58 protein-coding genes, 1 tRNA gene and 4 pseudogenes are annotated in these 50813 nt (G+C 69.1%); 31 read left to right on the top strand and 32 right to left on the bottom strand.

The features are described from left to right. Positions 1–998 (top strand): FG-GAP repeat protein (locus tag SSOG_RS21165; RefSeq protein WP_009716278.1); only part of this gene is annotated, 998 nt, incomplete at its 5' end. A 138-nt stretch (positions 999–1136) separates the two neighbouring features. Continuing rightward, a complete protein-coding gene (locus SSOG_RS21170; RefSeq protein ID WP_009716279.1) occupies positions 1137–2144 on the top strand; it encodes a Yip1 family protein in 1008 nt (335 codons plus the stop codon). Between the two features lie 44 nt (positions 2145–2188). Here the strand turns inward: SSOG_RS21170 and SSOG_RS21175 are convergent, their stop codons facing one another. Further along, positions 2189–2686 (bottom strand): phosphoribosyltransferase, encoded by a 498-nt coding sequence (locus SSOG_RS21175; protein WP_009716280.1) that lies wholly within the window; start codon positions 2684–2686, stop codon positions 2189–2191. A gap of 6 nt (positions 2687–2692) precedes the next feature. Further along, complete coding sequence (dcd, locus tag SSOG_RS21180; RefSeq protein WP_009716281.1) at positions 2693–3268, bottom strand: dCTP deaminase; 576 nt, start codon at positions 3266–3268, stop codon at positions 2693–2695. Positions 3269–3833: 565 nt separating this feature from the next. On the opposite strand from dcd, the gene SSOG_RS21185 reads away from it, so the two are divergent. Further along, positions 3834–3907 (top strand) — tRNA-Gly (locus tag SSOG_RS21185). Positions 3908–3948: 41 nt separating this feature from the next. On the opposite strand, the gene SSOG_RS21190 is transcribed toward SSOG_RS21185, so the two are convergent. The 3 genes from SSOG_RS21190 to SSOG_RS21200 all read right to left on the bottom strand — a co-directional run bounded on the left by SSOG_RS21190 (position 3949) and on the right by SSOG_RS21200 (position 5919). Beyond that, on the bottom strand, positions 3949–4530 hold the full coding sequence (locus tag SSOG_RS21190; RefSeq protein WP_009716282.1) for a flavoprotein: 582 nt from the start codon (positions 4528–4530) through the stop codon (positions 3949–3951). 70 nt (positions 4531–4600) lie between these two features. Further along, positions 4601–5380 carry a GntR family transcriptional regulator gene (locus SSOG_RS21195; protein WP_009716283.1) on the bottom strand — a complete coding sequence of 260 codons (780 nt, stop codon included), beginning with the start codon at positions 5378–5380 and terminating at the stop codon, positions 4601–4603. Next, on the bottom strand, positions 5377–5919 hold the full coding sequence (locus tag SSOG_RS21200) for a GntR family transcriptional regulator (protein WP_009716284.1): 543 nt from the start codon (positions 5917–5919) through the stop codon (positions 5377–5379). Before SSOG_RS21200 ends, SSOG_RS21195 begins: the two co-directional genes overlap by 4 nt. Before the next feature lie 162 nt (positions 5920–6081). Between SSOG_RS21200 and SSOG_RS21205 the strand changes: the two genes are divergently transcribed. Further along, a complete protein-coding gene (locus SSOG_RS21205) occupies positions 6082–6480 on the top strand; it encodes an ATP-binding protein (protein ID WP_039938247.1) in 399 nt (132 codons plus the stop codon). Then, positions 6477–6773, top strand: coding sequence for a hypothetical protein (locus SSOG_RS21210; RefSeq protein ID WP_009716286.1), 297 nt, complete (start codon positions 6477–6479; stop codon positions 6771–6773). The genes SSOG_RS21205 and SSOG_RS21210 overlap by 4 nt, the downstream gene beginning before the upstream one ends. Positions 6774–6783: 10 nt before the next feature. Here SSOG_RS21210 and SSOG_RS21215 read toward each other — a convergent pair whose 3' ends face one another. The 5 genes and pseudogenes from SSOG_RS21215 to SSOG_RS52460 form a co-directional block, all read right to left on the bottom strand. After that, complete coding sequence (locus SSOG_RS21215) at positions 6784–7743, bottom strand: IS481 family transposase (RefSeq protein ID WP_009716287.1); 960 nt, start codon at positions 7741–7743, stop codon at positions 6784–6786. 438 nt (positions 7744–8181) lie between these two features. Further along, a complete protein-coding gene (locus tag SSOG_RS51930; protein WP_110092151.1) occupies positions 8182–11019 on the bottom strand; it encodes a DNA methyltransferase in 2838 nt (945 codons plus the stop codon). A gap of 386 nt (positions 11020–11405) precedes the next feature. Further along, positions 11406–11825: pseudogene (locus tag SSOG_RS56170) on the bottom strand (hypothetical protein); the annotation flags it as partial. Positions 11826–11913: 88 nt separating this feature from the next. Then, positions 11914–12858: a TIR domain-containing protein gene (locus SSOG_RS48690; protein ID WP_167542501.1), complete on the bottom strand. Its 945-nt coding sequence runs from the start codon at positions 12856–12858 to the stop codon at positions 11914–11916. Then, positions 12821–13177 carry a hypothetical protein gene (locus tag SSOG_RS52460; protein WP_154685963.1) on the bottom strand — a complete coding sequence of 119 codons (357 nt, stop codon included), beginning with the start codon at positions 13175–13177 and terminating at the stop codon, positions 12821–12823. Before SSOG_RS52460 ends, SSOG_RS48690 begins: the two co-directional genes overlap by 38 nt. A gap of 226 nt (positions 13178–13403) precedes the next feature. Here SSOG_RS52460 and SSOG_RS58470 point away from each other — a divergent pair. Next, positions 13404–14479, top strand: a protein-coding gene (locus SSOG_RS58470) for an IS630 family transposase (RefSeq protein WP_425385400.1) whose coding sequence is annotated in 2 segments (ribosomal slippage) — positions 13404–13850 and positions 13853–14479 — 1074 coding nt in all. Because the reading frame shifts where the segments join, the coding sequence is not laid out codon by codon here. A gap of 846 nt (positions 14480–15325) precedes the next feature. Here SSOG_RS58470 and SSOG_RS21245 read toward each other — a convergent pair. Next, positions 15326–15862, bottom strand: a complete 537-nt coding sequence (locus SSOG_RS21245) for a DUF5994 family protein (RefSeq protein ID WP_009716292.1) — start codon at positions 15860–15862, stop codon at positions 15326–15328. Between the two features lie 264 nt (positions 15863–16126). On the opposite strand from SSOG_RS21245, the gene SSOG_RS21250 reads away from it, so the two are divergent. The 4 genes from SSOG_RS21250 to SSOG_RS21265 all read left to right on the top strand — a co-directional run bounded on the left by SSOG_RS21250 (position 16127) and on the right by SSOG_RS21265 (position 18814). Then, positions 16127–16690: a DUF5994 family protein gene (locus SSOG_RS21250; RefSeq protein WP_009716293.1), complete on the top strand. Its 564-nt coding sequence runs from the start codon at positions 16127–16129 to the stop codon at positions 16688–16690. 4 nt (positions 16691–16694) lie between these two features. After that, a complete protein-coding gene (locus tag SSOG_RS21255; protein WP_039938255.1) occupies positions 16695–16928 on the top strand; it encodes a hypothetical protein in 234 nt (77 codons plus the stop codon). A gap of 79 nt (positions 16929–17007) precedes the next feature. Next, a complete protein-coding gene (locus SSOG_RS56175; protein ID WP_009716295.1) occupies positions 17008–17268 on the top strand; it encodes a hypothetical protein in 261 nt (86 codons plus the stop codon). A 301-nt stretch (positions 17269–17569) separates the two neighbouring features. Beyond that, positions 17570–18814, top strand: a complete 1245-nt coding sequence (locus tag SSOG_RS21265) for a PP2C family protein-serine/threonine phosphatase (RefSeq protein ID WP_009716296.1) — start codon at positions 17570–17572, stop codon at positions 18812–18814. A 285-nt stretch (positions 18815–19099) separates the two neighbouring features. Here SSOG_RS21265 and SSOG_RS21270 read toward each other — a convergent pair whose 3' ends face one another. The 5 genes and pseudogenes from SSOG_RS21270 to SSOG_RS21285 form a co-directional block, all read right to left on the bottom strand. Next, positions 19100–19348 (bottom strand): hypothetical protein, encoded by a 249-nt coding sequence (locus SSOG_RS21270; protein WP_009716297.1) that lies wholly within the window; start codon positions 19346–19348, stop codon positions 19100–19102. A 75-nt stretch (positions 19349–19423) separates the two neighbouring features. Beyond that, positions 19424–20700, bottom strand: a pseudogene (locus SSOG_RS21275) (ArsB/NhaD family transporter). Between the two features lie 48 nt (positions 20701–20748). Further along, positions 20749–21162, bottom strand: coding sequence for a CBS domain-containing protein (locus tag SSOG_RS21280; RefSeq protein WP_009716299.1), 414 nt, complete (start codon positions 21160–21162; stop codon positions 20749–20751). Continuing rightward, positions 21149–21286 carry a hypothetical protein gene (locus SSOG_RS53770; protein WP_167542439.1) on the bottom strand — a complete coding sequence of 46 codons (138 nt, stop codon included), beginning with the start codon at positions 21284–21286 and terminating at the stop codon, positions 21149–21151. The genes SSOG_RS21280 and SSOG_RS53770 overlap by 14 nt, the downstream gene beginning before the upstream one ends. Positions 21287–21385: 99 nt before the next feature. Continuing rightward, the gene (locus SSOG_RS21285; protein WP_039938257.1) at positions 21386–22018 is read right to left on the bottom strand and encodes a hypothetical protein; all 633 of its coding nucleotides are present in this window, start codon (positions 22016–22018) and stop codon (positions 21386–21388) included. A gap of 128 nt (positions 22019–22146) precedes the next feature. Between SSOG_RS21285 and SSOG_RS21290 the strand changes: the two genes are divergently transcribed. The 4 genes from SSOG_RS21290 (at position 22147) to SSOG_RS21305 (ending at position 24157) form a co-directional block, all read left to right on the top strand. Beyond that, a complete protein-coding gene (locus SSOG_RS21290) occupies positions 22147–22578 on the top strand; it encodes an Hsp20/alpha crystallin family protein (RefSeq protein ID WP_009716301.1) in 432 nt (143 codons plus the stop codon). 100 nt (positions 22579–22678) lie between these two features. Continuing rightward, positions 22679–23074 carry a DUF2267 domain-containing protein gene (locus SSOG_RS21295; protein WP_009716302.1) on the top strand — a complete coding sequence of 132 codons (396 nt, stop codon included), beginning with the start codon at positions 22679–22681 and terminating at the stop codon, positions 23072–23074. Positions 23075–23142: 68 nt separating this feature from the next. Continuing rightward, on the top strand, positions 23143–23577 hold the full coding sequence (locus tag SSOG_RS21300) for a DUF2267 domain-containing protein (protein ID WP_425385426.1): 435 nt from the start codon (positions 23143–23145) through the stop codon (positions 23575–23577). 211 nt (positions 23578–23788) lie between these two features. Further along, positions 23789–24157, top strand: coding sequence for a hypothetical protein (locus SSOG_RS21305; RefSeq protein ID WP_039938259.1), 369 nt, complete (start codon positions 23789–23791; stop codon positions 24155–24157). A 41-nt stretch (positions 24158–24198) separates the two neighbouring features. Here SSOG_RS21305 and SSOG_RS21310 read toward each other — a convergent pair whose 3' ends face one another. Further along, on the bottom strand, positions 24199–24981 hold the full coding sequence (locus SSOG_RS21310; protein ID WP_009716305.1) for an MBL fold metallo-hydrolase: 783 nt from the start codon (positions 24979–24981) through the stop codon (positions 24199–24201). A gap of 91 nt (positions 24982–25072) precedes the next feature. Here SSOG_RS21310 and SSOG_RS21315 point away from each other — a divergent pair, with 91 nt between their 5' ends. Further along, positions 25073–25669, top strand: coding sequence for an ABATE domain-containing protein (locus SSOG_RS21315; RefSeq protein ID WP_039938260.1), 597 nt, complete (start codon positions 25073–25075; stop codon positions 25667–25669). Positions 25670–25724: 55 nt separating this feature from the next. On the opposite strand, the pseudogene SSOG_RS48695 reads toward SSOG_RS21315, so the two are convergent. Both SSOG_RS48695 and SSOG_RS21320 read right to left on the bottom strand, forming a co-directional pair. After that, positions 25725–25874 (bottom strand): annotated as a pseudogene (locus tag SSOG_RS48695) (flavoprotein); the annotation flags it as partial. A 95-nt stretch (positions 25875–25969) separates the two neighbouring features. Further along, positions 25970–26548 carry a TetR/AcrR family transcriptional regulator gene (locus SSOG_RS21320; protein ID WP_039938261.1) on the bottom strand — a complete coding sequence of 193 codons (579 nt, stop codon included), beginning with the start codon at positions 26546–26548 and terminating at the stop codon, positions 25970–25972. An 81-nt stretch (positions 26549–26629) separates the two neighbouring features. On the opposite strand from SSOG_RS21320, the gene SSOG_RS21325 reads away from it, so the two are divergent. After that, positions 26630–27403 carry an oxidoreductase gene (locus SSOG_RS21325; protein WP_039938262.1) on the top strand — a complete coding sequence of 258 codons (774 nt, stop codon included), beginning with the start codon at positions 26630–26632 and terminating at the stop codon, positions 27401–27403. Between the two features lie 98 nt (positions 27404–27501). Here SSOG_RS21325 and SSOG_RS21330 read toward each other — a convergent pair whose 3' ends face one another. From SSOG_RS21330 to SSOG_RS21340, 3 genes are all read right to left on the bottom strand, one after another. Next, positions 27502–28245, bottom strand: a complete 744-nt coding sequence (locus SSOG_RS21330; RefSeq protein ID WP_009716310.1) for a hypothetical protein — start codon at positions 28243–28245, stop codon at positions 27502–27504. Between the two features lie 97 nt (positions 28246–28342). Next, positions 28343–28987, bottom strand: coding sequence for a LysE family translocator (locus SSOG_RS21335; protein WP_009716311.1), 645 nt, complete (start codon positions 28985–28987; stop codon positions 28343–28345). Between the two features lie 79 nt (positions 28988–29066). Then, a complete protein-coding gene (locus SSOG_RS21340; protein WP_154685964.1) occupies positions 29067–30278 on the bottom strand; it encodes a hypothetical protein in 1212 nt (403 codons plus the stop codon). Positions 30279–30448: 170 nt separating this feature from the next. On the opposite strand from SSOG_RS21340, the gene SSOG_RS21345 reads away from it, so the two are divergent. Beyond that, on the top strand, positions 30449–31012 hold the full coding sequence (locus SSOG_RS21345; protein WP_009716313.1) for a dihydrofolate reductase family protein: 564 nt from the start codon (positions 30449–30451) through the stop codon (positions 31010–31012). Positions 31013–31031: 19 nt separating this feature from the next. Here the strand turns inward: SSOG_RS21345 and SSOG_RS21350 are convergent, their stop codons facing one another. Then, positions 31032–32978 (bottom strand): NAD-binding protein, encoded by a 1947-nt coding sequence (locus SSOG_RS21350; RefSeq protein ID WP_009716314.1) that lies wholly within the window; start codon positions 32976–32978, stop codon positions 31032–31034. Positions 32979–33281: 303 nt separating this feature from the next. Between SSOG_RS21350 and SSOG_RS21355 the strand changes: the two genes are divergently transcribed. The 3 genes from SSOG_RS21355 to SSOG_RS21365 all read left to right on the top strand — a co-directional run bounded on the left by SSOG_RS21355 (position 33282) and on the right by SSOG_RS21365 (position 35848). Next, positions 33282–33692, top strand: a complete 411-nt coding sequence (locus SSOG_RS21355; RefSeq protein WP_009716315.1) for a PepSY domain-containing protein — start codon at positions 33282–33284, stop codon at positions 33690–33692. A gap of 150 nt (positions 33693–33842) precedes the next feature. Next, positions 33843–34463, top strand: a complete 621-nt coding sequence (locus SSOG_RS21360; RefSeq protein ID WP_009716316.1) for a response regulator transcription factor — start codon at positions 33843–33845, stop codon at positions 34461–34463. Next, complete coding sequence (locus SSOG_RS21365) at positions 34460–35848, top strand: sensor histidine kinase (protein WP_009716317.1); 1389 nt, start codon at positions 34460–34462, stop codon at positions 35846–35848. Before SSOG_RS21360 ends, SSOG_RS21365 begins: the two co-directional genes overlap by 4 nt. Here the strand turns inward: SSOG_RS21365 and SSOG_RS21370 are convergent. Beyond that, positions 35838–36200: a hypothetical protein gene (locus SSOG_RS21370; RefSeq protein WP_009716318.1), complete on the bottom strand. Its 363-nt coding sequence runs from the start codon at positions 36198–36200 to the stop codon at positions 35838–35840. The genes SSOG_RS21365 and SSOG_RS21370 overlap by 11 nt on opposite strands. Before the next feature lie 32 nt (positions 36201–36232). On the opposite strand from SSOG_RS21370, the gene SSOG_RS21375 reads away from it, so the two are divergent. The 5 genes from SSOG_RS21375 to SSOG_RS21390 all read left to right on the top strand — a co-directional run bounded on the left by SSOG_RS21375 (position 36233) and on the right by SSOG_RS21390 (position 39353). Next, positions 36233–37267, top strand: a complete 1035-nt coding sequence (locus SSOG_RS21375) for a hypothetical protein (RefSeq protein WP_009716319.1) — start codon at positions 36233–36235, stop codon at positions 37265–37267. Between the two features lie 55 nt (positions 37268–37322). Beyond that, positions 37323–37484: a hypothetical protein gene (locus SSOG_RS52465; protein ID WP_154685965.1), complete on the top strand. Its 162-nt coding sequence runs from the start codon at positions 37323–37325 to the stop codon at positions 37482–37484. Positions 37485–37519: 35 nt separating this feature from the next. After that, the gene (locus SSOG_RS21380) at positions 37520–38095 is read left to right on the top strand and encodes a DUF4232 domain-containing protein (RefSeq protein WP_078510360.1); all 576 of its coding nucleotides are present in this window, start codon (positions 37520–37522) and stop codon (positions 38093–38095) included. Between the two features lie 477 nt (positions 38096–38572). Further along, complete coding sequence (locus SSOG_RS56180) at positions 38573–38713, top strand: hypothetical protein (RefSeq protein ID WP_009716322.1); 141 nt, start codon at positions 38573–38575, stop codon at positions 38711–38713. A gap of 100 nt (positions 38714–38813) precedes the next feature. Then, complete coding sequence (locus tag SSOG_RS21390) at positions 38814–39353, top strand: P-loop nucleotide/nucleoside kinase family protein (RefSeq protein WP_009716323.1); 540 nt, start codon at positions 38814–38816, stop codon at positions 39351–39353. Here SSOG_RS21390 and SSOG_RS21395 read toward each other — a convergent pair. Both SSOG_RS21395 and SSOG_RS21400 read right to left on the bottom strand, forming a co-directional pair. Then, positions 39336–40340 carry a MerR family transcriptional regulator gene (locus SSOG_RS21395; RefSeq protein ID WP_009716324.1) on the bottom strand — a complete coding sequence of 335 codons (1005 nt, stop codon included), beginning with the start codon at positions 40338–40340 and terminating at the stop codon, positions 39336–39338. The two genes, SSOG_RS21390 and SSOG_RS21395, sit on opposite strands and share 18 nt — an antisense overlap. Before the next feature lie 6 nt (positions 40341–40346). After that, the gene (locus SSOG_RS21400) at positions 40347–41015 is read right to left on the bottom strand and encodes a HEAT repeat domain-containing protein (protein WP_039938267.1); all 669 of its coding nucleotides are present in this window, start codon (positions 41013–41015) and stop codon (positions 40347–40349) included. Positions 41016–41176: 161 nt separating this feature from the next. Here SSOG_RS21400 and SSOG_RS21405 point away from each other — a divergent pair, with 161 nt between their 5' ends. After that, positions 41177–41740, top strand: coding sequence for a hypothetical protein (locus SSOG_RS21405; protein ID WP_009716326.1), 564 nt, complete (start codon positions 41177–41179; stop codon positions 41738–41740). Positions 41741–41810: 70 nt separating this feature from the next. Next, positions 41811–42458 carry a DUF4232 domain-containing protein gene (locus SSOG_RS21410; protein ID WP_039938269.1) on the top strand — a complete coding sequence of 216 codons (648 nt, stop codon included), beginning with the start codon at positions 41811–41813 and terminating at the stop codon, positions 42456–42458. Positions 42459–42475: 17 nt separating this feature from the next. On the opposite strand, the gene SSOG_RS21415 is transcribed toward SSOG_RS21410, so the two are convergent. After that, positions 42476–42997 carry a cupin domain-containing protein gene (locus SSOG_RS21415; protein WP_009716328.1) on the bottom strand — a complete coding sequence of 174 codons (522 nt, stop codon included), beginning with the start codon at positions 42995–42997 and terminating at the stop codon, positions 42476–42478. Between the two features lie 84 nt (positions 42998–43081). Further along, positions 43082–44470 carry a pyridoxal phosphate-dependent decarboxylase family protein gene (locus tag SSOG_RS21420; protein WP_009716329.1) on the bottom strand — a complete coding sequence of 463 codons (1389 nt, stop codon included), beginning with the start codon at positions 44468–44470 and terminating at the stop codon, positions 43082–43084. 92 nt (positions 44471–44562) lie between these two features. Between SSOG_RS21420 and SSOG_RS21425 the strand changes: the two genes are divergently transcribed. After that, positions 44563–45915: an aminotransferase-like domain-containing protein gene (locus SSOG_RS21425; protein WP_050799920.1), complete on the top strand. Its 1353-nt coding sequence runs from the start codon at positions 44563–44565 to the stop codon at positions 45913–45915. A gap of 10 nt (positions 45916–45925) precedes the next feature. Here the strand turns inward: SSOG_RS21425 and SSOG_RS51935 are convergent, their stop codons facing one another. The 3 genes from SSOG_RS51935 to SSOG_RS21440 are packed head-to-tail and all read right to left on the bottom strand — an operon-like array spanning position 45926 to position 47955. Next, a complete protein-coding gene (locus tag SSOG_RS51935; RefSeq protein ID WP_039938272.1) occupies positions 45926–46255 on the bottom strand; it encodes a PIN domain-containing protein in 330 nt (109 codons plus the stop codon). Beyond that, positions 46255–46515 carry a ribbon-helix-helix domain-containing protein gene (locus SSOG_RS51940; protein ID WP_009716331.1) on the bottom strand — a complete coding sequence of 87 codons (261 nt, stop codon included), beginning with the start codon at positions 46513–46515 and terminating at the stop codon, positions 46255–46257. Before SSOG_RS51940 ends, SSOG_RS51935 begins: the two co-directional genes overlap by 1 nt. Positions 46516–46545: 30 nt before the next feature. Continuing rightward, entirely contained in the window at positions 46546–47955 is a 1410-nt protein-coding gene (locus tag SSOG_RS21440) for an MFS transporter (RefSeq protein WP_039938274.1), read from the bottom strand. Positions 47956–48133: 178 nt separating this feature from the next. Here SSOG_RS21440 and SSOG_RS21445 point away from each other — a divergent pair, with 178 nt between their 5' ends. The 3 genes from SSOG_RS21445 (at position 48134) to SSOG_RS21455 (ending at position 50650) form a co-directional block, all read left to right on the top strand. Then, positions 48134–49057: a helix-turn-helix transcriptional regulator gene (locus tag SSOG_RS21445; protein WP_009716332.1), complete on the top strand. Its 924-nt coding sequence runs from the start codon at positions 48134–48136 to the stop codon at positions 49055–49057. Between the two features lie 80 nt (positions 49058–49137). Further along, entirely contained in the window at positions 49138–50112 is a 975-nt protein-coding gene (locus SSOG_RS21450; protein ID WP_009716334.1) for a sporulation protein, read from the top strand. A gap of 82 nt (positions 50113–50194) precedes the next feature. Next, complete coding sequence (locus tag SSOG_RS21455) at positions 50195–50650, top strand: tellurite resistance TerB family protein (RefSeq protein ID WP_009716335.1); 456 nt, start codon at positions 50195–50197, stop codon at positions 50648–50650. Positions 50651–50707: 57 nt separating this feature from the next. Here the strand turns inward: SSOG_RS21455 and SSOG_RS58475 are convergent. Then, a pseudogene (locus tag SSOG_RS58475) lies at positions 50708–50813 on the bottom strand (M56 family peptidase); the annotation flags it as partial.

The raw sequence follows: 50813 nt of genomic DNA on the forward strand, positions 1-50813 counted from the left end.
AGGCCAAGCGCACCCGCGCCACGGTCCGGACCGTCCCGTACATCGCCTGGGGCAGCGCGGGCGGCCCGCCGCACGCCCGCTCCGCCGCCCGCGTCCGGCTCACCGGCCCCACCGACTCCGTCGACCCCCAGCGCCCGACCGTCGGCGACTTCAACGGCGACGGCCACCACGACCTGGCGCTGGTCCGCGCGAACCGCCGCTCGTTCCTCGTCCTCTACGGGCCGTTCAGCCGCGCGGGCAAGCCCGCGAAGACCGTGCCGTACCGCAGCCCGTTCCGCGGCGGGCACGCCGAGATCGGCGACCTCGTCGCCGACCGGATCCGCGGCGACCGTCCCACCGACCTGGTCGTGCACGGGCTCAGCGCCGCCGCCCAGTCCGGCTCCATCCTCCTGACCGCGGGCCCGCGGGGGCTGCGCCACACCGGGCGCGCGCTGCGCGAGGGCGACTCGATCGCCTTCGGCGACTTCGACGGGGACGCCCGCCGGGACGTCGCCGTCGGCGCCAGCGGCACCCGCGCCGACGAGGGCGGCGACGCCACGGAGAAGCCGGACATCGGCCGCACGGTGAGCGTCTACTACGGCACCGCCACGGGCCGCTACGTCCGCTCCTCCCCCTCCCTCCCGGTGCCCGGCATGTCGGGGATGATGATGGCCGCCGACACCGACGGCAACGGCGCCGACGAGCTGGCCGTCCCGCTCGGCTCCGGCGGCGCCCGGATGCTGGCCCCGCGCCCCGGGCGCCTGGCCACCGCCCGCCACACCCTCGCCCGCACCGTCCCGGCCCGGATGGACGGCAAGGCCGTACGCGAGGACGAGCGCGCCGCCCGGCTCTACGGCGCGGCGGACTTCGATCACGACGGCAAGGACGAGATCGTGCTCGCCTGGGGCCCGGGCATCGCCTTCTCCCTGTACGGCGAACGGCCCGAGCGGTGGTGGATCACGAACGGCACCTCCGACAAGATCAAATTCTCCAGCAGGCCCTTCGCCGGGGGCCGTTAGCGATCGGGGAGCACCAACCGGAGGCCCGCACGGGGGACAACCCCCCAGGGTCCCCCTAAGGGATGTCACAGCTCGGCAGCAATGCCGGGCCTGTCCCCTCGCTCCGGCACCCCACCCTCCGCGACCGGGTACGTTCGAATGGTGGCTGGATTCAGGATCGGACGCGGACGGGACTCCCACTCCGCGCAACAAGGGCAGCAGCAGCGACCGCAGCAGCCGCCGCACGGGTCGCAGGACCCGTACGGCCGGACGCAGCCGCAGTGGCAGCAGCCCGCTACACAGGGAGAGCCGGAGTACTTCGGCAGCCAGGACCCGTACTACGGCCCCGGCGGCGGTCCGGGCCCGGACCAGGGCTACGGCCCGGGCGGGGGACAGGGCGGCGGTCAGGGAGGCGGGTACAGACCGGGACCCGGCAGGCCGGGCGGACCGGGCGGTTCCGGCGGCCCCGGCGGCCCTGGTGCGTACGCCGACAACAACGCCGGCCATACGCAGGCGTTCAGCGTGGGCGAGGCGCCCGACGCGTACGACCCGTACGGCCAGGGGCCCGGTTCGTACGACGACGGCAGCACCTACCGCGCCGGCTCCTCCACCGCCCCGCCCGCCGGACCCAGGCTGCACTGGAAGCAGCTGCTGAGCGGCATCGTGCTGCGCCCTGCGGGCACCTTCTGGCAGATGCGCGACTACACGGTGTGGGTCCCGGCCCTCATCGTGACCTTCGTCTACGGTCTGCTGGCGGTCTTCGGCTTCGACGACGCCCGTAAGGACGTCCTGAACGCCCCGATGGCCAACAGCATCCCGTGGATCCTCAGCGCGGGCGTCGCCGTCGTGATCAGCGCCCTGGTGCTCGGCGCGGTGACCCACACCCTCGCCCGCCAGCTCGGCGGCGACGGCACCTGGGGACCGACGATCGGCCTCTCCATGCTGATCATGTCGATCACCGACGCGCCGCGGCTGCTGTTCGCGGTCTTCCTGGGCGGCGACAGCCCCCTGGTGCAGGTGCTGGGCTGGGCGACCTGGCTGGCGGCGGGTGCGCTGTTCACGTCCATGGTGAGCAAGTCGCACGACCTGCCGTGGCCGAAGGCGCTGGGCGCGTCGGCGATCCAGCTGGTCGCGCTGCTGTCGCTGGTGAAGCTGGGAACCCTGTAAGCAAGGGGCCCGGACCCGGGCCCCTTTACTTCTTACGCTCCTTCTTACGCGTCGAGCACCTGCCCGTCACGCCGCACGACGGGCGGCTCGACACTCCAGGGGAAGTTGATCCACTGCTCGGTGCGCTTCCACACGTACTCGCACTTCACGAGCGACTGCGACTTCTCGTAGATCACGGCGCTGCGCACCTCGGCGACGGTCCCGAGGCAGAAGTCGCGGACCAGCTTCAGCGTCTTGCCGGTGTCCGCGACATCGTCCGCGATCAGCACCTTCTTGTCGGAGAAGTCGATCGCGTTGGGCACCGGCGCGAGCATCACCGGCATGTCGAGGGTGGTGCCCACGCCCGTGTAGAACTCCACGTTCACCAGGTGGATGTTCTTGCAGTCCAGCGCGTACGCCAGCCCACCGGCGACGAAGACCCCGCCGCGGGCTATGGACAGCACGATGTCCGGCTCGTACCCGTCGTCCGCGATGGCCTGCGCCAGCTCGCGGACGGCCGTGCCGAAGCGCTCGTATGAAAGGTTCTCGCGCTCCTCACCCACGGCCGGTCACACCTTCGTCCGGTGGAAGTTCTGGAACGACCGCGAAGGCGTGGGCCCACGCTGCCCCTGGTAGCGGGAGCCGTACTTGACCGAGCCGTACGGATGCTCGGCGGGCGAGGTCAGCCGGAACATGCACAGCTGCCCGATCTTCATCCCCGGCCACAGCTTTATCGGCAGCGTCGCGACGTTCGACAGCTCGAGCGTCACATGGCCCGAGAACCCCGGGTCGATGAACCCGGCCGTCGAATGCGTCAGCAGCCCCAGCCGCCCCAGGCTCGACTTCCCCTCGAGCCGCGAGGCGATGTCCACGGGCAGCGAGACCACCTCGTACGTCGAGGCGAGCACGAACTCCCCCGGATGCAGGATGAACGCCTCATCCCCCTCCGGCTCCACCAGCCGCGTCAGATCCGGCTGCTCCACCGCCGGATCGATATGCGGATAGCGATGGTTCTCGAAGACCCGGAAGAACCGGTCCAACCTGACGTCGATGCTCGACGGCTGCACCATCGCCGGGTCATACGGATCGATCCGCACCCGTCCGGCGTCGATCTCCGTCCGGATGTCCTTATCTGAGAGAAGCACGGAACGAGGATACGCAAACCACCCCCGCCCCATGGCGCGGGCCCGGCCCCACCGCACATCCCATGACGTGGGCCCGGCCCCACCGGGGACCGGGCCCACGCCCACGATCTTCGTTCGACTACCGCAACTACCCGCTGCCCCTACGGTTCCTACCGCTCCTCGCGCCCCACCGGCACCGCATGCCGGAGCCTGGCGCAACGCGGACACCGCAGCAGCCGCCCGGGCCCGATGCGGTCCACCGTGAGGTGCCGCATCGGGAACGACGAGGTGCTGAACACATGCCCTTCGGCACAACGGACGACGGTGCGCTCCATTGAGTCCCTTCCCCATAAACGTGGACGACGCGGACGACAAAAGCCACATTAGGGGATCAACCGCACACCGCTCCACGCGGCACTCCGCCCCCCACGGTACGCCCCAACTCCCCCACCCCCACAGCACCTTCCACCACTCCACCCACCTGACATCACCCCCGAAAAGCACGAAAACCCCACAGCGAATGCGCCGGGGGTCAGCCATGGGGTACAGTGAGCGACGATGAGGCACCGAGCAATCGGCCCCTCTCGCGGGTGTAGTTTAATGGTAGAACATGAGCTTCCCAAGCTCAGAGCGCGAGTTCGATTCTCGTCACCCGCTCCATACGAAAGCCCCAGGCCAGCGGCCCGGGGCTTCTTTGTTGTCTAGACCTCTCTCGGCGTCTCGCGCCCGTTTCGTGCCCGCTCCGTGCCAGAACGCAGCGCGGGTGTGAGAAGCTCCACCGCTTGCTCCCACCGGAACCGGTCGCAGCCTCCGCCCGCCTTCGGCTGGTGTGGTTCGTAGTCGGCGATGAGCACGCCCATCTCGCGCAGCCGTTCCAGGCTCTGCCGGTAAGCGGGGTGCGCGGCCTGGGCGGCGTTGAGGTAGGGCAGGGCGGCGGTCGGGACACCCATGCCGTACGCCTCGCACAGGATGCCCACGGCCAGGGTGTCCGAGATCCCGGCGGCCCACTTGTTGATCGTGTTGAACGTTGCCGGGGCGACCGCGATCGCGTCCGGAGGTGGGAGTGACCGCGGGTCGCCGGGAGAGCGCCAGGCGGAGCGGATCGGATAGCCCGTCTGGGCCTCGACCGCTTGGGCGTCGATGAAGCCCAGGCCCTGCGGCGTGGCGATCACACCCACGTCCCAGCCCCGCTCCTGCGCCGCGTTGATCAGCTTGCCGACGTCATCGGCGATCCCGGCCGCACAGACGACGACGTACAGGAACGACTTCTTCCGCTCACTCACGCGGGGGCTCCCAGTTTTCGGCTGAAGTGGTGCAGCTCAGACGGGTCGGCAGGTCCTTCGTGGCCCGCAGTCAGGAAGGGGTGAACTCGTACCGCAGCTCATAGAGGTGACCGGCCTTGGCCATCACCGTGGCCTCGATGGGGCGTTCGTCGTCGCTGTACACCACCCGCAGCGTCCGTAGCACGGGAAGATTCCCGGGCAGGCCGAGGACCGTGTACTGCTCCTGAGTGGGCACGCGGGCGGACACCTTGTCGACGCTGAGGCGGGGCGGGTAACCCAGCTCCGCGAGGAGCGCCGGGGTGCCGCCCTTGATCTTGCGGCGGTCCATCATCGCCGTGCCGCGGGCCAGTTCGAGCGGGTAGTAGGACTTCACCAGCTCCACCGGCTCGTCGTCCATGAGCAACGCCTGCGCCCGCAGCAGCGCCAGGCCGTCCTCCGGAAGGCGCAGCGCCTCGGCGACATCGGCGGGCGGCCGGACCTCGGCCACGTCCAGGAGTCGGCTGCTCCCGCGCGTCTGATGACTGGCGGCCTCACTGATCCACCGGTACGGATCACCGGGCGCTGCCGCAGCCATGTACGAGGCGGGGCGCATGGTGCGCTGCCGATGCTCCCGCACGGTGACGGCCGCTCCCGCGCGACCCACCGCCAGGCCCTCGTCCTTCAGCAGTTGAAGCGCCTTCTGCACGGTCGCGTTCGACGCCGAGAACCGCTCCTTGAGCTGTGCGGTAGACGGCAGGTTCGCGCCGGGGCGGAGGTCGCCCGACATGATTTCGTCCCGTAGATCGGCGGCGATCCGCTCGTGCAGCGACCGCCGGTCGACGGCGTTCTGTTCGGCCTTGGGCACGGTCATCCCATCGTGAGTTCGTAGCGCAGACGCTGCCGGTGGGCGGGCATGGTGATCAGGTCGGCCTGGATGGCCCGCTCGTCCCCGTCGAGGACCACTCGCTCCAGCCGCAGCACGGGCTCGACGGCAGCGGTCTGCAACAGCTCCCGCTCTTCCTCATCCGGCATCTGGGCCGTCACATCTTCCTGCACGCGCCGCCCTACGTAACCCAGCTCAGCGAGCAACGCCACCGCCCCGCCGCGGATCTTCGTGGTGCCCGCGAGCGCGGTCCCGGCTGCGATATCGGCCGGGTAGTAGGAGTCGGTCAGCTCGCACGGCTGCTCGTCCAGGTACAGGATCCGCCGCCGCACGACGACCCGTTCCCCCTCCGCAAGCCCCAGCAGCCGGGCCACCGCCTCCGGAGCGGGCACTTCCCCCGCCCCCACGATCCGCTGCGTGCCCCGGCGCCCGCGCGCTGCGGTCTCCTGCCCCCACACATCCCCCTGCCCTCCGGCAGCCGGTCGCAGATAAGGCATCGAGGTACTGACCCAAGCGTCGCCAGACACCGAACCCCTCCTCAAGCTTGATCGGACTCGCCAACCTTGCCGCTTTACACAGTAAGCGACCCCATGGCCACCGCCCTTGAGACTACCTTGCCACCTTTCATGAATAGCAATAAGGTGACCTCAATCTCACAGCACGCTCTGAGGCGGTGACCGGCCGTGCACTTGACGGGCCAGCAGTTGTTCACGCGGCGCAAGCCATCCATCCAGGCAAGCCGACAGTTCGTGACCCGAACACTCTCCGAGTGGGGCTACGTCGATCGCTTAGACGAGATCGAGCTCTGCGTATCGGAACTCGCGACCAATGCGCTCCTCCACGGCGTCCCGCCCGGCCGGCTGTTCCGGGTGCGCATCGAGGCCACCGAGGAGGAGGTACGCATCGAAGTACGCGACTCCGGCCCCGGCCGCCCCGTCTCCCAAGCCCCGCGCCCCGACAGCGAACACGGCCGCGGCCTCCTCCTCGTCGCCGAACTCGCCGACTCCTGGGGCGACATCGAGCACACCGTGGGCAAGACGGTCTGGTTCACCGTGAAGTCGACGCCGGTCACAGGCCACACCGAATGACACCGCGCCCTCACAACAACGGCAGCCGGGACCTGGACCAACTCCACCGCGCCGAGATCACCGTGGCCATGAACTGGGTGATCCGCACCTGCCAGGAGATCATCCGCGACCACTGCCACAAGACCTTCTGGGTCCCCACCGGCACCTCAACCGGCACCACGCCGACCACGGACCACCTCATCAACTCGGCCCGCACCGACGTGCTCAACAGGCTCCGTCACCAGATCGACGGCGCGGAGACCATCATCAGCATCGCCGAGCACGAACGCGCCAAGCGCCAGCTGTGCCACTGACGATCACCGATTACGCCTGGGTCGTGGTCTTCTGCTTGAGGCGTTCGTAAGGGGTGTGGCCGCCGAGGCCGCCGTGGGGGCGATGGTAGTTGTAGTAGTCCTCCCACTCGCGCAGCTTGTCGTTGAAGACCTCGGCATCGTCGATGACTACGCCGTCGAGCAGGCGGTAGAACTCCTCGGCGTCGATGCGGTGAGAGCGTTCGACTTTGCCGTTCAGCCGCGGAGTTCGGGGCTTGATGTAGGTGTGGGCGATGCCCTTGTCGAGCACGTGCCAGTGGAACGCGGACTGGAACTCGGCGCCGTTGTCGGTCTGGATGACCTCGACCTGGAACGGCAGGCGCTGAAGGACGTAGTCGAGGAACTGGACGGCGGTCTTCTGGTTCAGCTGCGGGTAGATCCGCAGGATGCGCAGGCGAGTGCAGTCGTCGATCGCGGTGAACTGGTAGTACTTGTTCCGCCCACCACGCCTGCCCTGGGCTGTGTTGGCCAGGGGCTCGATGAACTTGACGTCAATCTGGACGCGGTGGCCGGGCAGCTGCTTCTCGTACCGCTTCCATCGGCGGTCGTGGCGCTTGTAGCGCTGCGAGGCTGGCAGGCGGCCCATGTCCAGCCGGTTCAGGATCCGCCACACGCCCGACTTGCTGATGGTGACGTCGTGGTACCGCTTGAGGTACATCGCGATCTTCTCCGGGCCGAAATGGTAGTTCTGCCGCAGGTAGATGATCTTCCCGACCACCTCGACATGGGTCGCGTTCGGGGATGTCTTCGGGGCCTTGGAGCGGGTGCGCAGGCCCTCGACGCCCTCGGCCTGGTAACGGCGGTACCAGGTGTAGTACGCCTGCCGGCTGATCCCGAAGTAGCGGCAGGACATCGCGACGTTCCCGGTGACCTCTTCGACGTGGCGTATCACCGCCAGGCGCCGCTTGGCCTCACGGTCAAGCGGCGGGGTGGTGGGGCTGGACTTCAGCATGTGGATCTCCGTAGTGATCGGAGACCCAGGTGTCAACGGTGATCGTCAGTTTTAGAGCACCAAGCGCAAGCAGTGAGTTACAACCTTCTCTACGGGTTCAAGGCGGCTCGCTTCGCTCCCCGCGCGCGGCCCGGCCCCCGGCCGGGCCTGCGCTCCTGTCTCCGCCCCGCTCCAGCCCGGCCGCCGCCCGTGCTGCGCGCACAGCAGACAGCCGCCTGATGTCAGAGAAGGGGTACGTCGTGGCTGGGGCCGGTCGGCTCCACGGCTTTAGGCAGCCACTTTGGGGCGAGCCTCTAAGATCATGGCCCCAACGTCGTGCTTTAACGGGCAGGTCCACAGACTGCCCGACGCGCCGGAAGCTTACGGGGCCATGATCTCTCGCCCCAAAGCAGCTCCAGCCCAAAGCCGCTCCGCCGACCGCGCTTCCAGGCATCCCAATCACCCCACAGGGGGTGAAATTCGGTAGTCCGTCACGCGGACGTCCATGTGTCTTGCGGACTTAGGGCCCCAGACCGCTGCCGTTTCGCTCGCAAGTGCCTGATTGAGTGCATACAGCTGAGCGAGCTTGTCCTCGTCGGGCGCGAAACCGTAAGCTTTTCGTACGGCTTCATCGAGTTCCGCATGCAGGTCCCGCAAATCATTCTTTCCAGGTCGTTGCAGCGATGCATATTGAGCTTCAAGAGGAATGCCTCTCTCGTAATGCCGTTGCCGCAACTCAAGTAGTCGCGCCGAGACCTCCACGATCTCCTTAACCTGATCGCTAGTTGGCGCTTGCGGCCACGGGAAGCTCGCCCAAACAGTCGATGAGGTGTAGCGCGGATCAGATTTGAGGTACGAGCACCGAGCCCGCACCCAAACCCCGTGGTAATCGCTACTCAAGATACCAAATGAGTAGTCGTCATCAAGCGAGAAGACGGTCATCGAGTCACCCGGATGGACAGCGTAGTCCACAAAAGAAAAGACTGTTGGCCTATTGACACTGGCGTGACGTGACGTGGCGAGGTATCGGTCAGACTGAGCCAGCGCGTCGAGCATTTCCGTTCGGCGATAGGCGAGTTTCCACCAGCGGGCTAGGAAGTTCGCGTGATGCTTGTTCACTCGGGCCTTCGGGTTGGCACGCAGGACCTTCTTGTTACGCGCCTCCTCCTTGGCCGCCGCCTCTTCTCGCTTCGGCAATACCCAATCTTCGAGGTATTTCATCATATTGGGATAAGAGGACCGCGCTTCGAGAGAGTCATCGAGGCCGATGTCAATTACCCAGCGATCAATAGCGGTATTGCGAAGCATCTCTCGACCACCCAGGAAAGGATGGATGACCTTTACGCTGCTGCCCGCCTTAGCCAGAGTTCGCTTACCTTCTCGATCGAGGATGAACCCCTTACCCTTAGTCATTCCGGGAGTCTGCCCTTCGAAGCAAACCTGAGGAGAGGTATTTGCCTCAATATCCTTGGCCTTGCGGACGTCGAAGCCAGGGCGGAGCGTGGGCGAGATTTCCTTTACCTCAAGGCGCAACTGATCACTTAGCCAAAGGATTTTAGGAGTCACATCGACCCCCTTGCTCCAGTTGACAATCGAAACATGCACCTGCGCATCGCCTGACCAGCGCTGGCTGGATACTGCCTCGAAAATGTGGCCCCCATTAGCCTCGATGTAATCAAGGCTTGACTTCCGCGAGTCGTTCTCACGGATCGACTTAGTGGCAACCAGGCCCGCGCGTCCCCCCGGAGGTAGGTGGGCATGAGCCTTGGGGAACCAGTACGTGACGAAGTCCGAAACCCCCGAGATGTTCGGATATTCGCGACTCAGCAGCTGACAGTATTCCGCCCCCAGATCATCGATCATGCCGCGACGCCCAAGGAACGGTGGGTTACCGACGATCGCGTTCGCCTTAGGCCACTCAGAGAACAGAGCGTCAGCAGCCACGATCGTGCCGCTCAAGTTGTCGAGAGGAAGAACCTCCTGATGATCTCCAAGCTCATCGGTCGAGAGTTTTTTTGCCAACATCATGGTGACCTTGGCGACCTCAACCGCGAAAGGGTTGATGTCGATCCCAAAGAAGTGGTCTGTTGGCACGTAGGAGATAGATTGCTGTCCAACGTGGCGACCGCGCCTACGTTCTGAGATCAGGTTCTGGATCTCGTGTTCAATCCTGCGTAGTTCTCTGTACGCGACGTAGAGGAAGTTTCCTGACCCGCATGCGGGATCCAGGACTGTGTAACTGCTCAACTCCAGGAGAAGTTTCTCAAGTTCAGGGATGGCCCCTGCCTTCGAAATGCGTTCTCGCCACGGATTAACAATCACAGGGCCGACAATCTTGGCAATATCTGTCTGGCTCGTGAAGTGGGCTCCCTGGGCGTGGCGCTCACTTTCCTCCATGGACCCTTCGAAGAGGGTCCCGAAGATCTCCGGCCGCACAGCGGACCAGTCAGTCTCGCATGCTCGCCGAAGATCGTCCAATTCGTCGTCTGTTAGCTCAACTGGATATACCTCCGAAAACAGTCCGCCGTTGAAGTATGGAGTCCCCTTATAGCGTCCGGCCGGCGTAGGGCCAGGCGTGTTCATCTCACGGAAGAGGCCGAATAGCAAGTCATAGGCATCACTGCCAGACGATGAATCATGTAGAGCCCGGGTGAATAGGTGCTCGGGGAGCATGCCTATGTCTTCAGCGAACATTGCCATGACGGACTGGAGGGTGAAGACTTGCGCTTTCAGGCGAGGGACTCCCCGGCCGTGGATTTGTTTGAATACGCGGGCCACATCGGCAGCCGCTTCTCTCGTTACGGCGACGAGGTCGTTACGAAAGACGGGGCTTTGCTCAATTGGGAACAGAAAGGCGAGCGCATCGGCTCTCTGTGGCAGATCGCCCAGCAGCACACGGTCTACCGGCTCATCAAGTTGCTGATCGAAGTCGTAAATCCAGAACTGATCAAAGTTGCACAAGATCACATATCGAGGTCTATCCGGGACGGCCTGAACCCAATAGTCAAAAGCCTGTCGGTAGTGTTTCGACAGGTCTGTGTCAGCACGCTTCATTTCGATGAGACAGCGCGGCTTCCACATGAGATCTGCAAAGGCAGTGCCTTTCTGATCTCGCTGCTTGATACGCATTTCTAGAGTAGCCCCGGCCTCGCGTACACCTTCATGCCCTAGGGCGCGAAAGAACCGATCCAAATAAACCTGGGCTTCACCCTTCTCGTCCCCTGAGAGATGTTCCTGTCGGTAGCGCACGAACTCCGCCAGTCGCGACCGAAGCGCATTGGATTGCAGGCTCACCATGCACGTAGGTTACGGCCTCGTGGGCCTTTAAGTCGTTAGGTCGGTGCAGGTTCCCGCGCTGGCACGTTGCGTTCGGAGCGGGACGTACGTTCATCGGCGCAGGGCCGGGTTGTCACGAGAGGTGATGAATCAGTCACCGGATCGGGCCGCAGCAGGACAGCGCCGCCATAGGCTGCGGAGACTGGCAACGCACTACAGGGGCACCGCCAACCCTCAGCGTCGTGGGCGGAGCAGGCCGCGCGGCCCAGTGACCGAACTCCCAGTGCGGGTGGTTACAGAGCAGCACCGCTGACGGCAACGACGGCAGACGGAGGCGACACTCAGCAGCCCAGCACGGTGCCGACGTACTCCGATCGGACGGCCCCACAGAGGCTTGCCCGCATCTTCTAATCGCCTGGTCTTGTGTCTCGGCTCGCCGCAGCGGCACGGAGCCAACCGGCGAGCGCGGAGAAGTCGGTCTGCGAGGCCTTTGGTCGGGTCGACGCAATGAAGGAGTGACGGCCCAGGGTGTGGGGTAGCGACCGGAGGGGGTTCATGGCGCTGATCTCGTCGTCGACCCAGATGAACGGCTGGCGGTTGGCCCAAGGGACAAGGTGGCGGGACTTACAGTGCAGGCTGCGCGGGCTGTCGTCGGTGCAGGCGTCTGGCCACTCCACGACCGGCAGCCTTGGCAGTCCGAGGCGTCGTGGAGCAACGGCCTCGTTCGCATCCTCCATCCGGGTCGAGGCTCAGACGAGCTGACAGCTCAGGTCCATGAGTCGCGGTCCGAGGCTGGGGTTAAGCCGCCCAAGCAGCGGGTTTCCCTGAACGAGGGACATCGGGGAGTCGGACGACCCAGCGACGGCCCGGCTGACAGATGATAAGAACAGACCAGCGAGCCGTGTGGAGTAGGTGTCAGGTTGCGACCCTTTCGTCAAAGCTACCCACGCTAATCCAGTCCCGACCGCTGTCGTCGACCAAAAGATCAGCGCTACGCAAGGCATCACGCAGATCCAAGCGCGCCTGCTGGCTACCGTTGAATCGAACGACATGCCTCCCAGATACGTCTGAAAATGGGCGGACCGTTCCAATCTCGACAATGATCGTGTGATCTCGGTCGAGGGCATCAGCAATTCCGGCCTCATAGTACACGTTTGGTCGAGCTTGATGATCTACAGCAGTTGCAGGAATAACCTCTTTGGCCAGTTCGGGGCGCAGCTCTACCAATTCATCCGGCGTCAATAGAACAACCACTGCGTCAGACAGTCGCATACCTGCCATGACTATGTCGCCAATGTAGGGTGCGCCCTGCTTAAGACTCGATTTTGCCTGAGACCACTCGACCGGCTCGAGGCTGAGAGCTCGCAGGAATGTGCGGATATCGCTGGCGATCTTTTCGTGGCGTCCGTGGATGAGAAATACCTTTTTGCGACTTCCGCGGATCGTTCGCGGATTATCACCTGCTTCAGACATTTCACTATCTTTCTGGCTCGTCTTGCGCTCTTCGGATGATAGTGCGTGATTTACCCATGCCATTGCATGGTGGTTTATCGCTTCCGCGACTGATGAGTTGAATTGTGCGTACAAAGCCTTGCGGATCTCGATGGCTTGCTGGGATTCGGTCCACTCTTCCCAGCGTGCAAGCTCGATGCGCTTAAGGGCGGAGTAGAGGTTGGCAACCTTCACCCTTTCCTGGTGAAGGTGTTCAAGGCCTCGTTGGTATTCATAATCGGCCCGTTCGCGTGGATCTTCTTGCTCCCGCCTCAAGGGCGTGAATTTTTCGAGCCAAGAGGTTTTTCTCTCTTTTGCAGAAGCGGCACCCTCAAGGGCCATCCGCGCCTTCATCTCCTCTTTCGCCACTCTCATTTTTTTTTAGTTCTCGTTCCTCATCCTCAGCGCTGCTGAGTTGCCTGGCGGCAATCTCCTCCAGATGTGCATAGTCTGGAGAACGGCTTCGGAGGAAGTCGCGTAGAGACTTCTCGAATTGTTCCATCGCAGATGCATAGCCTGCAATGTTCTTTGATATCTCGGGCAGGAGAAACCCGCGCCAATCGAGAACGTTGCCTCGCAGTTCTGATATTGTCTCGCCCGCAGTTTCCTCTCGCAACCGGGCGAGGGCGCGAATCTTCGGGCCCACAATTTCATTATGCGCGACCTGGATGTAAATATCCTCGAACATGCGCGCACACTCCCCTCGTAGATTGGAGGAGCTCTCTTCCGACACTAGCGATACTCCAACGTGCCCGCGAGTGCAGGTTCGCGGGCCTGTTCAGGAGGCGGTCACGGTGCGATTAGGGAATGTCCGACGATCCGAACCCGGCGGCCTACTACAGGCTGCTACTGACTTGTAATGCGTGATGTCGTGGGGTGCTGACAGGTCGTGATTGTCGCGGTACACCAGGGTCATGAGGTACGCGCAGGGTGGCGGGCTGACTGCCGAGCGGAGGGCTTTTCGCGAGCAGATCCGTCTGGATGCGGGCGAGATGTTCGCGGCTGGTAGTGACAACGTCGAGGTGGCGAAGATGCTGCGGGTGCATGTGCGCTCGGTGCAGCGCTGGCGGCGCGAGTGGGCCGAGCGGGGTAAGGCGGGACTGGTCTCGAAGGGGCCGGCGTCCCTGCCCAAGCTCAGCGACGAGTTGTTCGTGAAGCTGGAGGCGGCGCTGGCGTTGGGGGCGGTGGCGCACGGCTGGCCTGACGAGCGCTGGACGCTCGCGCGGATCCGGACACTGATCGGGCGGATGTTCCACAAGAGCTACACCGGGCCCGGGGTGTGCCTGTTGCTGCACCGGCACGGCTGGTCGCCCCAGGTTCCGGCTCGCAGGGCGGTGCAGCGCGACGACAAGGCGGTCGCGACGTGGGTGAAGGAGACCTGGTCGGCCGTGGAACCACCGCGGCGGCGCTCGGCGCCTGGACCGTCTTCGCCGACGAGGCCGGGTTCTCGATGACGCCGCACACCGCCCGCACCTGGTCCCGCAGAGGCGTCACCCCGGTGATCCGGGTCAACGGCGGCAGCAGACGCCACCTGTCGGTGGCCGCTCTGTGCTGCTACAAGCCCGGCGAGCGGCCGCGGTTGGTCTTCCGGCACACCGGTGACCGGCGGGCCGACGGTCGTAAGGGCTTCTCCTGGAAGGACTTACGGGACCTGCTCACAGCCGCCCACACCCAGCTCGGCGGACCGATCGTGCTGGTCTGGGACAACGTCGGCCTGCACCTCAGTCGCGCGATGCGCGCCTGGATCACGGCTCGGGACTGGCTCACGGTGTTCCAGTTGCCGGCCTATGCACCGGACCTCAACCCCGTGGAGGGGATCTGGTCCAGCCTGCGGCGCACCAGCCTGGCCAACATCGCCTTCGCCGATTACACGCACCTGGTCACCGCAGTCCGCCGGGCCCTACGCCAGATCCAGTACCGGCCCACCATCATCACCGGCTGCCTCATCGGCACCGGCCTCGCCATAGGCCCTGGCGACATCACGCATTAATCCTCAGTAGAGCTCCTCTTCGCGCCGAGGCCCGACGACGAGGACAGCACCAGCGAGCGACATCACACGTAATACTGGGTTGATCAACGCAGCACGTCCCCATCACTGGTAGTCACCGCGCGAGGAGCCGTGCCAGATACGTGCCAGATACGTGCCAGAACGAGCGGTAGACCACGGTCAACAGCGGACACCAGGAGCCCTTACCCAAGATCGCTAAAGGTATCGTTTACGCAGGTCAGCGGGACGATCAACCGTAATGGGTCGGTGATTCCCAAGCTCAGAGCGCGAGTTCGATTCTCGTCACCCGCTCCACGCTAAAGGCCCAGGTCACAGACCCGGGCCTTGATTGTCGTCCAGACCATCCCCTCTTCATCGACGGCACATTGCCCTATACGTGCCCTGCTGATGGGGCACGTATAGGGCACGAACCTTGGGGCCACCGAGATCGAGGTCTCGGCAGAGTCGCCTGCGGCCCCGTGACCTGCTCTTCGGCAGCAGCCCCGGCATCGACGCCCTGAGCCTGGCGCGCCCTTTCCAGACTCGCGCTCACCAGATGTGCGCCCCATCATGCTTCGCCTCGCCCGGCCCGCCCTTCCCCATCACGAGTGGGCGGGCTGAACGGGGCGGCTACGCCGTTCGATCCGCCTGGACGGGCGCAGAGCCGCACCAGAATGCACCGACGGTGGCACGGGCAAAACCGCGCGCCAAGGAGGCGCGTTTAGCCGTCATGGGCCCAATGCAGCGGCAACCAGGAAAAGTTCGCGGCCGACCTTTCATCAGAGGGGTGACGTCGGTGCCTTACTGGACGTCAGCAGGCTGTGGCTATGGTCGCGCCGCAAGGAGGCGTCAGGACGTGCCGCGGCGTTCCGGGCCTGTCTGCGGGCCTTCCTCGGCGATCGGGCGGGCCCGGCCGCCGGTGCCGGTGCCGGTGTCGATGAGGATCTGCTTGGCCTGCGCGATGTTGTCGACGCGGATGGATCGGGCCATCGCCGTGCGTGCCGCGTCGGGCGTCGCGTGCGGCGGGATCACCAGCAGGGAGAAGAGGTCTTGATCGCTTCGGGTGATGAGGATGGTGTCGTCGCCAACCGGGAACGAGTCGATGTGCACGATGCGGTCGTCGATGATCATTCGTGTCGGCAGTCCTTCCCAGGCGTCGGAGTCCAGGCCGACGCGCGTGACGGGCCCGAGGTGCTCGGTCAGCGCGCTGACCAAAGCGGGAAGCTCGGCGCCTATGTCGCGGGAACGCGGCCACCACGCACCGTCGAGGATGCCCTCACGGGTATGTGTCGTCGCCAACCGCAGCAGGGCTGTTCCAGGTTTCACAGCATGGTGGATGGCGTCCGGCAGAAGATTCGCTTCACGCGGGGTGTCGGCGTCGGACATGGTCTGCTCACCCTCTGCGGGGTTCGGTGGACCGCCGGTTTCACCGTACTCCGAGAGCCCACGACCAGGCTCAGCCGCGCCCCGTGGATCCGGACCCGGGTTACCGAAGAAGTGGCTGATCACGCGGTGGCTCAGCGGGGTCACGCCCCGGAGTACAGTGAAAACACCGGGAGCACTTCGCACACCGGCTTCCCCGCGGGTGTCGTTCTTGGCGAGCAACAACACCGGGACGTTGCAAGACGCGCCCGGGGACAGGTCCGCGCCATGACCGTGGCCATCGACCGTACGACCACCAATGAGCGCGTGCCCTCGCCACCGGTTCGCTTGTCACTGGCCACGGCCAGCCCGGTTCCAGGTGCTCTGGACGGTGCGTGGTGGCCCCGCTCCCGCGATCTCCTCCGTGAGCTGCCCGCCCTGACAGACGTGCTGGACGCACGCTGGGGCCGGATCACGCGGGTCTCCGTGAACCCGGCCCACTGGCCCGTGATTCCGCGCAAGGTGCCGACGACCGGGCACACGGTGAACGTGGGCTGGTTCACCGATGAGCAGGACCCGCATAAGTTGATCCTGCTGTCCTACGCCGCAGGCCGCTGGGACCTTCTGGTGATCCCGCCGGAGACGAGTGCGGCAGCAGCCGCCCGGCTGATGGCCGCCGCGGCCACCGTCGGTGGCCTCCTCACCGCCAGCGGTCTGATGGCGAGCGAATCCGCCTTCCGTGAGGCCGGGGAGGATCTCAGCCGGGAGGAGGAGTGGGAGACCGATGGTGGGCCGCCTCAGTGGCGGCCAGAGGCCGAACCCGACCGGAATCCTTTGCTCCAAGGGAGGTGAGGATGTGGAGACCGTCATCACCGTGTCCGTGATCATCGCCATGATCACGCTCGGGGTGCTGCTGATCCACCTGCTCAATGGCCAGCACAACGAGCGGATCGCAGCATTCCACTACAGCGATGCCCTGCCGGGAGTCGGCCGACGGAGCCGGAAGAGCCGACAGCCGGCCAGCCCGCCTGATCACCCGCCGCCCCCTCCTTACCTCGAACACCGTGGCAGGGCCGCGAACGACGCATGACCCTCTCTCCACCGGGGCCGGTGGGCACGAAGCGAGGCCCCACGCCCACCACCACGTCTTCCTGATGAACGAGGTCACCATGCAGCCACCGGAACCACCCTCGGCAGGGCGCGCCGAAGTGCGTATCGTCGCCGCGTCCCCCGAGGTCGCCCGTCAGGTTGCGGAGGTACTCCGTCGTTGCTTCGACGGCACCGAACAGCGGAGCTACCCCGCCGGCGCGGAAGGCGGAACCCGCCTCCATCTCACCGTGGACACCACTCACACGGCAGAGCCGGCACGGTCCTGGCTGGTAGCAAGCCGGTCCTCCGGGCAGAACCGCACGCAGACGGACGAAGCCTGAAGTGATGCTCCTCCGCGGGTGCGGGCACATCGCTCACGCCCTGTATCCGCGTCGACGGAAGAACTCCCGGCGCCGAAAAGTCCCTCATGCCGGAAAGGTGCGCCAGGCATAGCATGGTGAAGGGGCCGGTTCACTCTCACGTGCGACCGCCCCGAAAGGGCGGCCCCGGTGTTTCTGCACCGGGGCCGTTGTATCGGGGAGCTCCCGATACGGAAGGGCGGAGGAGGCAGCAGGAGTGAAATGCGGCAAATAACACAAAAGCTCGCCTCGTGTGAGGGCGGTGCGGCGAAACGAGGTCGCCATGACAGAAGGCGAAGCGGACTTCCGTAAAGTCACGGTGGATCGGTCAGAGGGATTCGGTGAGCGGCTGCTGGGCTTGCTGCTGGACCGGGCTCACGAGATGCCGCCCCAGCTGATCGCCCCGCTGGTCGCGGAGGAAGTGAGCAGGATCGGCGGGCGGGACGTCTCGATCCTCCTTCAGGACTACGACCAGCTGATACTGGCTCCCCTGCCGGGCATGAGACTCGTGACCGGGGAACCCGAGCGGATCGACGATTCTCAGGCCGGCAGGGCTTTTCTGAGCACGACGACGGTGGAACAGCCGCAAACCGATGGCGTACGGATGTTCCTGCCGCTGCTGGACGGCAGCGACGAGGTGGGGGTGCTGGCCATCACCCTGAGCAGCGTCGATGACGACGACCGGCGGCTGCTGCGGCGCCTCGCCGGCCTGGTCGCCGACATGCTGGTCACCAAGAACAGCTACACCGATCAGTTCTTCCAGGCCCGGCGCCGTGAGCCGATGACCCTGGCCGCGGAAATCCAATGGTCGCTGCTGCCCCCGCTGACCATGATCACACCGCAGGTCGCGGTGGCCGGAATCCTCGAGCCCGCCTACGAAGCCGCAGGTGACAGCTTCGACTACGCCCTGAACGACAACATCCTGCACATGGCCATCATCGATGCCATGGGCCACGGGCTGGACGCCGCCGTGCTGGCCACCGTCGCCATCGGCGCCTACCGGCATGCCAGACGCGCCGACGTCGGACTCGCCGAGCTGTACACGTTCATGGACACGGCCATCGACGAGCAGTTCGGGCCCGACCACTTCGTCACTGCACAGATGATGCGCCTGGATATCGGAACCGGCCATCTGCAATGGGTCAACGCCGGGCACCCGGCGCCCCTGCTGATCCGCGACCACCGCGTCATCCAGGCGCTGGAGAGCCCTGGCACCCTACCCGTCGGCTTCGGCGGCGCCACTCCGCAGATCAGCGAGCAGGCGCTGTCCCGCGGCGACCGGATCCTCTTCTTCACCGACGGTCTCGTCGAGGAGCATCGCACCGGCGAAGAGCAGTTCGGCGAGGAACGGCTGCTCGACTTCGTGAACCGCGCGAGGTGCGAGGGTGAAAGCGTGCAGGAGATGGTGCGCGGCCTGTCCCACGGCTTGATGCGAGAACGCGGCGGGGTCACCACCGACGACGCCACGCTCTTCCTGGTCGAGTGGTGCGGGGGAACCGCCGACCATCTCGCCACGATAGAGATATGACCAGCAGGCTCGCCCCTGGCGCTCGGCTGGCATCTGCAAGGCCGGCCTCGACGAGGTGGGCTTGCAGGCGATGCAGCTCACTGAGCCGACGGAAGTGAAGAACCTTCTGCGCATCCGCTGGCTCCGTGCCCTATCCATGCCCTTCGCAGCAGTCAGCAGCGGTCAAGAACGGGGCGATCAAGCCCACCCCCACACGCCCTGCTGGTCACGTTTCCCTGGTCATCCGCACGACAGCCCCGGAGAGCGTCGTTGATTCCCAAGCTCAGAGCGCGAGTTCGATTCTCGTCACCCGCTCCAACGCAAAGCCCCAGGCCAGCGGCCCGGGGCTTCTTTGTTGTCTAAACCTCTCAGGGGGGTGGCGACGGCGGTGTCCACGGCACCGAGCAACGCGTCGGCGGTACGGACCCTCACCGCCGCGTCGGACCCCCGGACCGCACCGAGCAGCGAACCCCACAGCAGACCGGTATCGGAGACGTCGACGAGCATCCGCTCGTAGCCGCCGAGGAAGTCGGCGTGTATCCGGTCCTGTCTCATCGGTCCGCTCCCTGTGGTCCGTGGATTCCGGTGGGTCGGTGACGCGTACGGTCAGTTCAGGGCGAAGTACCGCAGTCACAGGTATCCGGCGCACAGAGTCACGGTCACGGCGGTGACGACCAGGCCGTACCGGGTGAACTGCCAGAAGGAGATGGGCTGGCGGTTGCGTTCGGCGATGCCCAGGACGACGACATTGGCGGAGGCGCCGATGGCCGTGGCGTTGCCGCCCAGGTCTGCGCCCAGGGTGAGGGCCCACCACAGCACGTGGACACCGTCACCGCTGCCGAAGCCGTGGGCCAGGTCGGCGGTGATAGGAGCCATGGTGGCGACGTAGGGGATGTTGTCGACGACCCCGGACAGCACAGCCGAGCCGAACAGCAGCAGCATCGTGGCGCCGAGTTCACTGCCGCCGGTGGCGTCCGCGAGGGCGCGGGAGATCTCTCCGATGACACCGGTCTCGATGAGCGAGCCGACCATGATGAACGGCCGGCGAAGAACGCCAGCGTCGGCCACTCCACCTCCTTCAGTGCCTCACCGGTCTCCACCTTGGAGATGGCGATGAGCAGCCCGCCGCCGAGCAGGGCGACCACGCTGGGTGCGTAGTGCAGCACCGGATGCGCCACGAACCCGAAAACGACCAGGGCCAGGACTCCCAGGCCCTGGTAGAGCAGCCGGTGGTCGCGGATGGCCTCGCGCTCCTCCAGCGCCATCACCTCGGCGGCGTGCTGCTCGTCGTACACCAGCGCCTTGCGGAACATCACCCGGCACAGCAGCACGAGCACGACGGTGAGCAGCGCGGCGATGGGTGCCAGGTGGACGAGGAAGTCGTTGAAGGTCAGCCCGCCCCGGCTGGCGATGATGATGTTCGGCGGGTCACCGACGAGCGTCGCGGTACCGCCGATATTGGACGCCAGCACCTCGGCGATCAGGAACGGCGCCGCTGGCAGCGCGAGGCGTTCGCACACCAGCAGGGTGACCGGGGCGACCAGCAGGACCGTGGTGACGTTGTCCAGCAGCGCGGACGCGGAGGCGGTGATGACTATCAGCATGGTCATCACGCGAAAGGGTTTGCCGCGGGCGCGCTTGGCCGCCCAGATCGCCAGATACTCGAACAGGCCCGTCTGCCGCAGGACCCCGACGATCGCCATCATGCCCAGCAGCAGGAAGACGACGTTCCAGTCGATCCCGGGGTGCTCGTCGAAGAAGGCGGCCTTGTCGTCCGTGGCACCGATGTCGAGCATGGCCGCCGCCCCGGCCAGGGCGGCGGCCGTGCGGTGCACGCGCTCACTGATGATCGCCACGTAGGCGACGACGAAAACGGCGATCGCCGCCCAGCAGTGCCAGTCACTCATGGGGCTCCACAGGTCCGAGGAGCCGATGGAGGAGCTGCGAGGCGGTGATCACCCCGAGCAGGTACGGGCCCGCCTTGTCCCGATCGGCCACCGCCACCAGCGGCTGCGCACACGCGCCATCAACGCGGCCACCTCCAGCGCGGTGTCGTCGGGGGCGGCGATCGGTGGCCGGGCCGCCTCGTCGGACAGCAGGTCACCCACCCGGCGGCCGCGCAGTGCCTCGCACAGCCGGTCCGCGTGGTTCTCGTCGACGACCGCCGCCAGCGCCGGATCCTCGACCACATAGCCCGGGACCAACGCCTTCACCACCTGGGAGGCGGGCAGGATCGCCTTCGGCTCCCCGTCCCCGTCCAGGACCAGCAGCCCGGGCAGTTGGCGCTCGGCCAGGAGGCGGGCCGCCGCCAGTGCGTCGTCATCGACGCTGACCGACTCGTACTCCACGGCCAGATCACGTGCGCACATCTCCGTCCTCCTTCACCCGGGGCGCCGACGGGACGCCCTCGACCGTGCGCTTCTCCCTCTCCACATCGTCGTCGTCCGGGATACCCACGAGGTCCTCGACGTCGAAGAGGCGGGCGACGGGCACGTCCCGTGCTGCTGTGAGCAGCGATGGAGAAAACGTTGACGCCCGCTGTCCGCACGACGCGGGGGATGTCTCGCGCGCGCTTTGGAGTAACGAGTGGGGTCAGGGCGGTGTGAGGGTGTCGAGTTGTGCGGCGAGGTCGGGGTGAGTGGTGGTCAGGTGGGGGCGGGTGGCGTTGAGGGGACGGATGAGCTCGGCGGGGTCGTCGTGGGCGAGGGCGGCGTGGAGCTGGCTGAGCGGGAGGCGGGCCGTGGTGGGCAGGTCAGTGAGGGCGGCGATCTGGCCGGCGATGCGGCGCAGGTCGGCTGCGTTGCGGCGGGCCCAGGTGGTGGTGGTGCGTTGGGCAGCGCGGCGTTCGCGGGTGGCCTGGACGCGTTGTTCGCCGGTGGTTCCGGCGGGACCGGGCCGGTTGCGCAGGTAGCGGCGTTCGGCGGCCTGGCGGCTGGCGACGCCGAGAGGGTGGGCGAGGTCCGCCCAGCTGGCACCCGCCTCTCGAGCGGTTTCGATCAGCCCGGATTCCCATCCAGCGAGCTGCTCGCGTACCTGCCGCAGCAGGAGAAGCGAGGCCAGGGCCTGCTCCGGGCCGACGTCGTGAGTGTCGGCAGCGCCGGGGACCTCTTGGCGGGCGGCGTGCAGGGCGTCGTCTATGGCGTGCAGGGCTGCCGCGGCAGTGAGGAACGACGCCGGGCTCTGTGTGTCGGCACTGGACGATGCCGGCTGGTCGGCCGGGGTCATGGGCACCTCCCTCAGGTAGTCGTCCTTTGGACGACATCAGGTTTGTCATCCATTGGATGACATGCTACAACGGAATCAGTGAGGCGCATTGGCAGCAACTGCCCGAACCTTCCTGGAGGTGTTTTCCGATGTTGATGCGCACCGACCCCTTCCGTGAGCTCGACCGGCTGACGCAGCAGCTGATGGGACCGGCCACCTGGTCCCGGCCATCCCCGATGCCGATGGACGCCTACCGCGAGGGCGACCAGTACGTGGTGGCCTTCGACATCCCCGGCGTCAGCGCGGACGCGATCGACATCGACGTCGAACGCAACATGCTGACCGTCAAGGCCGAGCGCCGACCCCTGGCGAAGACCGACGACGTGCAGATGGAACTGTCCGAGCGGCCGCTGGGCGCCTTCTCCCGCCAGATCGCGCTCGCCGACACCCTCGATACCGAGCACATCCAGGCCGACTACGACGCGGGCGTGCTCACCCTGCGCATCCCGATCGCCGAGCGCGCCAAGCCCCGCAAGGTCACCATCGGCGTCGGAGCCGGCCGCAAGGAGATCTCCGGCTGAACCGGACAGACAAGGGCTGAACAGCGGCGGAGGACGGGTATCTGATCTCCCCCTCGCCCGTCCTCCGCGCCACGGGCCGAGGAAGGGGGCGACGGCCGACGTGGCTGTGCGACGTGAAGCGTTCCTCGACCATGTGAAGGAACGCGGCGAATACGACACTCCGCAGGAGGCCGAACGCGCGGCCCGCGTGGTGCTCGCCCTGCTGGGCGCACACCTGGTCGGCGAGGTACGCGCCCAGCTGGCGGCGCGTCTGCCGGAAGGCTTCGCCCTGATCCTCCTCAACCCGCTACAGAGCGCCGAGCCGCTAACCCCGGAGCGGTTCGTGCGGGCGACCGCGGCCTGGATCGAAGGGGCCACCGAACAGACCGCGGCCTGGGACGTCAGCGCTGTCCTGTCCACGGTCGCCGACAGCGCCGGCGACGACCTCCTCAGCGAGATCCTGCTCCAGCTCCCCGTCGGCTACGACCTCCTCTTCGGCCGCCCCCGACCCACCTGACCACCCACCCCCGGTGACCGCACACCGGCCACCACGACCCTGGTGACAGAAAGGCAACCACCGCAGTGATGTCCGACCAGAGCGCACCGCTCCAGCAGCCCCGCACAAGGGCGTACGAGCACATGCTGGAAAAGGTCCGCTACGACGGCGCCTACCCCACCCGCGAGAAGGCCGAAGGAGCCGCCTGCCTCGTCCTCGCGGGACTGGGACGTCAGCTGACCGGCGACGAACGCGTCGAACTGGCCGCCCGCCTACCCCTCGAAGCCGCACGCATCCTCACCGCCCAGATCCCCGACACCCAGCCGCTGGGCGGCTGGGCCTTCGTCAAGGACCTCGCCGCCCGCACCGGCGCCTCCCTGGCCACCACCCGCTGGGACACCGGATCCGTCTTCTCCGCCGTCGCGGCCTACGCCGGCCCCGACCTCATCACCCGCATCCTGCGCCAGCTCCCCTCCGGCTACGCGCTGCTGTTCGGCCGCGCCGAACTCACCCCCGCCGCATAGACGGGGACATGCGTGCTCGGGGCGGGCGCGCGACGACCGCCGCGTCGCTGTCCGCCCTGCGCCCCGGACCATGCGAGGTGACCGCCGTTGCCTGCTCGACCGCCCGCATCGACCTCCTGGCAAGCACGGTCGAGCGCATCGGGGCGCCGGTAGATAAGAAGACACGATCAGACACCACAAAGCCCCAGGCCAGCGGCCCGGGGCTTCTTTGTTGCCCAGACCTCTCTACGCCTCTCGTGCCAGATGGCTCATCGTCGCGTTTCTCACTGGCCGCCTTGCGGTCGGCTGCGACGCGGGTGTCGATCCCGGCTGCCAACTGGGCTCCGTCGTCGAACACTCCGGGATCGACGCGGCCTTCGTCTACACCTTCGCCCGCTACGACCTGCCGCATGACGAGGACAACGACGACCGCGACTTCGACAAGGCGTCCTTCGGCATCGTCAAGGTCCTCACCGACGGCCGCACGGGAACCACCTATCCCGGCCTGCCATGGGAGCCCAAGGCCGCCTTCAGCGCACTCGCGGAGTACGGCCGCAGTCGGGTCGGCAGCGCTGGGCCTCCCCCGGTCGCGGCCGGATGAGGCGGGGCGGCTGCCGTGCGTCACGACAGTGAGCCGGCCGCTCAGCCCAGGTCCAGGCGGTCGGCCAGTCCCGCGGCGGTGAACGCGGCCACCAGTTCCTCGCGGCCCTCGGTGAAGTGGCCCCAGCTGTCGTAGTGGACGGGAACCACCCGGCGGGCGCCGAGGATCTGGGTCGCCTCGGCGGCCCGGGCGCTGTCGACGACGATGCACGCGCCGTCGAAGAGGTTGGGGAAACGGGGGGCTCCGGCGAAGAGGACGGCGGTGTCGACCGGGGCGAAGCGCTCGGCGATCTCCTTGACCGCGTCGAGCGAGGCGTTGTCGCCGCTGACGTAGACGGTGGGCAGGCCGTCACCGGTCAGGACGAAGCCGACGACCTCGCCGGTGACCGCTTCGACCTCCTCGCGCGGTCCGGGGCCGTGGACGGCGGGCACGCCGGTCACGGTGATCGTGCCGCCGCCGGGACGGTCCAGCTCGACCGACTCCCAGTCGGTCAGCCCCGTGGCGCCCTCCCCCAGGCGCTGTCCACCGCCGGGGGTGGTGAGGGTGAGGGGTACGTCGGCGAGCAGGGCGCGGCCGGAGTGGTCGAGGTTGTCGGGGTGCTCGTCGTGGGAGAGGAGGACGACGTCGATGCGGCCGAGGTCGGCGGGGCTGCCGGAGGAGGGGGCCGTCTTGGTCAGCCGTCGGCCGTCCGGCCTGGGGTAGTCGCCGGGTGCGTCGAAGGTCGGGTCGGTCAGAAAGCGCAGGCCGCCGTACTCGAAGAGGGCGGTCGGGCCGCCGAAGACGCGTACGGGCATGGGCTCGCCGGTGGGGCTGAGGGCAGACATGAAAGAGGTTCCTCACGGTTGAGAGGTGGCCTATCCGTGAACGACAGAAGAGCATTTCTCACGGATAAACGCAAGCCGTACCATGAGACACATGAAGGAGCCCCTGACCGCCGAACCGCTCCCGCCCGCACCCGGCGCCGAGCAGTACCCCGCCCTCGACCTGGCCAACAGCGCCATCGCGATGCCCGGCGGCCAGTTCCTCGACCTCCTCGGCACCCCCGCCGCCACCAATCAGTGGCTGGTCGACCACGATCTCGCTCCGGCGGACACCGGTATGCAGGAGATGTGCGCCGCGCAGCTGCGGTCACTGCGCGAACAGATCAGGGCACTGCTCGCGTCCCGCGTTGCCGCACTGCCCGCCCTGCCCGCGGCGCTGGCCGCCATCAATGACGCACTGACCCGGGTCCCCACCGCCGCCCTGCTGCACTGGGACGAGAAGAACGGCCCCTACCGCGCGGCCCCGCACCCCACCACCCAGATCGTCGACCACGCCCTGGCGACCCTTGCCGCGGACGCCGCCGACCTGCTCACCGGCCCTGACGCCGAACGCCTCACCGCCTGCGGCTCCACCCCCTGCAACCGCTACCTGCTCCGCGCCGGACGCCGCCACTGGTGCTCCACCCGCTGCGGCGACCGCGCCCGCGCCGCCCGCGCCTACGCCCGCCGCACCCAGCCCGACACGGACTGACCCGCGCCCGCGCATGGCGTACGCGACTGCCACGTAGTGGGCGACGGCGCGCCCAGCCCTGTCCGTACAGGATGCCCACGGCCAGGGTGTCCGAGATCCCGGCGGCCCAGTTGTTGATCGTGTTGAACGTTGCCGGGGCGACCGCGATCGCGTCCGCGGGCGGGAGGGGCCGCGGGTCGCCGGGAGAGCGCCAGGCGGAGCGGATCAGCCGCACTGGAGTGGCCGCAGTCAGGAAGGCGTGAACTCGTACTGCAACGACATCGGCGGGCCGCGGCGCCTGGCACCCGACAGTGGTGCGGCTCAGGTTGCCCGTGGGGCGCCGAAGCGCAGGCCGTCGAAGAGGATGGCGGTGATCTGTCTGGCTTCGTCCTGCCAGCCCTCCACGGCGCGCATTGCGCAGATACCCCCCAGGGCGCGCAGCAGGGTGGGACCGGTGACGCCGTCGCGGATGGCGCCGGCCTTGGCGCCCGCGTCGAGTAGCTGGGTGAGGGCGTTCGCCATCTGGGTGCGGGCGTCGTCGAAGACCGGTGAGTCCGTTGCCATGATGCTCTCCAGGGCGACGGCCATCCCTTTGCCCACGGCCGCGTGGTCCACGAGCAGCAACAGGAAGCGCCGCAGGGCCTCGTCCGGGGCGTGTTGGTCCAGGAGCTTCGCGGGTGCGGCGCACAGGTCGTCGGCTTCTTTGCGGTAGACCTCCTCGACGAGGGCCTCGCGCGTATCGAAGTGGCGGTAGAGCGTTCCGACGGCCACCCCGGCCCTGCGGGCGATCTCCTCGACGTGCGCGTCGGTGTGGCCGCCGAGGAACGCGTCCCGCGCTGCCGAGAGAAGCGCCTCGCGGTTGCGCCGCGCGTCGGCGCGCAGCGGACGTGATGACGGCAACAGAACCTCCGTAAGGTGAGTCCGGTTCCGGTTATGTATTGTTTCCGGAGTCGGGTTCATCTTACGGAGGGACGGGCACTCATGACGGTTGCAGGAGAAGGGCTGGACGGCCTTCGTGTGCTGGTCACTGGTGGCAGCCGCGGTCTGGGCGAGGCAACCGCCCGCCGCTTCGCCGCAGCGGGCGCGACCGTGCTGACAGCCTCTCGGAGCGAGCCGAGGAAGGACCTGCCGGCCACGTTCATCCCCGCGGACCTCTCGACGGAGCAGGGTGTGGCGGAGCTCGGCCGACAGGTCATCGACCTTGTGGGTGGGGTGGACGTACTCGTGAACAATGCGGGCGCGGCGAGCGCCCCGGCGCCGACCCTGAGCCGGTCGGACGCGTCCTGGCGTGCGGATCTGGAGATGAACCTCCTCAGCGCCGTGCGCTTGGACCGGGCCCTGGTGCCGGGGATGACCGAGCGGGGGTCCGGCGTCGTCGTGCACGTCTCCTCGATCGCGAGCCGCCTTCCGCAGCGCACGGAGGCGTCCTACGCCGCCGCCAAGGCGGCGCTCAACGCCTACAGCCGCGAACTGGCGACCGAGGTGGGCGAGTACGGGGTGCGCGTGGTGTGCGTCCTCCCGGGCTTCGTCGTCACCGAGGGCGCCACCGCCCACCTTCAGCACATCGCCGACCAGCGGGGTGTCGGTACGGACGAGGTCACGCGGCAGATCGTGGACCACCTGAAGGTTCCCATGGGCCACCCGGGCGACCCCGAGGACGTCGCCGAGATGATCGCATTCCTCGCGTCCGGGCGCGCGAAGTGGCTCACGGGAGCGCAGTTCCGCGTCGACGGCGGCATCATCCCGGTGGTCTGAGCAGCGGCCGGCACGGGATCCTCGACGGTGTCGGTGACGACGGGTGAGTCCCCGAAGGCATCTTCCTCTGGTCCGATCGCTGACCCGAACGAAACTGCCTAGTGCGCGACGTTGTCCCACGGGTCGCCCAGCCGGCTCTCGTGGCTCTCCTCCAGCGCGACCAGGGCGGCGATGAGCCGCTCGTCCCACCAGTCCGCGAGGAGGGACAGCTGGAACTCGTAGCCGTCGTCGTGCCAGTCCAGGACGGTCTCGCCGTCGATCCGCCACTTCGTGCGCCGCGGTGTCCGCGCCGAGGCGCCCTCGAGGATGCTCAGGAAGGCGAGGATCAGCTGTACGGGCCAGAGCAGCCACCACACGACCCACCAGAAGGGGTGCCCCTTGTGGCCCACGGCGGCTGGGCGGCCGGTCTGCTGTACGGTCCAGCGGGTCCTGACCTGCCCGCCCCTCGCGGCCGGTTCGCGGACGATCGAGCCGAGCGGCGCCCCGGACTCGTCCGCCACGTCGTAAGTCGCCGGGCGGCCCCTGGACGCCGTCCTGGTGACCACCGTCGCCAGCTTCCGCTCCCGGTGAGGGTCGGCCCACAGGACGATGGAGCGGCTGCCCTGCTTACGTGCCTTCCGGTACTCGTCCAGCCCGCCCGGGGGCAGCGGCCGCTCCGGGTAGGCGAAGGTCCGTACGAGGTCGGTCCCGTCGGGCGCCCGGCGGGCCTCCCACATCCGTATCTCGCGGTACAAGGCGCCGTCCTCCGGCTCGCTCCCCTTGTCGTCGTCCGCCGTGTGCCCGGACTGGATCCGCTCGCCCGGATCCGCCAGCCACATCTTTCGCCCCAGCAGACGCCTCACCCTCGTGCACAACAGCCGCAACGCGATGGCCGGGACTCTATCGGGCCCCCGCAGGCTCGAGGGCCTGCGGACGGGCTGAGCCGTGTCGTGGCTTGGCTCAGGTGGAGACAGGCGTGCGGGACAGCGCGGTGCGCAGCGCGAAGACGCCGAGCAAACCGCCTGCCGTGAACCGCTGGGCGGTCATGGCGCGGGGCCGGGCGGCCAGAAACCCCGAGACCCGTGCTGCGCCCAGCATGATCAGAGCGTTCACGGAGATCCCCACGATGATCTGCACACCGCCGAGTTGGAGCAGTTGTCCCCAGGCCGGGCCTGCCTGCGGGTCCAGGAACTGGGGCAGCAGGGCGGCATACATCAGAGCGATCTTGGGGTTGAGCAGGTTGGTCAGCAGCCCCATCGAGAACAGGCGGGCGTCGGAGACCGGCGGCAGGTCCTGGGCCGGGGCGAAGGGCGAGCGGCCCCCGGGCTTGAGCATGCCCCAGGCGAGGTAGCCCAGGTAGACGGCCCCGGCGAGCTTGACCACCGTGAACGCCACCGGCACGGCGGCGAACAACGCGGACAGGCCCGCAGCCGCGGCCAGCAGGTAGCACACGAATCCCACGGCGGTCCCGCCGAGGCTGACCAGGCCCGCCCTGCGGCCTTGGGTGATCGCGCGGGAGGCGAGGTGGATCATGTTCGGTCCCGGGGTCAGGGCCATGCCCAGTTCGATCAGGGCCACTCCTCCGACTGCGGCCAGAGTGATCACCGGTCAGCCTCCTGGTCGTTCGTCGGGTACCTTCAGCAGCGCCTGCCTCGCCTACTGGAGGATACGGCCTTGCCGTTCCTCACCGGCGTCCGTCGCTCTTCATCAGAGGGTCACTTCGCGCAGGCAGCGCGTCGGAGGACCCGCCGCTCATGCGCAGCCGCTCGACCAGGAGGGGCAGCCCGACGACGACTATCAACCACACCTGCACGTAGAGCCTGTCGCCTTCCATCGCCACCGGATGGGCCGCGGACGTCAGCAGGCCCGTACCTCCCAGGGCGATCAGGCACAGCGCGATGGGCACCGAGCGGCTCATCGCACCCCAGGCGCCCAGAACCAGGAGCAAGAGCAGAGAGGGAGCCAACGCCTCTGTCTGGAGCCACTGCCACCAGTAGTTGGCATCGAGCCGGACCAGCAGCCGCCATGGGTTGGTGACTTCGGCGTACGTCCAGTGGAGGGTGAAGGTGTCCTGGAGCGAAGCCTCCAGTCCGGGCAACCGGAGCACCCTGCTCATCGCAAAGGCGACCAGGGACTCGAAGAGCGAGACGATGAGCAGGCAGCGCGTGCCCTTGTGCCGGGCTCGTGGAACGAACATCAGCGCCAGGGCACCCGCCGCCGCCAGGCATGGCCCCACCAGGACGAAGCTCGAGTACTTGACCGCGAACCCCAGCGCGAAGGCCCCCACGGACAGCAGAGCCCCCGCCGCCCGCCGCCCCTGGCACAGCCACACCGCACCGAGCAGCATGGCCACCATGAGGGCAAGCACCGGACCTTCCGTCATGGGCCGGCTCCCCCACAGCCCTATGGGCGTGACGTAGTACAGGCACTGACCGAGCCATGCCACCGGAGGCGGTGCACGCAGCGCGCGCAGGAGCACCAGGACCAGCAGCCCTCCGAGCGCCGTGAAACCCAGGGCAACGGCCGTCAGCCCCGCCTTGGCACCCAAGAGCCAGACGAACGGTGCGGCCAGCAGTGGATAGGCGGGACGAGCGTGAAAGAGCGCCTCGTACCGCGGATTACTGGGGTTGAGGCCATCCGCATATTGGGCCAGGCAGTCCTGGAACTCATTACGGCGCACCGGGTCCCGGAAATCGATCTGATGCAGCATGCGGTTCCGCTGAAGCATCGCCGCGGTGTCCGCACAGTAGGCCCGCAGCGCTTTGTCCTGGGCTTTCCGGTGGGGGTCGCCCAAGAACTCGTACGCCGAGCGAGCGTAGCGGTATGAGTCATTGGCGAAGCGCGTGCTCGGATAGGCGAAGACGTGCAATAACACGAATACGACGACCGTCAGCAACGGGATCACCTTGTGTATTCGACCCATGACGCACACCCTAAATGCGGACAAACTGGACGACACCTTGAATCGTCCACCAGGGTCTTGGTCCAGAGGGTCCCGCGAGCTGCGATGAGTTCTGCGGCGTCCGGCGGTCGTACTGTCGAACCCGCTACCGAGGAGGACCTCCGATGCGCAGCGTGACCTACTCGATGGGCCTCTCCCTTGACGGCTACATCGTCGGGCCGGACGGCGGCTTCGACTGGACGGTGCCCGACCCGGAGGTCTTTCGCTTCTGGATCGACGGGATCCAAGAGGTCGGCGTCCACCTGCTGGGGCGACGGCTGTACGAAACGATGCTGTACTGGGAGAACGCCGACCAGGATCCCTCGCTCGACGCCGCGGAGCTGGAGTGGGCCGGGCTCTGGAACCCGCTCCCGAAGGTGGTGTTCTCGACCACGCTGTCGGCGGTGCGGGGCAATGCCCGCTTGGCCTCCGGCGGCGTGGCGGAGGAGATCGAGCGGTTGCGCGCCGAGCCGGGAGAGGGCGACATCGCGATCGGCGGTGCGACTCTCGCGGCCGAGGCGGCCGCGTCGGGTCTGATCGACGAGTACCGGGCCATGGTCCACCCGGTGCTGGTCGGCGGTGGCATTCCGTTCTTTCCCCAGCACGAGCGCCGGGTGGATCTCGAACTCGTCGAGACCCGCACCTTCAGCTCGAACGTCGTCTACCTCCGCTACCGCGTGGCGCGCTAGCGGAGGGGGCGGCGCTCTCTCATCGGTCGGCTCCCTGAGATCCGTGAGATCCGTGGGATCCGGCGGACGCGTGGCCCGCGAGGAGTTCGCCCAGGCCCTGGCGGGTGGCGGCCAGCACCACGCGGTCCTGGGCCCGCAGGACATAGCCGGGGTACAGGTCCCAGACCAGGCCGGGCTCGCGTGCGTCGCCGTCGTGACGGGGCGCGGCGGCCAGGTCGCGTTGCCGGTCCGCGGGTTCCGCCGCGTCCAGGGCGATCACCCGCCAGGCGCCCGGGGTGAACGCCTCGGCGACGGTACGGCCTTCCAGCTGCGGGTGTCCGGCGACGTGCAGGGCGGCGAAGACCAGCACGCGGCGTTCGACCGGTATCGCGCCGAGGATCTGGCGTCCCATCATCGCCCCGGCGAAGGCGGGCGCTGCCAGGGTGGAGACGCTGCGGCTGCGCGTCATGGCCTGGGGGTGGGCGGCGCGCAGGGTGCGGTAGACGGCGGTGGCGAACTGGTCGTCGTACAGGCGCAATCCCACCCGTACCCGGGGTTTGACGGAGCGGGCGTAGAGCGTCGCTTCCAGGTTGGTGGTGTCGGAGCTGGTCAGGGCCAACAGGGCGTGTGCCCGCTGGATCTTGGCGGCTTCGAGGACGCCTTCCTGGGTGACGTCGCCGGTGACGGTCGGCACTCCCAGCCTGCGGGCCAGCGGGATACCGCGCGCCCCGGGGTCCTCTTCCACGCACACCACGGGGATGTCCATCTCCCGGAGCCTGGCCAGGACGCGGGTGCCGACCTTGCCCAGGCCGAGCAGGACGACATGGCCCGAGAGGCCGCGCGGGGGGCGACGCAGCGCGGACGCGGTACGGAACGTGCCCAGCGCCTCGAAGGCGGCGGCCACCAGGACGGGGAGCAGGAGCAGTCCGGTCAGCCCGGACAGCAGCTGGAGGATCTTGCGCGCGGTCGGCTCGTCGAGCGCCGGTTCGTCGATGGCCAGTACGTCCAGCACCGTGAGGTAGGCCGCGTGGACGAGGCCGGATCCGGTGAGCCGCCAGGAGGCGAGGGTGAGCGCGAGCACGGCGATCACCATTCCGGCGACGGACCAGCGCAGTCGGCGGGAGAACAGCGAGGCGAGGGGTACGCGGCGGCTGCCGAGCCGCCGTGGCGGCATGGGCGGCCCGGTGGCGGAGACGGCGTCGAGCACCACCGTGCCGCGGCCGGTGGCGGCGGCGACCTCGGCGTCGCCGGGCAGCAGCCTGGGCCCCTCGTCGCCGCTGCTGTCCGAGCCCTCGCTGCCGCCGGGGTCGCTGGTGGTGGACGAGAGCAGGGCGAGGGTGCACAGGCCGGGGTCGGTGGTCTCGTCGCGGCCGGGCGGGGTGCGTTCGGCCGCCCGCAGCAGCAGCCCGTCGGCCTGCACCACCTTGCTGGTGCCCGCGACGGCGGTGGCGGCCAGGGCGGGAGCCACGGTGTCGGCGTCCGATAGGACGGTGGCGGCGGCGTCCAGCTCCGCCGGGTCCATGCCGGGGTCGGCGACCCGTGCCGCCTGGTCGAGGAGTTCTTCCAGGTGCTGGCCGAGTTTGCGGTTGTAGAGCCGGATGACCAGCCGCAGCCGGGGGTTGAGGCGGCGGGCGCGCAGGGCGGCGTGGATGTTGGTCTCGTCGTCGTCATGGACCAGGGCGAGCGCCGTCGCGTGCTCCACACCCGCCTCGGTCAGCACGCCGTCGTCCAGGGCGTGGGCCTCCACGACGCGCACGCTCGCGTCCGGTTCGTCGTCGGCCACGGGCTGCCGGGGCAGCGGAACCCGCCCGACAGCCGCGGTGAACCGGCCGAAGAGCGTGGCGGCGGGGCCTCCCGCCAGCCGCTGCCCCGTGGACTCCGCCAGGGAACCACCGCCCGCGATGACGACCGTCACGCGTGCCCGGTAGACGCCGTGGAGCTCGGCGGCCAGGCGGTGCGCGAGCGCGTCGTCACCGCAGACGATCATGTGCGGTGCGGCCGGGCCGGGTGGTGCGGCGGATGAGGAGAACACGACGTCGAAGCCCCCGTTGGTCGATGATGTCGGCGGTCAGCTCACGGTGAAGTACCGCAACCACGTATATCCGGCGTACGGCATCCCCGTCGCCCCTCCCCGCCACCGAAAAGGTTGTCCGTTTCCTGGCGGCTCGCTGGTCGTAGGCTGGCCGGTCCTTGGACCGCTCGTTCCTAGGGTCGTTGACGTTCCCCAGGGGCCGGACCTTCGCATCGCGATCGGGCCCGGCCGTTCCTCTCCCCGATCCACGGAGTTGTCATGAACGTCAAGACCCGCGCCCTGACCGCCCTGTCCACCGGTGTCCTGCTCTTCGGCCTGGTCGCCTGCGGGGGCTCCGACTCCGGTGGTTCCGGCGCGGACGGCTCGAAGGCGACGCACGGTGCTGCCGGTTCCGACGGCGGCGGTGGCGGGAACGCGGAGGCGGAAGGCGGCGAAGCCGGAGAGGCGAAGGAGAAGCCGCTGACCGGTGAGGCGAAGCAGAAGGCCGAGGCGGCGGCGCTGAAGGCGCACCCGGGGTCGGTGGTCAAGTCCGAGGAGGACGTGGAGAACCCCGGCACGTACGCGGTGGAGATCAAGAAGTCGGACGGCGGCGAGGTCGAGGTCTACCTCGACCCGAAGACGTACAAGGTCGTCAAGACCAAGAACGAGGCAGACGACGACGGCAACTGATGTGCCGGGCCGCGGGATGGGACGGCAGTGCCGCACCCCGCGGCCGCCGTCGATGACCGGGGAATTCGGCGGGAGCCTCCCTCGACAGGCCAAGGACGGATTTGTGTGACCACGGCACATGTAACGGCTGAGCTGTGTGAATCTGGCGCCATGCAGGTGCTGCTCATCGAGGACGACGAACGTATCGCCGGCCCGCTGGCCGAGGGCCTCGGCCAGTACGGGTTCACCGTTGAGCGGGTCCGGACCGGGGCCGCCGCGCTGGCGGCGGCCGAGCCGGAGATGGTGCTGCTCGACCTGGGCCTGCCCGATATGGACGGCATCGACGTCTGCCGGATGCTGCGTCAGCGCTCCGAGGTGCCCATCATCATGATCACCGCGAGAGGCGAAGAACCACACGCGGTGGCCGCTCCCGTCGGCGCCGCGGACGGCGTGCGGCATGTGGGGCCGCTGGGCATCGACCGCCGCACCCGCCAGGTCCACCTCGCCGGACAGCCCGTCGCGCTGGCGCCGAAGGAGTTCGACCTGCTCGCCCATCTTGCCCGGGACCCTGGCGCGGTCTGCTCACGCCAGCAGATCATGGACCAGGTCTGGGATCCGCACTTCTTCGGCCCCACCAGGACCCTGGATGTGCACGTGGCCGCGCTGCGCCGCAAACTCGGCGACCCGGCCTGGATCGAGACCATCCGCCGGGTCGGCTTCCGCCTGCGCGTACCCGACGCGTCCGCCCCCGCCCCGGGTGTGGCCCCCGGGCCCGGGCAGGCCGACCGGTGACCCGGCGACTGCTGGCCAGCTATCTGGGCCTGATCCTCTTGGTCCTGCTGGGCCTGGAGATCCCCTTCGGTCTCGTCTACGCCCGAGGCGAGCTGTCCCGCTTCAGCAATGACATCGAACGCGACGCCGGAATGCTGGCCGAGGTCGCCGAGGAACGCATCGAGAAGGGCGACCAGGCCGAGCTCCCCGAGCTGGCAGCCGACTACGCCGAAGAGAACGGCGCCCACGTCGTCATCGTCGACAAGACCGGCACCGTCCTGACCGACACCGCCGGCCCCGCCGGCGCGGATCTGTCCGCCACTCCGGACATCGCCGCGGCCCTGCGCAACCAGCCCACCGTCGGCACCGCCCGCGACACGGGCACGGGCACCGAGACCCGGTACGCCACCATGCCCGGCTCCTCGGGCACCGTCATCCGCGGAGCGCTGCGGCTCAGCCGGCCCACCACCGTGCTCGACGACCGCGTCCACGACATCTGGGGCACGCTCGCCGCCATCGGCCTGGGCATTCTGGCCGCCGTGGCCCTGATCGCCGTCGCGCTCGCCCGCTGGATCGTGCGCCCCGTCCATGCCCTGGAACGCGCCACCACCCAGCTCGCCCATGGCACCCTCACCACTCCGCCCGCCACCGACATCGGGCCGCCCGAACTGCACCACCTGGCAGCTTCCTTCACCCATACCGCCACCCGCCTACAGCACCTGCTCCGCGCGCAACGCGCCTTCGCCGCCGAAGCCTCCCACCAGCTCAAAACCCCGCTGACCGCGCTGCGGATACGCCTGGAGAACTTCGAGCCACACCTCCACCCGGCGGCCCACGAAAGCCTCGACGAAGCCATCGAGGAGACCGAACGCCTCAGCCGCATGATCCAAGGGCTGCTCTCCCTGGCCCGCCTGGAAGACAACGCCACGACCCCCGAACCGTGCGACCTCGACATCGTGGTCGCCGACCGCGCCGCCATCTGGGAACCGTTCGCCGCCGAGCAGCAGGTCCGCATCGCCGTCACGGGTCGCTCTGCCGGCCGTGTCTGGGCCATCCCCGGAGCCGTGGAACAGATCATCGACAACCTGCTCGCCAACGCTCTGCGCGTCTCGCCCCCGGCCACCACCATTACCCTCGCCACGACCCACACGCCCCGGGTCGTCGAACTCCATGTCGTCGACCAGGGCCCCGGCATGACCGAGGCCGAACGCCACCGCGCCTTCGACCGCTTCTGGCGCGCCTCGGACACCCACCACGACGGCACCGGCCTCGGCCTGCCCATCGTCGAACAACTCACCCGCGCCAGCGGCGGCCACATCACCCTGGAACCCGCCCGTGGCGGCGGCCTCGACGCCGTGGTCCGCCTCCACCCCACAACGACCACCACTGCGGCGGTCAGCCCGTGAGGAGCAGGCCGAGCAGAAGGGAGGCGGCGTTGGCGGTGAGCGCGACGGCGTAGGGGAGGGGGCCGCGCAGTCGCAGCCCGTACCGGAGCAGCAGCGCCTCCGCCAGCCACACCACGCCCTCACTGAGCGAAAGTGCCACCGGGTACGCTGCCGAGGTCGTGCCCGTCGCGCGGGCCGCGCTCGGGAAGCCGCTGGTCAGGAACCACCAGAGCACCGGATGCGTCAGGCAGTTGACGAGTACGGCAGCGATGAGGGCCCGGCCGGGGCGTACGCGTCCGAGTGCCGGCAGGGCCGCCGAGTACAGCGGCACCTCGACGAGCAGGGTGAGGCCGAGGGCCAGGGCGTAGGGCACGGCCGCGATCGTGTCACGGGGGAAGGGGCCACATGGCCACGGGGATCACGGGCGTGCACCTCGCCGGTGCGGCGGAGGGCGATGGTCGGCAGCGGACCGTGCTGGGTCCGGTGGCGACGGTCGGGTTTCCGCTGGCGATGGTGGGTGCGCTGGTCATGGCGTTGCGGCTGCCCGTGGGGACGACGGTGTTCGGGCTGGCGCTCTTCGGCATCCTGCACAACGTCACGGAGCTGCGCTATGTGCTGGGCCGTTTCGATGCCGTACTGGCCGGGCCGTTCTTGCGGCTGCTGCTTCTTCTGACCTCCGGGATCGTGCTGTGCCGACTGCTGCCGGCCGGCGAACTGCCGCGGACGGCGGAGATCCTGCTGGCCTATGGGCTGTTGGGCGCCGCCTGTGTGCACGGGCTGCGGGGGCGGCGCGGCTTGTGCGTGGGAGCGGGTGGGGTGCTGGTGTGCGCGGCCGCCTGTTCGCTGGCCTATCCCGACTACCACTTCGTGGTCCTCGCTCACCTGCACAACGTGGTGCCGCTGCTGTTCCTCTGGGAGTGGTCGCGTGGGCTCGAGCGGGGGCGGCGGCTGTTCCGCGCGGTGCAGTGCGGCTGGGTGGTGGCGGTGCCCGGGTTGCTGCTGGCGGGCGCGTTCGACGGCCTGCTGGCGCCGGGGACGGCCTGGGCGGACCGGCTGTCCGCGGCGTACACACCACCGGCGTGGCTGGACTCGGCGGTGGCGTTGCGGTTCCTCGCGCTCTTCGCCTTCCTCCAGACGATGCACTACGTGGTGTGGGTCTGGTTCCTGCCGCGGTACGCGCCGGAGGCGACCGCCTCCTTCGAGCGTCGGGTGCCGCTGCTGCACGGGTGGCGGGTGTGGGCGCTGGGGCTGGCGGGCGGCGCGGCACTGGCTGCGCTGTTCGCCAGCGACTACGCCTCGGGGAAGCAGTTGTACGCTGCGATCGCCACGTATCACGCGTACCTGGAGTTCCCGGTGCTGTTGATGCTGGTGCTGGGGCTCGGCACGGGCCCCGCCTCCCTCTCGGCTTCCCCTTCCCCTTCCACCTCCGCGCCCGTGTGACCTGTACGACCCGACGATGCGCCCTGAGAGGCCGAGCAGCCATGGAGGCAACCCGATGAATCTCGCTGACATCGCTCCCGACGAGCCGGAACTGCCCGTGCCCGGCGGAGGCGACGTCGACTTGGACGTCGTGGTCCTGGTGGTGGGCGTGCTGCTGGTGGCCGGGGTGATCTGGCTGGCGGTGATGGCTGGACGCAAGCGCCGCCGGGACGACTAGAGCGACATCAGCGCTGACATCAACGGCATACGGGCATCGCAAAGGACGGTTGGGATCGCGCCAAGGAGGACACGAGTGCCCGGTCCGACGAGTCGTCTGCCTCCGCCGAGGCCGGGGCCGGGGTCACGGCCGACAACGGGAACGGGAACGGCAACGGCTCCGGTGCCGACACCGGTAACGGCGGGCGTGGCAAGGTCGGGCAGGCGTGCGGGGCCAACGGCATCTCCTGGAGCACCAGGAGCGAGTCGCAGGCCGGTGGTTACGTCCTGATCATCGCGAAGGCCAAGCCGGGCATCACCTGCACCCTGCCCGCCGCGCTTCCCACGGTGGCCTTCGGGTCGGACGGCACCGAGGCCGGTCCCGCGGAGCAGTCCGTCGGGGACGCGATCACGCTGGGCAAGGGGACCATCGCCTACGCCGGTGTGAACCCGAAGACCACCAACGACGACGCCGGCAAGGAACTGGACAGCATCATCGTCGGCGTCGGCAATGAGGACCCCAACCCGGTCTCCCTGCCGGTCGAAACGATGACCGTCGACAAGCCCGTCGTCACCAACTGGCACACCGTGGCAGCGGATGCCGTTCCTTTCGGCGGTGGAACGGACCAGTAGCTCGCGGACCGTCAGCCATCTCAGCTCGCAGCAACGACGTGAGGAATTCGTAGATGCTTCGCAAGCGCTCACGTCTGATCGCCGCGCCGATCGCGGCTGTCGCCTTGACCCTGACTGTCGCCGGTTACGCCGGGGCGTCGTTCGTTCGGCGAGAAGCAGTCCGTCAGCGAACTCCTGGGCACGAAGAAGGGGGAGGTCGCGACCGCCGCGGTCGCCGACTTCCAAAACGACGGCACCCTGGACATCGTCGTCAACATCGTCGAGCCGTCCGGCGGGGACGACCCCTCGACAGCGCGCCTCGCGGAGTACCGTCCCGGCCCGCTCAAGCGGGCGAACCTGGGCTCCGCCGACTCCCGGCACTCCGACATCGGCGAGCACGGCGAGGTCAAGCAGCTCCGGATCGCCAACTACGGCGACGACGCCTACCCGGACCTCGCGATCCTCAACAACTCCGGTGACGGGCAGCTGGACCGGGATGTGCGCCTGACGGAGCCGGGCAGCGGCCCGGGGGACTTCGACTACGCGCTCAAGGAGAAGTACGGCGAGTTCGGGACCACGGCCGAGCCGCCGTCCATGCCCGGCGACGGCTGGGCCCAGTTCTACAAGCCCTGCGCCTGACCACGGCCGGGCACCGCCGACCCGCCGGACACCGGCGGGTCGGCGGCCTGATGCGTGAAGCTCCCGTTCCCGCGGGCCGCACAGCGCTAGCGTGAGGCCGGTGATCGTATGGCTCAACGGCACCCACGGCGCGGGTAAGACGACGACCAGTGCGCTCGTACAGCAGCTGATCCCGGATTCTCGGGTGTTCGACGCCGAGAAGGTCGGCGAGACGCTCATGGACATCACGCCGGGGCTGCCCTGGACGGGCAACTTCCAGCACTGGCCGCCGTGGCGGCCGCTCGTGGTCGAGACCGCCCGCCACGTACTCGACTACACCGGCGGCATTCTGGTGATGCCCATGACCGTCCTGGTCGAGGAGTACTGGCGCGAGATCAGCACCGGTCTCGCCCACCATGCCATTCCGGTACGGCACTTCGTCCTCCACGCCGACCAGGACACCCTCCGCGGGCGCATCGAGGGGGACACTGATCTCGGCCCCTCCTCGTTCCGTCTCCAATACCTTGAGCCCTACGCCGAGGCGGCCCGCACATGGCTCCACGCCGAGGCCGAGGTCGTCGACACCACCCACCTCACGCCCGCCCAGGCCGCCCTGCGGATCGCGGAGGCCGTCAAGGGTTCGTCACCGCCTGTCGCGTAGCTGAAGGAGGTACGTCGCCGTCAGCGCGACGGCGCGGTCCTCGTCGTGCGACAGCTCCGCGAGGGCACGTGACGCCGTCGTCCCCGGGAGACCGGCCAGGGCCTGGGTCAGCCGGCCGCGGGCGGGCGCTTCGGTGGTGTCGTGGGCGAGGCGGGCGACGAACTCGGCCGCGATCTGGTCCGCCGTCGCGGTGTCGGTCGCCAGCACGCTCAGGGCATCGGCCGCGTCGGTGTCGTTCCTTCCGTCCACGATCATGTCGATGAGGGTCGGGACCGCATCGGCGAATCCGCGTGTCCCGAGCGCCAGCGCCGCATGCCCGCGGACCACGGCGTCGGGGTGGGCCAGGGTGTGCCGCAGGTGCGCGGTGGCCTCGTCGGCGGGCAGCTCGGCGAGGGATTGAACGGCGCGTTCCCGCACCGCGGCCAGCGGTGAGTCGAGGCCCTCCGCGAGCAGGGCCGGTACGCCGTCGCCCGAGCGGGCCAGCGCCCAGCGGAGGGCTCCGGCGACGTTCGTGTCCGTCTCGTTCAGTACGGCCTCGACCAGGGCCTCCACCGGCACCGGAGCCTCGTCGCCCGAGGAGAGGGCGGCGCGCTGGCGCGCGTCGGCGCTCTTGGAGCCCAGTGCCTGGAGGAGCGCGACGACCTGGAGGACGTCCTCCCAGCCGGTGGGGTCCGCGGCGTCGATCCGGCGCAGCCGGGTGAGCAGTTCGGTCTCGGCCGCGATGCGTTCGTGTGTCTGCTGGATGAGGTCGCCGACGAGCGCCGAGGGCGTGAAGCCGGGGTCGTCGAGCGCGCGCCCGATCTCGCGCAGCGACAGGCCCAGCGACCGCAGGCTCTCGATGTGGAAGATCCGCCGGATGTCCTCACCGGAGTACTCCCGATAACCGGAGCCCGTACGGCCCGACGGCCGCACCAGACCCAGCGACTCGTAATGCCGGAGCATGCGGGCGCTCACCCCGGACCGTCGCGCCACCTCACCGATCAACACGCCCCATCATCCCTCCTGGCCGGACCCGCCGAGGGCGACGACGCGTTTTGCCTCCTCGATGGCGTACTCGAATCCGGTGTCCGGCTCGCGCAGCAGCCGCTGCGTGGCGAGGGCGTGGGTGCGTACGCGCGGGTCGGGGGCCGTCGTCGCGGCATGCAGAGCAGGCACGACCGCTTCCCCCAGCGCGACCAGCGCCCGGCTGAGGCTCAGCTGCGTCTCGCGCCCACCGCGCCCGAGCTGCCCCGCCAACGCCGTGGCCAGCGCGGGCTCCTCGCCTTCCGGTACGAGTACGACCGCGGTCCGCCAGGCGCTCCGCGCCACCTCGTCGTCGGCGTCGGACAACAGCGCCCCGGTGATCGCGGGCCACGCCTGCCGGTCCCCGATCTTGGACAGCGTGTGCAGCGCCTGGCTCCGTGCCTGCGCACGCTCCGAGCGGAGTTCGCGGACCAGCCCGGGAAGCGTCAGGGACACCGGGTGACGGGTGAGCGCCCAGGTCAGCATGTCGCGGACGAAGAACTCGGGCTCGATCGCGCATCGCTCGATGAGCTTGTCGACGAAGCGGGGGTCGGGCGTCGTGCCGACCGTCATGGCGGCCCGCAGCCGTACGGATGAACTGGCGTCCGCCAGCTCCTGGAGTGCTCGTAGCGCGTCCGTGTCCTGTCTCGTGGTCGTCATCAAGACCACCTCCTCGGCGAGCAGTGAAGGGCTTGTCACCGTGTCAAGGTCAAGCGGGGCCCGGCGGCATTAGTTGTCTGTTAGTGGAACGCAAAGTGGATCTCCGAAGCTGATCTTCGTCAGGAAACGAAGACGAGAGAACAGAGCTACGGAGTAACACCATGAGCACCACCACCAACCGCATCCGCGGTCGCCGCCTCGCCGTCGCCATCCTCGCCGCCGCGGCGCTGAGCGTGGGGGCCACGGCCTGCGGGCCTGACGACGGGGCGTCGGACGCCACCGGCTCCTCGGCCTCGCAGGAGGCCTCGGCCCAGCCCAAGAACGGCTCCTCCTCGGACGCCTCCGCGTCGCAGGGCCAGGGCGGTGGCGAGTCCACCACGGCGCCGTCCGACGGGGGTGGCGCCGCCAACGCGGGCAACCACCGCACGATCACCGGGAAGCTGAGCTACCTCGCGCCCGGCAAGCTGACCGTCACGCCCGAGGGCGGCGGTAGGGAGCAGGCGTTCCTGATCTCCAACGCCACGCAGATCCTCGGCGCGGCCGCGATCTGCTCCGACGACGACGGCAGCGGAGGCGCGTCCATCGGCGACGACGGCTACGGCACCGCGAAGTGCAGCGTGGCGGAGCTGGAGAAGTCCGCCAAGACCAACAGCGTGACCGTCCGCGTCACCATGGACTCCAAGTCCGGCGGTGCCGAGACGGTCGAGGAGAAGTACCACCCGTAACAGCCGCTTGGTGTTTCCAGGGGAACGCACCGCGTCCCGGACCGTACTTCGACCACCCTTGGAGGATTCCATGTCACGCACGACCGCCCTTCGCCGCACCCGTACCGTCGTCGTGGCCTCGCTGGTCGCCGCTGCCGCGTTCTCGCTCACCGCCTGCGGAGGCGGCGAATCCGGCAACGACGCCAAGGGAAGCTCGTCCTCGGCCGCCGAGAAGGGCGCGACGGGCGGCGGCTCCGGCGAGGACGCCGACGCCAGGGCGGGCAGCGCCTCCGGCGGCTCCGCGTCGAAGAGCCGCTGCGACTCCGGCCAGTTGGAGGCCGCGTGGGCGAACTTCGAGGGTGGTCCGGACATGGAGTACGAGGGCCGGCAGACCGCCCGGGTGGTGCTGACGAACACCGGCTCGTCCGACTGCACCATGACCGGCTTCCCCGGGGTCCAGCTCCAGACCGCAGGCGGCGACGCCTGGGACCTGCGGCGCAACAACGACAAGCCGAAGACCGTACGGCTCGACGCGGGCGGGAAGGTGGGCTTCGACCTCACGTTCCTGGCCTCGACCCGCGACGACGACCAGAAGTTCGCGCCCGACCGGGTCGTGATCACCCCGCCGAACGAGGAGAAGAACATCTCGCTGGAGTGGCCGTACGGCGGCGCGCTGCTGGACCAGTCGGGCGCCACCCGCCCGGGGACCTTCGTCGGGCCGGTCAACACGGTGGAGTAACCCGTGGAGCGGGCGGATTACGCGGAGCCTTCGAGGGCGGCACGCCAGACGGGGCTGTCCACATAGTGGTTGTCGAAACGGTCCGCCGACTCGGCGATCTCCTTCGGGTCGGCCTCGCCCCGCATGACCCGGCCGAGCAGCCGCAGATAGTCGAACCGGCCCAGGCCCGGGGTGAACACGAACAGGACGTCCGCCTCGGCGCCGGGCGCCGCGGCGAAGGCGTGCGGGGTGCGGGGCGGCACCGCCAGGAAATCACCCTCGCCGAGGGTGGTGATCTCCTCGCCCACCAGCACGCGCAGGGATCCGCTGAGCACGAAGAACAGCTCCGACGCCTTGGTGTGGAAGTGGGCCGGTGCGCCCGCGGCTCCCTCGGCGAAGCTGGACCGGTAGCTCGTGAAGCCGCCGGGGGTGCCGTCCGACTCGCCCAGCAGCGTCATCACACTGCTCGGGTCGGCGCAGGTCTCGGCGTCCGCGCGGCGGGTGAGCACCGCGTGAAGGGGCGTGGTGGTCGTGGGGCCGGTCGGCTTTTCCTTCGTCATGACGAGGACTCTATGGTCCGGAATGACCTGGGACCTGGGTCATTCCGGCACCGAGAATATGGGTCAATTACGAGCCGCCAGTGCCTACAGCGCAGCCAGCGCGGCGCGCAGCGACGCGGCGACGCGGCGCGTATCGGCTTCGGTGGTCCGCCAGTTGCTGAAGGCGGCACGCAGGGCGGGGACGCCGTCGAGGACGGTGGGGGTGAGGAAGACCTCGTCGGCGAGTCGTTCGGTGAGGGCGGCGAGCCGGTCGGCGGTGGGGTTGTCGGCGAGGGTGAAGCAGACGACGTTCAGCCGGACCGGTGCCAGCAGCCGCAGGCCGGGCATGCTGTCGATGGCGGTGCCCAGGGCGCGGGCGCAGCGGACGCACCGTTCGGTGATCTCGCGGTGGCCGTCCCGCCCGTAGGCCCGCAGGGTGAACCAGGCGGCGAGGGCCCGTAGCCGGTGGGAGTTCTCCGGGGTGAGGTGGGCCAGGTCGGGGGTGTCGCCGAGCGGGCCGAGGTAGGCGGCCGCGTTCTGGAAGACGGCCGTTTGCAGATCGGGCCGCCGGGTGAACTGCACGGCGCTGTCGTAGGGGACGTTCAGCCACTTGTGTAGGTCGACGCAGATCGAGTCGGCCAGGTCGAGCCCGTCGACCAGATGCGCGTGCTCGGGGGACAGCGCGGCGAACGCGCCGAAGGCGGCGTCCACGTGCAGCCAGAACCCGTAAGTCTCGCGCAGCGCGGCAATGGCGCGCAGGTCGTCGAAGTCGGCGGTGTTGACGGTGCCGGCGTTCGCGACCACGACGCACGGGCCGTCGGGCTCGGCCTCGCGCAGCGCCTGCTCCAGGGCCGATACGTCGACGGCTTCCCGTCCCGGCAGGGTCGGCACGGGGATCAGGGCCCGGCGTCCCAGGCCGAGCATCGACAGCGCCTTGGGCACGCTCGAATGCGCTGACCCCGACAGCACCTGCACCGCACCGAGTTCGGCCGCCCCGTGCTCCGCGGGGGAGACGCCCAGCTGCTCCCCGAGCCATTCGCGGGCGACGGCGAGGCCGACGGTGTTGGACATGGTGGCGCCGCTGACGAAGGTTCCGTGGTGCTCGTCGGACAGGCCGAACAGGCTCCGCAGCCAGGCGATCGTCTCGCGCTCCAGGCTCTGTCCCGCGCCGTCCAGGGACGAGAAGGCGTTCAGGTCCCAGGTCGCGGTCATCCAGTCGCCCGCCAGCGCGGCCGGTGTCGTGCCGCCGGTGACGAATCCGAGATAGCGCGGCCCGGCGCTCGCCGACAGCACCGGCTCCCAGCAGGCGATGAACTCCTCCAGCGCCGCCCGCGCCCCCACCCCCTCCGCGGACAGGGGATCCGGCTCCGGAACCGGCGCCGCGGGGACGACGTCCCGCTCGGCGACCTGCCCGAGCACCTCGGCGGCGTGCTGCCGGACGGACTCCAGCAGGAGCGGCAGCCCGTCGTGGTCGGCGGCGAGTCGTGGGTGCATGGCAGGTCTCCGTTCGTGTCGGGTGGCCATGACCGTAGGCAGCACACCGGTCCGGCCGCCTGGCCCAATCATGGAAAACTGGACCAGTGCGCATGAGGGACGAGTACCTGGTACGGGCCCTGGGCCCCTGGCGGAGCACCACCGCGCCCCTCGGCGCGGCGCTGGCCAGTGCCGTACGGGAAGCGCTGCTCGACGGCCGCATACGCGCCGGGAGCGAACTGCCCGCCGAACGCCGCCTCGCCGCCGCCCTCGGAGTGAGCCGTGGCACGGTGACCGCCGCCCTGGACCGGCTGCGCGACGCCGGATGGGTCCGCACCCGGCACGGCAGCGCCAGTACGGTGCACCTTCCCCCGGCCGCCACGGAACGGATCGCTCCGCTCTCGGCGACCGGTGAGGCCGGGTCCCTGGTCGACCTGCGCCGGGCCGTACCCGCCGCGCCGCAGGAGCTGTACCTGGAGGCGACCCGGCGCGCGACCGAGCGGGCAGGCCCCCTGCTGGCCGAGCACGGCGAACCGGGCCCGGGCATCGCGGAGCTGCGTACGGCGATCGCCGCACGGTACAGCCGCGAAGGCACCGCGACGCTGCCCGAGCAGATCCTCGTCACCAGCGGGGCGCGCGCCGCGCTGACCCTGCTCGCGGCGCATTTCGGGCCGCGTACGGCGGTGGTGGAGACCCCCACGTACGTCGACGCGCTCAAGGTGCTGCGCCACTCCGGGGCGAGGCTGGTGGGCTGCCGCGTCAGCACCGACGGCTGGGACCTGGACCAGCTACGGGACGCCTTCGCCGGCGCGCGCGGCCAGCTCGCCTATCTGGTGCCCGACTTCCACAACCCGACGGGCGCGCTGATGCCCCCGCACGCCCGCCGCGCCGTGGCCCAGCTCGCCGCCCGGCACCAGGTGACCCTCGTGGTGGACGAGACCCTGCGCGACCTCGACCTGCGCGACGAGCCGGGCCCCGCGCCCCGTATTCCCGGCGCGATTCTGGTCGGTTCGACCAGCAAGTCCATCTGGGGCGGGCTGCGCATCGGCTGGATCCGGGCCCGTGCCTCGCTCGTCCGGGAACTCCAGGGCCACCCCCTGGCCGGACTGCTGTCCGCGCCCCCGGTGCAGCAGCTCGTCGCCGTCGAACTGCTCGCCGACCTGGAACCGGTGCTCGGACGGCGCCGGTGCGAGCTGCGGCAGCAGCGCGACCACCTCGGCAACCTGCTGGCGGGTGACGACCGTTGGCGGTTCACGCTCCCGCCCGGGGGGCTCGTCCTGTGGCTGCGGCTACGGACCGCCCTCGCCGACACCGTGGTCGAACGGGCGGGCAGGAACGGGGTCGCGCTCATAGCGGGCCCGCGCTTCGCGGTCGACGGCACGCTCAGCCGCTGTCTGCGGGTGCCGTTCACTCCCCCGCGCCATGTACTCGACCAGATCGCGGGTGTTCTCGACGACGCGTGCTGAAGGCTTTCGTTCAGAGCGGAAGGTCGTCGGGCAGGACCCGGAACGCCTTGTGGCGGCCGAGGGGGCGTACGGCGCGGAAGTCCCGGCGGTCCAGGGTGAGGATCGCGTCGGTGTCGTAGTCGGCTGCCAGGGCGACGTTCACCACGTCGGTGAGATCGAGGTCGAGCGCCAGGTAGCGGGCCCGGATCGACTGGGCGATGCCGAGGTGCCCCTCGGTGATCTCCGGTACGGATACCCGGCCGCGGCGCATCCAGCCGCGGATGTCGTCGACCGCGCTCACCGCGGCCTCACGGCCCGGTTCGCGGGTGGCGACGTGGTCGAGTTCGGCGATGACGATCATCACGCAGCGGTTCCGGAATCGCCTTCGCACTGGGCGGCGTCGGCCACGCCATCACGCACCTCGTCCTTGGCGACTGTGCGCCCGGGGCCCTCGAAGGTGCGGGAGAACAACGGCTCGTCCCATACGCGATGGGCCATGGCGGCGAGATGGATGCCCTGCCGGATGATCTCGGCCTCACTGATGCCACGACGCTTGGCCGCCTCTTTGATGATGGCGAGGTCTTCCGGGTCGGCGTAGACATTGGTGCGCTTCATGGCCATGTACCCATTATGTAGCGGCCGTCGGGGGAATCAGCGGGCGTCGCGCCGGGCGGGTTCGAGCAGCCAGGTGGCCACGATGCTCACGGCCACGACCGCCGCGGCGATCAGGAGACCGGTGTGCAGCCCGGCCACGAACCGGGCCCGGTCGGCGACCAGCGCGCCGAAGGCGGCGACGGCCAGGGCGCCGCCGAGCTGCCGGGCGGCGTTCAGCACACCGCTCGCGACCCCGGCGCGTTCGGCGGGCACGGTCTCCAGCAGCAGGGCCGTCAGCGGGGTGATCGCCATCGCGCCACCGGCACCGACGGGCACCATCAGCGGCACCGTCAGCCAGACCGGCGCGGCGGCGGGCAGGGTCACCATCGCGGCCAGGCCCGTGGCCATCATCAGCTGGCCGGTGATCACCGGCATCCGTGCGCCGAAGCGCGTCGCCAGCCGGGCGGCGACGGGGCCCACGAAGGACGTCAGCACGCTCATCGGCAGGAACGCGACACCGGTGGCGAGCGCGCTCAGCCCGTGCACCTGCTGGAGGTACAGCCCGAGCAGGAAGATCATGCCGTAGAAGCCGACGTTCAGCGCGAACCCGATGGCGGCCGCGAGGGACATGACGCGGGAGCGCAGCAGGGGCAGCGGCGTCATCGGGTGCCGTCCGCGGGCCTGCGCGACGACGTAGACGACGGCCGACACGACCGCCACGGCGAGGGCGGCCAGGACCCGCGGGGCGCCGAACCCGGCGGCCCCGGCCTCGATGGCCGCGTACGTCAGCCCGCCCATGGCGGCGACGGCGGCGATCTGACCGGCCGGGTCGAACGGCACCGCCTGCCGCGGGGAGGGGCGGGCGTACCGGAGGAGCAGCAGGGCCACCGCGCCGACGGGCAGGTTGACGAAGAAGACCATCCGCCAGTCGAGCACCGTGAGCAGCCCACCGGCCACGGGACCGGCGGCCGCGCCGACCGCGCCGCTCACGGCCCACAGGGCGATGGCCCGCGCGCGCTCGGCCGGATCCGCGAAGGTCTCCCTCAGCAGGGCGAGCGACGACGGCAGGACCAGCGCCGCCCCGGCGCCCTGCACCAGCCGTGCCGCCACCAGAACGCCAAGTCCCGGCGCCAGCCCGCACACCAGGGACGCCGCGACGAACAGGGCGAGACCGCCCGCGAACGCCTGCCGGGCCCCGACCCGGTCGCTGATCGCGCCCGCGGACAGCAGGAACGCGGCGAAGGTGAGGGTGTACCCGTCGACCACCCATTGCAGCCCGGTCATCGCGCTGCCGAACCCGCGCCCGATCGAGGGCAGGGCGACGTTCACGATCATGGCGTCGACCATGATCGTGAAGAAGCCCAACAGGACGGCGGCCATGGCCGGGCGCGCGCCGGACCGGCCCCGCGGCGGCGGACCGGCAGGGACGGCGGCGACGGCCTGCGGTGGAGTGGACGGGGCGGACATGGGCACGGAACGGTCTCCTGTACGGATCAACGGAAAGCCGGTTGCTGACGGACACCGAGCCTCCCGCCGATCCGGCCCCGGTGGCAGGCCGGGCCGTACCGGGGAGCGGCGCTCGGGGGTAACGACAGGGCCCCCCACGCGCCCGCCACGCAGGTCGGCGCGGTGTGACACTGACGCCATGGCATCCGAGCAGAGCAGCAGCGGCGGCGGCAGTGGCAGCGGTGGCATGGAGCTGGGCCAGTTCCTGCGCGCCCGCCGTACCCAGACCCGCCCCGACCAGGTCGGCCTCACGGTGGGCACCGGCCTGCGCCGTACGCCCGGGCTGCGCCGCGAGGAGCTGGCCACGCTCGCCGGGATGAGCATCGACTACTACGTCCGCCTGGAGCGCGGCAAGGAGACCCGCCCCAGCCCCTCCGTGCTCGATGCCCTCGCCCGTGCCCTGCGCCTCGACGACGCCGAGCATCAGCACCTGCGGGATCTCGCCGCCCGGGCCGCGCGGTACGCCCCCGAGCCGCCGCCCCCGCCCAGCCGGACCGTGCGCCCGCACCTGAAGCGCCTCCTGGAGACGCTGCGGCCGAGCCCGGCCTACGTCATCAGCCGCAGCATGGACCTGCTCGCCTGGAACCCCGGCGGCCTCGCCCTGTACGCGGGCGTCGACGACTGGCCCGTCAAACAGCGCAACCTCGCCCGCTACCTCTTCCTCCACCCCACCGCCCGCACCCTCTTCCCCGACTGGGAGGAGCAGGTCCGCGGCTGCGTCGCCCGGCTGCGCGCCCTGGCCGGTACCGCCCCCGACGCCCCGGACCTCACCCAGCTCGTGGGCGAACTCCTGCTCAAGAGCCCCGACTTCGCCCAACTGTGGGAGCGCTACGACGTCGTCGGCCGCAAGCGGTTCCAGAAGACCTTCCACCACCCCCAGGTCGGCATCCTCACCCTGAGCAGCCAGGGCATGCAGCTCGAAGGCACCCCCGGCCAGCGCCTCGGCGTCTACACCGCCGAACCCGGCACCCCCGACCACGACGCGATGCTCCTGCTCGACCTGACCGCACCGGCGGAGGCGAAGGACACGAAGGGTACGGAGCAACAGCGCGCCCAATCCTGACCGAACGCCCACGGCGGGGCGCGGCCACCCCCTATGCTTCTACACGCATGTAGATACAAACATAAGGAGTGGACGCCACGATGGTGTTCAAACGACTTCTCGGCTCACTCGGCGTCGGCGGCCCCACCGTGGACACCGTGCTGGACGCCGGTCCCGTACGCCCCGGCGGGCCGCTGAGCGGGCAGGTTCATCTCCAGGGCGGCAAGGCGGACTTCGAGATCGAGTCCCTCACCCTGGACCTCGTCGCGCGGGTCGAGGCCGAGCACGGCGACGAGGAGCGCGAAGGGGTCGTGGTCTTCGACCACTTCACGGTCGGCGGCGGGTTCCGGCTCGCCGAGGGCGAGCACCGGAGCCTGCCGTTCACCATCCGCCTCCCGTGGGAGACGCCCGTCACCGAGCTGTACGGGCAGCCGCTGGGCATCGTCCTCGGGGTGCGTACCGGGCTCGAGGTGGCGGGCGCGAAGGACAAGGGCGATCTGGACCAGCTGACGGTGGGTCCGCTGCCCGCCCAGGAGGCCGTTCTTGAGGCACTGGGACAGCTCGGCTTCGGCTTCAAGTCCGCGGATCTGGAGCTGGGCCACGTCGGCGGAACGGGGCAGCGGCTGCCGTTCTACCAGGAGATCGAGCTGACTCCCGCGCCGCAGTACGCCCACGCCCTGAACGAGCTGGAGGTGACCTTCCTCGCGAACCCCGGCGGCCTGGACGTCGTCCTGGAGGCCGACAAGCGCGGCGGGTTCCTCTCCCCCGGGCATGACGCCCTCTCCCTCTTCACCGTCGGCCACGAGGGCGTCGAACACCGCGACTGGAACGCGGAGGTCGACGGCTGGGTGCGGCAACTCGTCGACCGTCGTGGCGCACAGGGATACGGACACGGGGACGCGCACGGCCACGGGGATGCGCACGGCCACGAGGGCGGCCACCACCGCTCCGGGCCCAGCACCGGGGCCATCGTCGGCGGTGTCGCGGCGGGCGTCGCGGTCGGCGTCGTCGGCGGCATGGTCGCGGCGGAGGTCGTGGACGAGATCGGCGACGCCTTCGAGGACGAGGAGGACTGAGCCCCGGCGACCCACCGGGCCCGGACCGCTCTGCTAACTTCTACAGTGTTGTAGAAATAAGCGACGACATACGGAGTTGGTCATGGCCCTGTGGGACCGCATCAAGGATTCCGCCCAGACGATGCAGAGCCAGCTGCTCGCCAAGAAGAACGACCTCAAAAGCGGCGCGTTCCGCGACGCCAGCATGGCGATGTGCGCCCTGGTGGCGGCGGCGGACGGCTCGATCGACCCGTCCGAGCGGCAGCGCGTCGCCCAGCTGATCGCCACCAACGAGGTGCTCCAGAACTTCCCCGCGGACGACCTGCGGTCGCGTTTCGACGCCTACCTCGACAAGCTGACCATGGACTTCGACTTCGGCAAGGTCAGCGTCCTCCAGGAGGTGGCCAAGGCGAAGAAGAAGCCCGCCGAGGCCCGCGCCGTCGTCCAGATCGGCATCGTCATCGGCGGCGCCGACGGCGACTTCGACGCGACCGAGCGGGCCGTGGTCCGCGAGGCGTGCTTCGCCCTGGAGCTGGACCCGGCCGAATTCGATCTGTAGGGCGGCCGATCCATGGGCAGCCGATCTGCCTACGGCGTGCGGCCGCCCCCGGACCTGTCACAGCGGGGTCGCGGCCGGGAGGACCCGGAAGAGGGCGATCGCCGCGTTCGCCGAGGACAGCGCGGACGCGGCCGTTCCCCCGGGCGGCGCCCCAGGCGGCGAC

Source organism: Streptomyces himastatinicus ATCC 53653 (assembly GCF_000158915.1).
Lineage (GTDB): Bacteria > Actinomycetota > Actinomycetes > Streptomycetales > Streptomycetaceae > Streptomyces > Streptomyces himastatinicus.

What these genes read in the sequence shown, in the direction of transcription:
- SSOG_RS21170 (WP_009716279.1), top strand. Translation starts at nt 1,137, where the DNA reads ATGGTGGCTGGATTCAGGATCGGACGCGGACGGGACTCCCACTCCGCG.
- SSOG_RS21195 (WP_009716283.1), bottom strand. Translation starts at nt 5,380, where the DNA reads ATGACCGTGCCCAAGGCCGAACAGAACGCCGTCGACCGGCGGTCGCTG.
- SSOG_RS21210 (WP_009716286.1), top strand. Translation starts at nt 6,477, where the DNA reads ATGACACCGCGCCCTCACAACAACGGCAGCCGGGACCTGGACCAACTC.
- SSOG_RS21215 (WP_009716287.1), bottom strand. Translation starts at nt 7,743, where the DNA reads ATGCTGAAGTCCAGCCCCACCACCCCGCCGCTTGACCGTGAGGCCAAG.
- SSOG_RS51930 (WP_110092151.1), bottom strand. Translation starts at nt 11,019, where the DNA reads ATGGTGAGCCTGCAATCCAATGCGCTTCGGTCGCGACTGGCGGAGTTC.
- SSOG_RS52460 (WP_154685963.1), bottom strand. Translation starts at nt 13,177, where the DNA reads ATGTTCGAGGATATTTACATCCAGGTCGCGCATAATGAAATTGTGGGC.
- SSOG_RS21245 (WP_009716292.1), bottom strand. Translation starts at nt 15,862, where the DNA reads ATGTCCGACGCCGACACCCCGCGTGAAGCGAATCTTCTGCCGGACGCC.
- SSOG_RS21250 (WP_009716293.1), top strand. Translation starts at nt 16,127, where the DNA reads ATGACCGTGGCCATCGACCGTACGACCACCAATGAGCGCGTGCCCTCG.
- SSOG_RS56175 (WP_009716295.1), top strand. Translation starts at nt 17,008, where the DNA reads ATGCAGCCACCGGAACCACCCTCGGCAGGGCGCGCCGAAGTGCGTATC.
- SSOG_RS21265 (WP_009716296.1), top strand. Translation starts at nt 17,570, where the DNA reads ATGACAGAAGGCGAAGCGGACTTCCGTAAAGTCACGGTGGATCGGTCA.
- SSOG_RS21270 (WP_009716297.1), bottom strand. Translation starts at nt 19,348, where the DNA reads ATGAGACAGGACCGGATACACGCCGACTTCCTCGGCGGCTACGAGCGG.
- SSOG_RS21280 (WP_009716299.1), bottom strand. Translation starts at nt 21,162, where the DNA reads ATGTGCGCACGTGATCTGGCCGTGGAGTACGAGTCGGTCAGCGTCGAT.
- SSOG_RS21285 (WP_039938257.1), bottom strand. Translation starts at nt 22,018, where the DNA reads ATGACCCCGGCCGACCAGCCGGCATCGTCCAGTGCCGACACACAGAGC.
- SSOG_RS21290 (WP_009716301.1), top strand. Translation starts at nt 22,147, where the DNA reads ATGTTGATGCGCACCGACCCCTTCCGTGAGCTCGACCGGCTGACGCAG.
- SSOG_RS21300 (WP_425385426.1), top strand. Translation starts at nt 23,143, where the DNA reads ATGTCCGACCAGAGCGCACCGCTCCAGCAGCCCCGCACAAGGGCGTAC.
- SSOG_RS21310 (WP_009716305.1), bottom strand. Translation starts at nt 24,981, where the DNA reads ATGTCTGCCCTCAGCCCCACCGGCGAGCCCATGCCCGTACGCGTCTTC.
- SSOG_RS21315 (WP_039938260.1), top strand. Translation starts at nt 25,073, where the DNA reads ATGAAGGAGCCCCTGACCGCCGAACCGCTCCCGCCCGCACCCGGCGCC.
- SSOG_RS21325 (WP_039938262.1), top strand. Translation starts at nt 26,630, where the DNA reads ATGACGGTTGCAGGAGAAGGGCTGGACGGCCTTCGTGTGCTGGTCACT.
- SSOG_RS21345 (WP_009716313.1), top strand. Translation starts at nt 30,449, where the DNA reads ATGCGCAGCGTGACCTACTCGATGGGCCTCTCCCTTGACGGCTACATC.
- SSOG_RS21350 (WP_009716314.1), bottom strand. Translation starts at nt 32,978, where the DNA reads ATGATCGTCTGCGGTGACGACGCGCTCGCGCACCGCCTGGCCGCCGAG.
- SSOG_RS21355 (WP_009716315.1), top strand. Translation starts at nt 33,282, where the DNA reads ATGAACGTCAAGACCCGCGCCCTGACCGCCCTGTCCACCGGTGTCCTG.
- SSOG_RS21360 (WP_009716316.1), top strand. Translation starts at nt 33,843, where the DNA reads ATGCAGGTGCTGCTCATCGAGGACGACGAACGTATCGCCGGCCCGCTG.
- SSOG_RS21375 (WP_009716319.1), top strand. Translation starts at nt 36,233, where the DNA reads ATGGCCACGGGGATCACGGGCGTGCACCTCGCCGGTGCGGCGGAGGGC.
- SSOG_RS52465 (WP_154685965.1), top strand. Translation starts at nt 37,323, where the DNA reads ATGAATCTCGCTGACATCGCTCCCGACGAGCCGGAACTGCCCGTGCCC.
- SSOG_RS21400 (WP_039938267.1), bottom strand. Translation starts at nt 41,015, where the DNA reads ATGACGACCACGAGACAGGACACGGACGCGCTACGAGCACTCCAGGAG.
- SSOG_RS21405 (WP_009716326.1), top strand. Translation starts at nt 41,177, where the DNA reads ATGAGCACCACCACCAACCGCATCCGCGGTCGCCGCCTCGCCGTCGCC.
- SSOG_RS21410 (WP_039938269.1), top strand. Translation starts at nt 41,811, where the DNA reads ATGTCACGCACGACCGCCCTTCGCCGCACCCGTACCGTCGTCGTGGCC.
- SSOG_RS21415 (WP_009716328.1), bottom strand. Translation starts at nt 42,997, where the DNA reads ATGACGAAGGAAAAGCCGACCGGCCCCACGACCACCACGCCCCTTCAC.
- SSOG_RS21420 (WP_009716329.1), bottom strand. Translation starts at nt 44,470, where the DNA reads ATGCACCCACGACTCGCCGCCGACCACGACGGGCTGCCGCTCCTGCTG.
- SSOG_RS21425 (WP_050799920.1), top strand. Translation starts at nt 44,563, where the DNA reads ATGAGGGACGAGTACCTGGTACGGGCCCTGGGCCCCTGGCGGAGCACC.
- SSOG_RS51935 (WP_039938272.1), bottom strand. Translation starts at nt 46,255, where the DNA reads ATGATCGTCATCGCCGAACTCGACCACGTCGCCACCCGCGAACCGGGC.
- SSOG_RS51940 (WP_009716331.1), bottom strand. Translation starts at nt 46,515, where the DNA reads ATGGCCATGAAGCGCACCAATGTCTACGCCGACCCGGAAGACCTCGCC.
- SSOG_RS21440 (WP_039938274.1), bottom strand. Translation starts at nt 47,955, where the DNA reads ATGTCCGCCCCGTCCACTCCACCGCAGGCCGTCGCCGCCGTCCCTGCC.
- SSOG_RS21445 (WP_009716332.1), top strand. Translation starts at nt 48,134, where the DNA reads ATGGCATCCGAGCAGAGCAGCAGCGGCGGCGGCAGTGGCAGCGGTGGC.
- SSOG_RS21450 (WP_009716334.1), top strand. Translation starts at nt 49,138, where the DNA reads ATGGTGTTCAAACGACTTCTCGGCTCACTCGGCGTCGGCGGCCCCACC.
- SSOG_RS21455 (WP_009716335.1), top strand. Translation starts at nt 50,195, where the DNA reads ATGGCCCTGTGGGACCGCATCAAGGATTCCGCCCAGACGATGCAGAGC.